The sequence below is a fragment of the Paenibacillus sinensis genome (assembly GCF_019904155.1).
GTDB lineage: Bacteria > Bacillota > Bacilli > Paenibacillales > Paenibacillaceae > Paenibacillus_AQ > Paenibacillus_AQ sinensis.
Window position 1 is genome coordinate 1 of record NZ_JAHCMB010000020.1, and the last position, 53,236, is coordinate 53,236.

Genomic DNA, 53,236 nt, shown 5'->3' on the forward strand with positions numbered 1-53,236 from the left:
AAATTATTAAAATCATCTGGACCCATTTGATAATCCCCATAATAAACAGTATCTTGGTTCTCATCAGATTCAACTTCTGGACTCTCAGCTGATTTAATTCGATCATTGGGGTTATTGCTGCAAGATGTAAGAGTGAATAATACTAAAGCAATTAAAATGATTTTCTTCATCAAGCTCTCCGCCTTAGGATAATTAGTGGGTCGACACAAAAAAAGCGATACGAAAGTACAAGCGTTCCAGTATATGGTATAGTGTAAGCGATTATTGAGTTTTAGACGTATCAAGAAAGTAATAATATCGTGAGGTCTACAGATGAAATCAAGAGATATCATTTATATGATTTATAACGAAAATGAACAGTGGGTAACATCATCGGGGATTGAATTCAGTGAATTCATCAATTGTCTTCCGGTTGAACCTAACCATATCCTGCTCCTTGCATCTGGATACTTGGGTGGGGATTTTCATCCTGAACTACGATTGGATTTTGTGAGAAATGAACATCTGAATGACCTTTACAAAGAAAATGTGTATTCATATGGCGACTTTTGTTGGGTGGATTTTGATGAAATAAGCANCCTCATGAAAAAGCAGAACTGTTGTATTTAGGTCATTACAAGCACCCGCTAGGAAATCCTTTTTTCGAAAAACTGAATAATAGGTTCGTCTATTTGGCACATGATGACGGTTGGTTCAATAGAATTTTCTACAAGGACATCAATCAATCCACTTATATGCTGAGACATCTGATCCCACACAAATTGAAAGCTTATCGCAGGCATGTACCGCCATTAAGTATGGACACCGGAGAACAATTAATGCTATTCGCTAGAGATGGAATATTAATCGAGTTATCCCGGATAATCAAATCTCGAAACAGCGTGGAAATCCCTTTTACTATAATCGGCAAAAATATGGACTTCGATGATGTGTATAACAACATGGAGAGACATAAGGCCAAGGCTAAGTCGGAATATTGGCTTGTGTATGGTAAAAATGAATGGATGATACGAGTGATTTAGTCGATCCAACTGAGATATGCTTTGTACATCTCTTCCCCGAAAAAGAACATATGCAATTCATCACGGTTGAGCTGAATCTCCGAAACGCAATGAAGCTGTCGACGAGTTCGACAGCTTCATTGCGTTACTTAACATTTGCTTGGGAATCAGATACAAATCACATCCAGGTAAAACCTCAAATAATGTTGTCCCGTAACATTACAGATCAAACTTACGGTTGGCCAGCCATTTCACATTTTCCGGATTCCCAAAAGAGGAAGGGTACAAGCTCAGTTTCGTATCCATCGCAGCAATCATATCCATGTCCTCTTGGTTTAATTCAAAATCAAAGATATTGAAGTTTTCAACGATTCTTTCCTTATGAACGGACTTAGGAATCACCACGACTCCTCGCTGTGTCAATCAACGCAGAACGACCTGTCCGACGGTTTTATGATGCTGTTCAGCGATGGAGACCAATACTCCATTTTGAAAAATATTATTTTTCCCTTGGGCCAAAGGCCCCCGAGATTCGATCTGAACGTTGTGTTCCTTCATGTATTTCGCGCTCTCGATTTGTTGGAAGAACGGATGAACTTCTACCTGGTTGACGGCAGGAGCAACTTCGTTATGAATAATCAAATCGATCAGTCGATCCATCTGGAAGTTGCTGACAATGCCTTTCCGAAACAGGGTGAGCGCTCTATTTCAATCGGGAGCGGTCATCAGCGCTAAAGTTACTTGCATGAATTTCTTTGAAGCGTTATAATACGAACGTATATTCGCGTCATGATATTAAGACATCATTGAACGGAGGTCCCCTTGCAATGGCAACACCACTACCCATCACAGACGCCGACCGGGCGCTGATTAAACCATACATCATACTGCCAATGGTCCTGCGCGCATTCGAACGCGATACCCATATTTTTCTTAACTTCCGTACGCCCGATCCGTATGTCGATTGGATCCACTCTGCCCGTGAGCGATTGTCTATTGAGGTACGGCTGACACGCTTCGAAGCCGTTAGACGCGGCATCCGCGTCTACGAAGAGGAACGAACGGCAAGCGGAATGTCGGTTCGCTACTTATGCCGAGGCCATCATGGCAACCTGTTCCTGACCAATGCCGAAATTGCAGAGATCGCGGTAGGGCTCATGCGCAAATACTTGTCTCTCCAAAAGCCAACAACCACAGCCTGAAGGGATGCCCGCCGACCACTGCGTTATTAGTGTGTAATTTCCGGTAATAAGCCGGGGCGGGTTTGAGAAAGCCTGAACGGGATTTAAAATATCGCTTGTTAATAGTCATAACAAACGGCCCTATGACGTTTAATCCGAACTAAACACGTCATAGGGCCGTAATTATAATTTGACCACTGATATCAAGTGATATAAGGTTTCAAGCGCCGGTTAGCACCGGGCTGCCGAATCGGCCGCCGCATTAAGAGAACTCCCGCCGATCGGCGGTTTTAGCAAGGCTCTTCACTCGGCTTGCCTGCATCCGTCGCCGTGCGGAAGCTGTGTCCGCAGCCGCAGGTGGCGGTGGCGTTCGGATTGTTGATGGTGAAGCCGCCGGTCATGCCGGATTCCTCGAAGTCGATCTCCAGCCCGTCGAGAAGACGCAGGCTGTCTTTTTCCACGACGACCTTGAGGCCCTTCACATCCATGTAAACGTCCTTGTCGGATTCAACATCGTCGAAACCCATCGCATAAGAGTAACCGCTGCATCCCCCCGCGTTCACACCCAGGCGAAGGAACATGTCCGGAACCTCCTGCGAATCCCGCATGGTCTTCAATTGCTCGGCAGCCGAATCGCTGATTGTAATCATGGCTTGTAGCCTCCTTTAAGGTTCTATGAGTAACCGGTGATAACCGGTCCAAAGTTAAAGTGCTGCAACAAGGTTAAACACCTGGCATTATTAAGACGCTTTGGCGTTAACCAAAATATAAAGCCGATACTAAGCGCTAAGCTTAGAATTTCTTATATTTAAATCAAGTATACTTCACTCGCCGCATGCCGACAAGCCGCCAACACAGGGCTTCACTTTTTTATCAAAGCCACCCAATTTCCTCTTCATAGAAAAAACCTCATTTGACGGGCTTGTTTCAGGGTCATCGGCCTGTGAACAGGAGGAGAAGTGGGCTGTTGCTCACCCACGGAGAGAGGTTTATAATAAGTACAGCAATCATTTAAAATTCAAAATGTCGAAGTCGACAGCTTCAAACTAAAGGCCGCTTGCGGCTTGCTCTTTATGAAAACATCTGCGTCGTTTTTCGCTTGCGGGAAACAGCGGGATGTTTTCTTGCTGAAATAAGAAGTACGTAGGAGGAATATGATGTCCACAATTACTGTGCCGGGCACCGACGCCCGTATGAACGAAATTGCCCTGAAGGTACAAGCGGGCGAACGATTGACCCTGGAGGATGGCGTTTATTTATATGATAGCAGCGATCTGCTGACGATCGGCCAACTGGCGGATCTCGCCAACCGGCGCAAGAACGGGAACAAGGTGTATTTTATCGAGAATATGAGCCTGTACTTCACCAATGTCTGTGAATCCCGCTGCGCGTTCTGCAATTTCCGCAAGGATGAGGGCGAAGAGGGCGCCTATACGCTGTCCGGTGAAGAAATGGTGGCGTATGTGGAGCAGCATATTCATCCCGGTGTGCGCGAGTTCCATATTGTCGGCGGACATAATCAGCATATGCCTTTCCAGTATTATGTCGATTCGCTTCAAGCGCTGAATGACCGGTTCCCAGGCGTAACGCTCAAAGCTTACACGGCGGCGGAAATCGATTTCTTCACCCGGATCAGCGGGCTTAGCATCCGTGAGGTGCTGGAGCGTCTGCGGGCAGCGGGTCTTCAGACCCTTACCGGAGGCGGAGCGGAAATTCTATCCGACCAGTACCGCAAGAAAATGAAGGTCGACAAAGCGAACGTCGAGGAGTATCTGGAGGTTCACCGTCAGGCGCACAAGCTCGGCATGCGGACGCATACGACGATGCTGTACGGCTCGATCGAATCCCACGAGGACCGCGTCCGGCATATGATTCAGATCCGCGAGCTTCAGGACGAGACGAACGGATTCATGGTCTTTATTCCACTGTCCATGCAGCCCAAGAGCAAGAATGCCGGGATAATGCGCCGGAATTCCGCTTATGAGGATCTCAAGACCATTGCGATCAGCCGGCTGATGCTGGACAACATCGATCATGTGAAAGCTTACTTCATTAATATAGGTCCGCAGCTCACCCAGGTAGCGCTCAACTTCGGCGCTTCGGACGTGCATGGCACGATCCTGAAGGAGCGCATCAGCCATTCGGCCGGCGCACTGACACCTGAAGGCATGACGCGTGAAGAGCTCATCTGGCTCGTTAAAGGTGCTGGACGCATTCCCGTCGAACGCGATACGTTCTACAACGAAATCAAGGTATACGAATAGGCTCATCCGCAATTTAAGACCGAAATCACCTGAACATTCGCGTTTCCATTCCAACATCGAAAGGAAGACCGGACTCCATGAAGAAACTGCTTGTTCTCGGGGGCGGCTACGGCGGCCTCGCTTTGATCCAGACCCTGCTTGAGCCACATCTCCCCGGCGACGTTGAAATTGTTCTCGTCGACAGAATGCCCTATCAAGGCATCAAGACCGAGTATTATTCGCTGGCGGCAGGGACGGTCTCGGATCATGATATCCGAATCGCTTTTCCGGATGATCCCAGGGTGAAGAAGCGTTACGGCGAAGTTTCCTCTGTCGAGCTTGACCGGAAACTGGTTCATATGGCGGATGGTGAGGAGATCCCTTACGATCTGCTCGCCATCGCGCTCGGCTGTACGGATAACTACCACAGCATCCCCGGCGCTCCCGAGCATACATGCAGCATTCAGAGCCTTTCCTCCACGCGGGAAACGTACCGCCGTCTGAACGATGTGAAGCCGTATGGCACGGTGAATATCGTCGGCGGGGGCTTAAGCGGTGTCGAGATAGCGGCAGAGCTCCGCGAGAGTCGTCCCGACCTGAACATCACGATTCTCGACCGCGGAGAGCGGGTACTGTCTTCCTTCCCGGCGAGGCTGTCCAAGTATGTGGAGGAATGGTTCAGCGAGCATCAGGTGAATACCCGGGGTAAAATTTCGGTATCCCATATCGAGCCGGGCGCCGTCTATAACGGTACGGAAGCTATTTGCTCCGACGTTACCGTCTGGACTGGCGGGATTCAACCCGTCAAGGTCGTGCAGGACCTGAACCTCCCGAAGGACCGGGGCGGAAGAGTGATGCTCGGGGAGTATTATCAGGTTCCGGACTATCCGGAGGTGTATGTGATCGGCGACTGTGCAAGCCTGCCATTCGCGCCGAGCGCCCAGGCAGCGGGCGCACAGGGCGAGCAGATTGCGCATATTATGCGCGCGCTGTGGAAGAATGAAACGCCGAAGCTGCACAATATCAAGCTGAAGGGGACGCTCGGTTCCCTTGGCAAGAGCGAAGGCTTCGGCCTTCTGGGCAGCCGCTCCGTTATGGGCCGGGTGCCCCGCATCCTGAAGAGCGGTGTGCTCTGGATGTCCAAACGCCATTTCGGCTAAGCGGACAAGTCGTTGTTTCTACCCGACTACTTGAATGCCTGAATGACTATTGTCTAACTGCCGCTTACACATATCTGCTTATCAAGAACCAGAGGCCCTTTTAGTCGATCTCAAGGTTGTTCCATGCTTCGAACTCCTTGATTTTGGCCAAAATGGCCTCTTCCAGCTCTTCCGCCGAACCGGCGGCGATGATCTCTCCATTCACCAGGGCGAACGGCTCGAAGAAGCACTGCTCGCAGTTATCCAGGCAGCCGTATTCGACGACATCGTAGTCGTGGTTCTGTTCCAGCTTCTTTTTCAATTCTTCGGTTCCATGCCCCAGGTTGCTGACACAAAATTCAATAATTGGTCTCATTGTTTGTCTCCCGGCCTTTACTAACCGTTTTATTTTTTAAATAATTGTACTATAATATACGTACGAAAGGAGTGATTGAGAAATGAGTGAGAATGCACAAAGCACCATGTATGATGAAGTTGCAGATGTACTGGATAAACTTCGTCCGTTTCTGCAGCGTGACGGCGGCGACGTTGAGCTGATCGACGTTGAAGACGGCATCGTCAAGCTGAAACTGATGGGTGCCTGCGGCAGCTGCCCAAGCTCCACGATCACGCTGAAAGCCGGGATTGAACGCGCCCTCATCGAAGAGGTTGAAGGCGTCGAGGAAGTTGTCCAGGTATTCTAATCCCGTAGCAATACACCGTCCCGGCCGTTTGCCTTCTGGCAAGCGGCCGGGATTTTTCTGTTCCTCATCATTTTATTTTAGCATATTTACCATATCGAAAATCCGGGGCGGACTTTGGGGTTCCATGGGTTTCCATGGGGTTCCTCGAATTTCCACGGGTTCCCACGAGGTTCTACGGTCCACATAAAGAAGCAAAGCCGACTGAGTGCCGGCTTTGCTCCGTTGAACCTCTGATTGATTATGAGCTTCTGATATATTATCAGCTTCTGATTGAATACGATCTTCTGTTTATGACCTGTGGCTGATCCTCTGGTTTAATTCGAATTCATTGTTACCGTTTCTGCGGCGCGGTCCGGGCGTGTACGATCTAGACGTGAAGACTATGAACACGCGGAACCAGAACGCCGCTGTCCAGAACCAGCACGCGGTCACAGCGCTCCAGCATCCGCTCGTCATGGGTAACCATGACCGCAGCCTTGTCTTCTTCCTTCACCTCATCCGCGATCATGTTCACAACCTCAAGCCCTCGCTTGAAGTCAAGGCTTGCCGTCGGCTCATCGGCCAGCAGAATGGCAGGGTCGTTCATCCATGCCCGGGCGATGGCCGTCCGCTGCTTCTCCCCGCCCGAGAGATGCTCGGGATAATGCTTCCTGCGGCCCCAGAGATCGAGCCGCTTCAGCAGCTTCTCAGCCCGGGCCTTTGCCGTCCTGGACGGCATGGACCCTAGCTTGGCTGCGAACAGCAGCTGCTCCTCGACGCTGAGATAAGGCAGAAGATGCGCGCTCTGGAACATGAAGCCGATCTTGTGCAGGCGCAGTTCCGCAAGCTCGCGCTTATTTTTGCCGGACAGCGGCTCTCCGCCAATCCACACCTCGCCGCTTGTCGGCGTCAGCAGCGCGCCCGCTGTCGACAGAAATGTGCTTTTGCCGGAACCGGAGGGGCCGAGAACCGCCACGAATTCACCGGGATTCACTTCAAGATCCAGATGATCCAGCACGGTCAATTTGGCGTCTCCGTCTCCATACGTCTTCGTCACTTTGTCCATTACAAGCTTGCCGCTCATGCTCCAGTCCTCCCTATCGCTTCAAGCGCATCGATCTTGGTCACCCGAAATACGGAGATAAGCGAGCCCACCAGCGACACTCCGATGAACAATCCGCCCGTCATCAGCATCGTCCGGACATCCATGTGAAAAGGCATCCCGCTCGGCATCATGCGTGAAGCCGTTCCGGTCAGCAGCAGGCTTACCGCCAGGCTGACCAGGGAGAGGGCAAGCACCTGGGCCACCACGCTCCAGGCCAAATATCCCGACCTTGCGCCTGTCGCCTTCAGGATGCCGAACTGGCCCGTCTTCTGAATCGTGATCACATAGAAGAAGACCGACAGCACGAACGCGGAAATGATATAGAGAAAAACAATCATCATAAGAAGCGAGCCCTGCTCCGCAGAGTAACCCGGCACAGCCGAGATCGCCTGCTTCTTGGTGATCAGCTCGGCTCCATCAACCGCACCTGCGAGCTTATCCGACTGTTCTCCGGATGCATTCACCGCAATCGCATTGAAGGTAAGGCCGGAAGATGCTCTGCCGGAAGCTCCTTTCAGCTTCAGCCAATCGCCTTGATTCATATAGACGACCGGAGCGTGGCTGTAAGAGCGGTCCTTGGTGAATCCGGCTACGGTCCAGCTTAGACCGGACTCGGGGTCCGTTAGCGTACCACCGAGCGTCACGCCAGATTCCTTCAGCTTGCTGTCGGCAACCACCGAACCGGCGGTGTCATTCGTCAGAGCCTGCCCCTCGGTAATCGGCGGCGCCAGCAAACCCTGCATATCCACCGCGAAAAAGGTGATGTCGAGCTTGGAATCAGCGCCGGGAATCGTCACGGCTGCGGATTGAACGCCAAGATAATCCGCGTTCTTCGCGCCAACCGCCGCGCGGGCCGCACCCAGCTGAGCTTCGCTTAGCTGTGAGCTCCTGAAACGGTGGTCCGCATCCTTTTGAACAATGAATCCTGTGGCTTTCATATTATCGAGCGCTGAAATATTGGCATAGGACAGTCCTTGCGCTAGTCCTGTTACGAACAGAACCAGGAACGAAATCAGCAGCATAATAACAGCAATCAAGGTGTATCTTGCCTTAGCGTGTCTGATCTCCCGTAAGGCTAAAAACATATCATTCTCCTCCTTAACCGGTATGGGACCAGTGTAAAGCCGGAAAATGAACGGAGTATGAACAACAGATTACAAATCCGCCAGGGGAAGCTCCACTGTAAAGGTAGTTCCTTTCCCGATCTCGCTCGCCGCTTCGACAGTGCCTTGATGCGCCTGAACGATTTTGCGGACGATGGCAAGGCCAAGGCCGCTGCCTGAATCTTCGCGGCTGCGGTTCTTGTCAACTTTATAGAACCGGTCAAAAATTCGCTCCAGCTCCTCAGGCGGAAGACCTTCGCCGGAATTAAAAACGGTGACGCGGCACCGGCCATCATGCACGGCTGCGTTTACCGCGATTTCGCCGCCCTCCGGAGTATGCTTGACCGCATTGGAGAGCAGATTCATCCACACCTGGTAGAGCAGATTGGCATCGCCCCGGATGTCGATATCCTGAACGGATAATCTCAGGGCGAGCTGTTTTTCACTAAGTCTCCATTCCAGCATCTGTGCGATCTGGCGAATTTGCTGCTTCAGGCTGAATCTGGTAAGTTCCAGCGCGCCGGGATCGTAGTCCAGCGAAGACAGCGTAAGCAACTGCTTGCTAAGCCTGGACATCCTCCGGCTCTCCTCCTCAATAATGGTCAAATACTCGCTGCGCTGATCGGCTGGAACTTCCTCCGTCCTGAGCGTATGCGCAAACCCTTGAATGGAGGTCAAAGGCGACTCGATTTCATGGGACACATTGGCGACGAACTCCTGTCTGGCCCGGTTGGTTCGTTCCAGCTCACGGCTCATAACCATGAAATGCTCCGCTAATACGCCGATCTCATCCGTTCTACGGGTATTCAGCACAATATCGTATCTGCCCCGGGAAATTTTGCGCGTCGCTTCCGTCAGCCTCATGATCGGCCATACGATGTGGAGAGCGGTAATCAGCATAAAGGCGAGACTGAACAGCAGCGTAAGTCCGATAATCATCGCGAAAAAAATGCGCAGCTCACCGAACTGAACCTCAGCGTCGGCTCTCATGAACAGCGCATAGGTTGTATCCCCAAGCTTCAGCGGAACCCCAATGGAATTGCGCAGCTCATTATCGAAGAAGCCGGTGACGAAGAGCTGTCCCGGGAACTCCGCGATTCCGTGATAAATCTCTCCCTTCAGGACGGCTTCGATGCTGCTCTGCGGAAGATCGTTAACCCGGAAGGGTTTGCCGAAGAAACGGTCGCCGCCCTTACCGTCGGTCAGCAGCATTTTGTAACCGAGAGCAGCGGTACTGGCCAAATAACCATCAATTTCGTCCGCATGGGCTTGTCCGAATTGCTGAATCTGAAGGGCCATTCCTGTCAGCTTGTCATCATTCTCGGGTTTGACCTCAATCTGGTAATACAGGTTGGACAGCAGAAAAGCGAGCAGACTGCTCACAACTATAGCCGAACAAAAAATCAGCGACGTCCGCGTATAGAGCGACTTCATGGCGTCACCAGCTCCAGTTTGTACCCGATTCCCCGGATCGTGCGAATGGCGAACTTGTCCCCGTAATCGGCGAACCGCTGACGCAGCCGCTTGATATGTACATCCACCGTCCGTTCGTCTCCTTCGTAATCAATTCCCCAAATCCGCTCGATCAGTTCTCCCCTGCTGAACAGGCGGCCGGGAAACGACGCCAGCTGCGCAAGCAGCTCAAATTCCTTGACCGGCAGCAGCAGCGTCTCATCGCCGTCCGTTATCTCATAGTTTTTGCGGTCGATCACCAGCGTGTTCAGGCGGATTTTGTCATCCGGGGCGAAGGAGTACCGGCGGAACAGCGCCGAAATGCGGAACAGCAGCTCGGCAGGCTCGAACGGCTTTGTCAGATAGTCATCCGTTCCCCGCAGATAGCCCTGCTCTTTGTCGCTCAGCTGCTGTCTGGCAGTGAGGAGGATGATCGGAATATCATACGTTTCCCGGATATGCTGGCATAAATCCAGCCCGTCCATTCGGGGCATCATGACATCGACAACCGCCAGATCGATTGGGGTATTCGCCAGTATTTCCTGCGCCTTCACCCCGTCTTCCGCTTCCATTACGGCATAGCCTTCCCGTGTAAGAACCTGGCGCAGCAGCGTTCGAATATGGGGATCGTCGTCGGCCACCAATAACTGCTTCATGTGTTCACTCTCCAGACAGACTTAAGATATATTTATCATATGCGGTTTAAGTGATGTTTTCCATCTTTGGGTTTCTAGCAAAAAAAACCCCGCACAGCCAAAAATCAGCTGAGCGAGGGTTCACTTGTGCAAATAAGATAAGATTAGAATGCCGGAATGATGGAGCCTTGGTACTTGTCTTCGATGAATTTCTTCGCTTCCGCAGAGGTCAGAGCGGCGGCCAGCTTCTTGATGGCATCTTTGTCCTTGTCCTCCGGACGGGTTACCAGCAGGTTCGCATATGGGGAATCTCCGCTCTCGATGAACAGTGCGTCCTTCGTCGGCGTAAGGCCGGCTTCAATCGCGTAGTTGGCATTGATCAGCGCCAGATCGACCTCATCCAGCTGGCGCGGCAGATTGGCGGCTTCCAGCTCGATAATCTTCAGGTTCTTCTTGTTCTCCACAATATCGGACTTGGTCGAAGCGATGTCGGTCGGGTCCTTCAATGTGATCAAGCCGTTCTTGGCCAGCAGAATCAGCGCGCGTCCGCCGTTCGTGGCGTCGTTCGGAATGGCAACCTTGGCGCCGTCCTTCAGCTCGTCGATCGATTTGATCTTCTTGGAGTATGCGCCGAACGGTTCAACATGAACCGCTGCGACAGATGTCAGGTTCCAGCCGTTCTTCTGATTCTGGTCATCCAGATAAGGCTTGTGCTGGAAGAAGTTCGCGTCCAGTTCGCCTTCGGCCAGCTGTACGTTCGGCTGGACATAATCGGAGAATTCCTTGATTTCCAGCTTGATGCCCTCAGCTTCAAGCTGCGGCGCGATTGCCTTCAGAATCTCGGCATGCGGAACTGGAGAAGCGCCGATAACGAGTGTGACCGGCTCGGCTGTGCTGGGAGCGGACGAAGCTCCGGCGGAAGGCTCCGAAGAAGCGGCGGAACCGGAAGAGGCATTGTTGCCCTTGTTGTCGCTGCCGCAGGCGGCGAGCATAACAACGAGCGTCAGGCTGAACAGGGTAAGCAGTACTTTTTTCATGATAAATCCCCCTCTAAATTTGTGTGTACGGCGGCATCCTGCGGTTTCCCCAAACCGCGGCGCGCCTCTCAGGCGGGAGTCCTTCCCTTGCGGGCAGGACATCCCCGCCTCAATAAGGTATATGGTATAAATCCTTATTTACGTATGAAATGCCGGACAAGCCGGTCGCCCGCCATCTGCAGCAGCTGCACCAGAACGATTAGCAGAATGATCGAGACGATCATGACTTCCTTCTCATACCGCTGATAGCCGTAGCGGATTGCCAAATCCCCCAGCCCGCCGCCGCCGAACATCCCCGACATGGCGGTATAGGAGACCAGCGTGACGACGGTAATCGTCGCTCCGGCCAAGAGGCCTGGACGGGATTCAGGCAGCAGGACACGCATGACGATCTGTCCGGTCGAGGCCCCCATCCCCTGAGCCGCCTCAATGACGCCGCGATCGACTTCCCGCAGCGATGTCTCGACAAGACGCGCGAAGAACGGCGCGGCTCCGATGACAAGCGCCGGAATCATGCCGAGTACGCCAATGGAAGTCCCGACCACCGCCCGGCTGAACGGAATCAGCGCAATGCCGAGAATGATGAACGGCACGGACCGGAGAATGTTGACGAGAAAGGAAATCACCGAATAAATAACTCGGGTCAGCTTGTTCTCGGATTTGCCCCACAAATACAGCATGATTCCGAGCGGCAAACCGAGAATTATGGTGAAAATGGTGGAGCTTCCAAGCATTTTCAAGGTATCAGCCGTTCCTGTAAGCATTTCGCTCCAGTCCACGGACGAAAAATCGAGTCCGAATATCATGCCAGCACCTCCACATCAAGCCCCTGCGCCGTCAGCTCGGCGATTGCTCTGCCGGTCGCCCCGGCATCTCCTTCAAAGCGCACGATAAGCTGGCCGTAAGGCACATCCTTGATCGTCGAGATCGTCCCCTGGAGAATCGCGAAGTTGACGCCGACCTGCCCGGCCACCCGGGACAGAGTCGATTCGTAGGTCTTCTCTCCGAGGAAGGTGATCTTCACCGGAACCGAGGAATTTCCCGCCTGCGCCAACAGCGCCGCCTGCAGCGCGCCGCCCTCCTGCGATTCGCTGCGGATGAATTCCTTCGTCACCTCATGCTTCGGCTTCAGGAACACATCGGTGACGAGTCCCTGCTCGACGATTCCGCCGCCGTGAATGACGGCTACCCGGTCGCAGATGCTCTGAATCACATGCATTTCATGCGTGATGAGGACGATCGTCAGATTGAAGTGCTTGTTGATGTCCAGCAGCAGCCGGAGAATCGAGTCCGTCGTCTGCGGGTCCAGCGCCGAGGTCGCCTCGTCGCACAGCAACACATCCGGATCACTGGCCAGCGCCCGCGCGATTCCGACCCGCTGCTTCTGCCCGCCGGACAGCTGGGCGGGATACTTGTTCCGGTGCTCGGTCAGGCCAACGAGCTGCAGCAGCTCCGCTACCTTCCGGCCGATGGCCTCCTTCGGCGTATGAACAAGGCGGAGCGGGAACGCTATGTTATCGTACACGGTGGCAGAAGACAGCAGATTGAAATGCTGATAGATCATGCCGATCTTGCGCCGCGACTCCTGCAGCTGGCTTTTGCCCAGCCGGGTCAGCTCCGTGCCGTCGACCCACACTTCCCCCTCAGTCGGACGCTCCAGCAGATTGATGCAGCGGATCAGCGTGCTTTTACCGGCGCCGGAATGACCGATCACTCCGAATATCTCGCCTCTCCCGATCTGCAGATCCACCTTCGACAGCGCGACTGCGGCTCCCGGGCCCTTTCCGTATACTTTGGTCAAACCCTTCAACTCTATCAAACGTAAAGCCTCCCCTAGCCCTTCATTCTCTCATTTCCCCTGCATGCTTCCCCTGCACCTATCAAAAAAGGCCCCCGCATTCTTCGCAGAACACGGGAGGCCTTCATCATCTATGCATAACGCCCTCTCATCTGCGCAAAGCCGTGAAACCTATCACGACCATGTAGGAATTAGCACCATGACATTGCCGATCTCAAAATGAAATTTGAAATACGCCAACCGGTTGCCGGGCTTCATCGGGCCTGTCCCTCCGCCACTCTCGATAAGATAATTTATGAAATTTTCATGCCTTAGTATAAAATCTTTTACATGCTTTGTCAAAGATTTTTTAAAGTAAATGGTTTGTTTTATCTGGATTTTCCCAATCTCCGCCCCAGCAGTCTCCCGCTGTATCCATAAGCCTGCGCCAGCGACCGGCATACCATCTCCATGCCAAGCCGCAAATCCTCCAGATGCTGGTCCAGATCCTCAAGCCGGATGCGGTCATGCGCCCCTTGATGCAGCTGCCATAGATCATCCTGAAGCTCCGAGTTCATATAGTGGATTTCGGCGTTCCTCCGCTTGCGCAGCCGCTGCATCGGCTCCCGGTACTTGTCTTTGATTTCCTCAAGCCTTGCGCACAGATCGCGATGGTCATTATTATTCCGGAACTGCCGAAGAACGGTGAAATAGGAGAAGTGGGCTTTGAGTCTGGAGGTTTTGAGGTCATACAGCGTATTAAGCACCGTGCCCAGCTTGTCCAGCAAGGAGAAGACGCGGATAAAGCCATTCTTGTAAAAATAGACGTATCTCGCATACTCCCCCTGTTCGCTGACGCTCATCTCATCCATATATCCCGCCCGGACCGACCTGCGGAAAAAAGCGGCGGCAAAATGGCTCTGCTCCAGCTCGTCGAGGGAGGTTATCAGCCCGCGGGTCCAAAGCTCCAGCTCCCGGAATTCATGATCCGGGTCCTTATGGTCATTCATTTCCTTGCGCAGCAGAGCGGCCAGCCTGGCCATGCTCTCCATCGCTTCCTTCAATGCGCCCGAATTCTCGCGCGGCGGTTCGCCCAGCAGGTTTCGCAGCAATTCCCGGTCCCTCCTCTCACTTTAATTGATACAGACGGATCAGCCTCTCAGCCCTCCGGGAAAATAAGACTTCCAATTCCGGTCCACGGTTTCCACAATATCTTCTCTCGGAAACAGCTCATTCGGATAACCCGGCTTCATCCGGGCGTCGATGACGAGCGGCAGGCTGTACCCGATATGGTGCTGTTGCAGCTTCGCCTCAGCGTAAATATCGGTCGCCGGATTGAAGCGAGTGAAGACGGTCCACAGGAACGACACCTGTGTCCGCACCGTTTCGGTCGCGTTGTCAACGAGAATGACGAGCGGCCATTTCGTATTCTTCTCCCGCAGAATGCCGGGAAGACGCTTCGCAAGCTCGGGATCTTCGGTGAACGAAGGCCCCGATACGACCAGACAGCCGCCGCAGTAAGGCGCCGCGTCTCCGATGCCTGGAATCAGGCCCTCGTCATAGCTGCGCGGAAGCTCGCGCTTCTTGTCTCCGACGCCCATGAGCACGCCCTTGCTGCCGTGATTCATCCGTTTCCCGGTATAATCGAGCGTATCATGCGATGTATTATTGAAGATGAACAGATCGACCGCCGGATTGAACCGCTCCAGCACAGTCTCCAACAGCAGCGGGAAGTTCGCCAGATCAACCGGCTCGTTCGTCAGAACCAGGAACTTGGTCAAAGACAGCTGGCCTTCGCCCAGAATGCGGAAGGCGGAGACGAGCGCTTCCCGGGAGTAGCTCTCGCGCACAACGGCGGAAGCCAGCGTGTGAGAGCCGGACTCCGAGTACGCCCACAGGGATTTGACAGACGGCATCACGAGCGGATAGGCTGGCGACAACAGACGCTGCAGGAAATCGCCGAGGTAGTAGTCCTCCTGGCGCGGCTTGCCGACAATGGTCGCCGGATAGATAGCGTCCTTCCGCCGCCACATGCGCTGCACCTGCAGGATCGGGAAATCATGCTGCAGGGAGTAATAGCCGTAGTGGTCCCCGAACGGACCCTCCGGCCGCCGGACATGAGGCGGGACAAGCCCGCGGATTACGAACTCGGCTTCGGCCGGCATGCGATGGCCGCCCATCGGGTCCTGCACCATCGGCAGGCGGCCGCCCATGACCAGGGAAGCCAGCAGCAGCTCCGGCATGCGCTCCGGAACGGGTGCGATGGCCGTCGCGATGAGCGCGGGCGGCCCGCCGATGAACACAGAGACCGGGAGCGCTTCATTGCGCTGCTCGGCCTCGTAATGGTGGAAGCCGCCGCCCTTGTGAATCTGCCAGTGAACACCGGTCGTCTGATCATCATAAATCTGAATCCGGTACATGCCGAGGTTATGATCCTTCGGGTTCGAAGGGCTCTCGGTATAGACCAGCGGCAGCGTCACGAATGGGCCGCCATCCTCCTGCCAGCTCGTTACCCGGGGCAGTCCCTTGAGCGGGTCCGTGCTCTGGCAGACGTTCAGGATCGGAGCCTCCCCCTGGGAGACATTCTTAACCCCAACCTTCAGGAGATCAAACAGCATGCCCTTCTCCTTCCACACGCCGCTTACCGTCGGCGGAAGCAGCGTCTCCACCGCTCCCATCATCGCTTTCATCAGCGCCTCGGGACGCGGGCCGAAGGCCTGATCCGTACGCCGCTCCGTGCCGAACAGATTCGTCACAACCGGGAACGGTGTGCCTTTTACATTGGTAAACAGCAGGGCCGGCCCTTCTTCCTGAATGACCCGGCGATGAATCTCCGCCAATTCCAGATAAGGATCGACCGGCGCCTCGATGATGGCAAGATCCTTGTCCTTCCGCAGCTGCTCGATCCATTCACGCAAATTACGATATCCCAAAATAGTGTTCCTCCTTGAACCGACTCTATTCGAACCGTATACGAAAAGGCGGCCCGCTTCCGCGCTCTGATGCATCCGGCCGCCTTCCGATTCCTATGTGTTATGCTCTATTTCTCTTGTTCAGGCGGAATGACCGCCCGTGCTTGTCCGGTGCTCTGTTCAAGCCGTGAGTTCCGCTGACTGCTCTCCGCTAAGCCGGCGATGCGGGCCCTTGACGCGGCTCCCGGACTACCAAGCTGCCGGACACGGACGCTCATATAACACAGAACGCCGACGAGGCCTGAACTGAGCGCAGCATGCGCCGGAGCCGAGAATATGTACCCCTGTTCGCCGCCGATTGTTAACACAGCGCCGCTCAGCACCTGCAGCCCGGCCAGAAGCACGGCCGCGATTCCAAGCTTCTTGAGTTCCGGGTAGTCTGCGCCATGCTTCCAGAAGGCCAGATGCCCAAGCAGCGCGACGAGGCCGAACAGCGCCAGCACCGCGAGCCGGTGCAGCAGGACAACGCCCGTTCCGCCCGTCAGCCTGGTAATGATAGCGCTGATATGTAACGGCCAGATGCCCGAGCCGGCTGCGCGCACATCCATGCGGCTGACGTAGACGCCCAGCCACATCACCAGACAGGCGAGGACGGCGGTCATCAACACCAGATTCCGGAAGGCGCGCGGCAGCCTCCGCTTGTCCTTAAGTTGATCATGAGCCGAATCATGAGCCGAGTTCCGGCCCGTTCCCTGCGCCAGCATGACCGAACACGCGAACGACATCATCGTGAAACCCAGGTGCAGCATCGCGACAGCGGCGGACTGGGACCAGATGACCGCGGACGCCTCCATTGCCGCCTGAATCAAGGCGAACAGAAGCGTTATGCAGGCATAAAGGATAAGATCCAGCCGGCCCTTGGCATACCGCCCGAAGCTTAGCGCCGAAGCCAGCGCGGCCAGCACCGCCAGTCCGCTGAACAGGCGATAGCTCCATAGGATTATCTGCTCCAGCGTGTACGCCGAAATCATCCCCCCGTTGTAGTCCGGCCATTCGCTGCCGCGTTCAATCCCGGAGCCCGTCCTCATCGCAAGGACGACGCCTGCGAGAGTCAGGAACATGACAATACAAGTTATGTAGCCAAGCCACCTAAGCTGTCTGCCGGACATCACTTTCACCCGCCATTATAGGGATTTTTATGGAATGGAGCCATGCGTTTCGGCTTGCTTGTATACAAAGTTATGCGTTTCCATTATACCCTATCGGCACAAGTCCGGCATCTGACAGTTGCATAAATTTTGAAGCAATAGTTCCAGTTTGTACAAAATCGCCGCTTTCCTCGGGAACCCGGCGAAAGCGGCGAATGGCGGTTATTTCTGAATAGTGCGGTGCACCTGATCAGCCCGGTCGAGGAAATCCTCGATTTCCTGTCTCGACTTGCGAAGCTTGTTGACGAACCGGACCAATTCTTGTCCGTCCGCATAAGCGACAAAGCTCGGAATGCCGAGGATATTCTGCTGCTGGCTTACTTCTCCTACCGCATCTACGTCCACTTCGACAAGCTTCAGCTTGTCCTTGTACTTCTCTTCAACGTCCGGCATGAACGGATCGATGAATTTGCAATCCCCGCACCAGTCCGCCTTGAAGACCGCCACTGTCAATCCCGGCGACTCGATCGCCGTCTGAAACTCAGCGGGAGAGCTGATTTTATCCATCCCTTGCACCGTCCCTTCTTAAGTTCAGCATATTGCTATTGTTGGCTTGAAATCACCATGGATTATGCAAAATGCTCATTTCACAGTAATTCTGCTTCCTCTCTAAGTGAAGCAAAATGCGCACGCGAAGTCAAATCCTGGAGCAAAGGTCCTATTCCTTCTCCCGCATGCGTGCGGGCTGCAGCTTCATCAGCGGGTTCAGCAGCTTGCGGACAGGCCGCGGATAGCTGGACAGCTCGGCCGCGCTCAGGACACCGGAGATGATCAGCACAACCAGATACAGAACGACGACGCTGGCGCCGGCTAGCAGGCATGCGATCAAATACGCCACACGGTCGGGCAGAAGACCTGCCAGATGGATTCCCGCCTGATTCAGGCCGTAGCCTACAGCGGCGGACACCAACACGGCGACCAGATAGCCGCCCCAGCGTTTGCCCATAATCTGAAACGGCACGATCGTCCGCAGCAGCCGCAGATTGAGCGCGGTAATGACGATGAAACACAGTGCAGTAGCGATAATGATGCCGTAAATGCCCATGAACCGGCTAAGCAGCAAGCTCGCCGCCAGCTTCACCACAATCCCGGCCAGCACATAGAACATGGAAATCCGGGATTTGCCCATGCCGAGAAGAATCGAGTTCGAGGTCGTCATCGTAATTTGAAAAATCGTACCGAGCGTCAGCAGCGCGATCATCCCGCTGCCGGACGGAGAGCTGAACAGCAGGCCGTTGACCGAGTAGGCCGCAACCACCAGCGACAGCACGATCGGCGTGCCGGTCAGGATGGCGATCCGCATCGCCAGCGTAATCTGGCGCTTCAGATGCGCCTCGTCCCGGCGCGCATAGGCGGCCGAGATGACCGGGATCAGCGAGGTGCTGAGCGCGATCGCCAGCACGGGCGGAATGCCCGCGATGCTCTGCGCCTTCTGCCCGAGTATCCCCAGCAGACGGGTCGCCTCGACATTCCCTACCTGTCCGCTAAGCAGGGGAACAATCAGCGAGGAGTCGATGAAATAGACGGCCTGAATCGTCATCGAGGACAGAATAATCGGAATCGACAGACTAAAGATATCCTTATAAATGCGCAGCAGCGGCAGCCGCTCGCCCTGGGCGGCGTACAATCCCGACGCCTTGTCTTCCCGATGCAGCCGGATGGCGGCATACAGCATAATGGCGAACGCGCCGACAGAGCCGAATACGCTGCCGAACGATGCGCCCGCCGCCATAACCGAGTTGCTGTAACCCTGATGGAACAGTACGAAGGCCAGCAGAATGGCGGTCAGCACCCGGGCGATCTGCTCCACGATCTGCGACATCCCGTTCGCCATCATATTATTGCGCCCCTGCGAATAACCGCGCATCATCGCAATGGACGGGAACAGCAGCAGCGCCGGGGCGATTGCCCGGATTGCCAGCGTGCTCTCCGGTACGCCCGCATGCTTCGCAAAGAGCGGTGCGGTTATGTACAGTACCACGCTGATGATGACCCCGACGACGGCGCCGAAAATAAGCGCGGCCCGGTAAATCTGCCGCGCTTCATCGGGACGGTTCAGAGCGTACCGCTCGGAGACCATTTTGCTGAGCGTGCTGGGAATGCCCGCCGTAGCGAGCGTCAGCAGCATCAGGTAGACGTTATTGGCCTGGGAGAACGCCGCATCCCCCACATCGTTGAACAGATGCTCCAGCGGCACCCGCTGAAAAATACCGAGCACACGAGCCACCAAAGCGGCGGCCGCGAGAATAATCGTGCCTTTGACAAAAGAGTCCTTCTTCGACAACCTTGTTCCCCTACTTTACGTTGAAATTAATATCGGCCAATCCAGATGAAGAAGAGGACGACCATAGTGACCTGAAGAATCACCTTGACCACGGTGCTGGTGAACAGGCCGAGCAGCGAGCCCAGGCTCACCTTGAACGATTTGCCGGGATCTGCGCCTGCGATCATTTCGCCGATAAATGCGCCGAGCAGCGGGCCGATAATGAGGCCGAATGCCGGAATCACGAACGGTCCGGCAATCAGGCCGATCGTGCTGCCGATCACCGAAGCGCGCGAGCCGCCGAATTTCTTGACGCCCCACGCTCCTACGACATAATCGGCGACAAAGAGCACCACCACGATCAGGGTCTGGATAATCCAGAACCAGGGACCGAACGGCGCGAAGCCGAAGAACCAGCCATAGACGAAGAAGCCCAGATAAATCGCCAGAGCTCCCGGCAGAATCGGGTAGACGGCTCCGGCCAGGCCGACCGCGAACAGGGCAATGATCAAAATCCATCCGAGGATTGTCAAGGATATCCCTCCAGTAATGATTGCTTGGCGGACCGCTTAAATACGTTATGCCTAGTGCTAGCCTGTAATCTCCGCTTCGTCCTGCAGAATGAAGCGGCGGATCACCTTGGCAATGCCGTCTTCGTTATTGCTTGTAGTAACCGCATCGGCCTCCTGCTTGACCGTCTCCTGGGCATTGCCCATAGCGACGCCGAAGCCGACCTGCTGAATGACAGCCAGGTCATTGAGGCTGTCCCCCACCGCGACGACATCCTCCATCGTGATGCCGAGTAGACCGCAGACTTCACGGATTCCGGACGCCTTGTTGACGCCCAGCGGATTGATCTCCAGATTAAAAGGCGAGGAATTGGTGATTTCCAGTCCCCCCATATTCTGAAGTTTCAGCAGCACCTGATGCCGGATCTCATCGTCCTCCGTATGATAACCGAACTTCAGCCACTCCCGGCCGTCGATATTGCCGTCCCAGCTGTTCTTGTTATACACGGCATCCACCGAGTAAGCCCAGTACCAGATGCCGTATTCCATCGCGATGGCATGCATTTGCTTGATCAGCTCCGGGTCCATCAGAGAGCGGCGGTACAGCTCATGCGGCGCACGCCACACCTCGCTGCCATTGACGGTCACGAGCGGCGTTTTCAATCCAAGCTGCTCGGCGTACGGATACGCGGAGCGGAAAGCACGCCCGGTCGACAGGCAGACATACACGCCCGCGTCCACCGCCCGATGAATCCATTTTATCGTCTCCGGGGTAATCTTCTCCTCATCATTCAGCAAGGTTCCATCCATATCCAGGGCAAGCAGGCGGTATTTGGCGGTCATTGCCATCCCTCCATTTTTTGTATTGTTCCTATCCTCTATTCTCTATCTTGTCCTTTACCAACATCTTCGGCTACTGATTTGTTGCGGATTTTTCGGCTGGATCGGCAGTCTGGCCACCGTCCGCGGCGTTCGGATTCTGCTGGAGACTTTTCTTCGGCACACCGCCCAGTCCATACTCCCAATCATACGCGTCAAAAATCTTCCGCGCCACCGGGGCGGCACTGTTCGAGCCGAATCCCCCTTCGGGGATAATAACGGCCACCGCCAGCTTCGGATTGTTGCGCGGCGCATAGGCGATGAACACGCCGTTGTCCACGGTATGCTTGCCGTCCTTGTCGTTATAGTCCTGCTGCGAGGTCCCCGTCTTACGCGCGAAATCGTAAGGAAAATCGGAGAAAGCATCGACTTTACTGTTCATTCCCCGCTTGATTTCGTTCCAATAGGAATCGTCCATCTTGACGGTATTCAGTACCTCACGGCTGAACGTCTTCACTGTCTTACCTGTCGGATCGGTAATTTTGCTGACCAGATGCGGCTTGATGCGTTCGCCTTTATTGGCTAGTGTCGAAGTATACTGTGCCAGCTGCAACGCTGTATAAGCGCCCTGTTGTCCGAAGGATGCATATACGAGAGCAGATTGAGGGCTGGTAGCCGCTGCTTCCTTTTTATAGTTGATCACCCCTCGGTGCTCTCCCGGCAGATCAACACCGGTGAACACGCCGAGTCCGAATTCCTTCATATATTTATCCCATATATTCACACCTTCGGAACCGTACTTCTTGTACAGCTTGTTCCCTACCATATCGACCATAAAGACATTTGAGGAATGCTCGATGGCCTGGTAAGGATACATGCCGCCGTAGACATGGCCCGACGAGTTGCGGACTGAGGTCTCATGACCAGCTTTACCGAAATAGGCGATTCCTTTGTCCTGGTAATAATATCCGGTTGTGAACAATCCTTCGTTAAGTCCGATCAGCACACTGAGCGGCTTGACCGTCGAACCCATCCATACGGCTGAGCTGAAGCCGTGGCCGGATTGTCCGGATATGAGCGGGTTGATCGCACCATTCTGATTGTTCAATTGAATATCGTCCCAGATATTCATGATCGTGCCGTTAAGCCAGGCGTTCGTGTCATAATCCGGCATGCTGGCCATCGCCACAATATTCCCGGTGTCCACCTCCATCGCCACGGCATAGCCGGTTTGGGCGTAAGGATGTGTCTTGCCCTGAACGGGATGGGTATGCAGCCATTTCAGCTGATCCGTAATCGCCTGCTCCGTCTTGAGCTGGACATCCTTGTTGATCGTCATCCAGATATCATTGCCTTTGACTGGCGGAACGACCTTCTCCACCTTCTCCGCCATGTTCTGCGGATCGACCGATACGACCTGATAGCCGTTCTGGCCGCGAAGCTCGCGCTGATATTGGCGCTCCAGGCCGTCGAAGCCGACATACTCGTCATCCTTGTACATCAGGCCCGGCTCCGGATTTTTCTTCTTCATCGCGTTCAAAATGTTCTCGTAAATGTCCAAGCTCCCGGAATTCTTGAAGAGCTTCATGTAGCCGACCGTCTGTACCGCAACTGTCTCCTTATCATAGTGGCGGTCATTTTCTTCCACCACCTCCAGACCCGGATACTCGCTCCGATGCTCCATGAAGTAGGCGACTTCCTTCGTTGACAGGTTCAGCTTGATGCGTCGCGGTGTATACCCATTGTACTTCCGGAATCCCAAATCGAAGGCATCCTTAACCTGCTGAACGGTCAGCTTCTCTTCGCCGGGGTCTCCGAATTTATTGAATTTTTCGACGAGATCCACGGCCAGCGCATTGATTTTCGCCTTCGCTTCCGGCGTGAAATCCGTCTTGCCCGTCGTCTTGTCCGTCACTTTCGTCGTGTATTCCTTCGTCAGCGTGATGTACAGCGACTGGACTGGCGTGGAGTATGCGATCTTCTCGCCTCCGGCTGCCAGGATTGAGCCGCGTGTCGCGGCAAGCGGCACCTGCTTGCTGTCCCGGCTCGTCTCCACCTCGGTCAGCGTCGGCCCCTCCACAAATTGCAATACGGCCAGACGGATAATAATGATGCAGAAAATAGCAAAAGTGCTGAAGAAGAACATATTGATGCGAAGGGGCATGGTGTTCTTACCGACGTTCTCCTCCGAATTCGCGCCTTGCTTGCCCAACAGGCTCACTTGGCTCCCTCCTTCGAAGTTAACCCAAACCGCCCTACTTGTTAATCGTACCCTTTACTGCGCAGGTGTGGCTGATGCGTTCGGATTCTGCTGTAGACTCTTCTTCGGCACACCGTCCAGTCCATACTCCCAATCATAAGCGTCAAAAATCTTGCGCGCCACCGGCGCGGCACTGTTCGAACCAAATCCCCCTTCAGGGATAATAACGGCCACCGCCAGCTTCGGGTTATTCCGCGGCGCATAGGCGATGAATACGCCGTTATCCAGATTGGTGGAACTCTTCGTATCCTTATTGTAATACGTCTGCTGCGAAGTACCTGTCTTCCGCGCAAAATCATAAGGGAAATCGGAGAAGGCGTCAACGTCACTGTTCATGCCCTTTTTAACCTCATTCCAGTATGAATCATCCATCTTGACAGTATTCAGCACCTCGCGGCCGAACGTCTGGACGACTTTTCCTTCCGAATCCGTTATTTTGCTGACCAGATTCGGCTTAACGCGTTCGCCTTTATTTGCCAGCATGGACACATACTGTGCCAGTTGAAGGGTCGTATACGCACCCTGCTGGCCGAAAGAAGCATACACCAGCGAGGCCTGCGCACTGCCTGTCGCCTTGATGTTCGTGTAGTTGATCTGGCCTTTGAACTCGTTGGGCAGATCCACTCCGGTCGAAACCCCGAGGCCGAATTCCTTCATATACTTATCCCAGACGTCGATGCCTTTAGACTGGTATTTGTTGTACAGCCTTTTGCCGACCATATCCACCATGAAGACGTTGGAGGAATGCTGAATAGCCAGTGCAGGGTCCATCCCCCCGTATACATGGCCTGATGCATTACGGACCGATGTCTCGTGTCCGGCCTTGCCGAAGTAGGTAATCCCTTTGTCCTGATACCAGTCATTAGTGGAGAACAGTCCTTCATTCAGCCCAAGCAGTACACTGAGCGGTTTGATCGTGGACCCCATCAGCACAGTCGAACTGAAATCATGTCCGGAACGGCCGGATGAATACGGAGTGATGGTACCATTTTGATAGTTGGTCGAAATTTTGTCCCATATATCCATAATGCTGCCGTCAATCCATTTGTTCGTATCATAGTCCGGCATACTGGCCATGGCCACGATATTCCCCGTATCCACTTCCATCGCCACGGCATAGCCAGTCTGGGCATAAGGATGCGTCTTGCCCTGAACAGGATGGGTGTGCAGCCATTTCAGCTGATCCGTAATCGCCTGCTCCGTCTTGAGCTGGACGCTCTTGTCGATCGTCATCCAGATGTCATTCCCTTTGACAGGCGGAACGACCTTCTCCACCTTCTCCGCCATGTTCTGCGGATCGACCGATACGACCTGATAGCCATTCTGGCCGCGAAGCTCGCGCTGATACTGGCGTTCCAGACCGTCAAAGCCGACATATTCGTCATCCTTGTACATCAGGCCCGGCTCCGGATTCGTCTTCTTCATCGCATTCAAAATGTTCTTGTAGATGTCCAGACTGTTGGAGTTCTTGAAGAGCTTCATATAGCCGACAGTCTGGGCGGCAACCGTATCCTTGTCATAATGCCGCTCGTTCTCTTCCACCACTTCCAGACCCGGATATTCGCTCCGGTGCTCCATGAAATAGGCGACTTCCTTCGTTGACAGACCCACCTTGATGCGGCGCGGTGTATACCCGTTGTACTTCCGGAATCCCAGATCGAAGGCATCCTTAACCTGCTGAACGGTCAGCTTCTCTTCGCCGGGGTCCCCCAATTCATTGAATTTTTTAACCAGATTGACGGCCAACTCATCGACCCTTGCCTTCGCTTCCGGCGTGAAATCCGTCTTGCCCGTCGTCTTGTCCGTGACCTTTGCCGTGTATTCCTTCGTCAGCGTGATGTACAGCGACTGAACAGGCGTAGAGTACGCGATCTTCTCGCCCCCGGCCGCCAGAATGGAGCCGCGCATCGCGGCAAGCGGCACCTCTTTGGTATCCCGACTCGTCTCCACCTCGGTCAGCGTCGGCCCCTCCACGAACTGCAGCACCGCCAGGCGGATAATGATGACGCAGAAGATGATAAAGGTGCTGAAGAAGAACACGTTGATCCGCAGGGTCAATGTATTTTTGCCGCCGCTCTCCTCTGAATCCGCGCCCTTCTTGCGAAACATGCTCACTTCTCTCTCTCCTTTAATTCAAATGTACGAATAAGTCCGGCATTGTCACTTGATCCAAGCATTTTGCAACTATATATATGGAGTGATTTCAAACCCAAATAAATGAATCGGAATGATGCAGTCTGTCTATTTCTTGCACCATCAGCGTTTATATTCGAATCAGGCAATGCCGAATCTCAAAAAGACCTATCCATTGTACCACATGCCAAGGAAGCCTCACTAATGCGGCGGACTGCCATGAATAAAAAGCTCAGGTAATGCCCCTTCCGATCTCCGCCCGATCACTGTGAATGATACAACGGCGTCAAACACAGCGAATCAACCTCAACCTGACGAAAGGGACTAGAGTACGCTTTCCTTGACATGGGTGGAAGCAAAATCAGGCGGATTGAACCAGTCTCCGCTCTTCGCCCAGGTGGAATCCAGAGGAATCCAGGTTCCGCTCTCAGGCAGATAGACCTCATTCCAGGCATGAGGCCCATAGCCACCCCGCCCGTCATAGCCTCTGCCGGTCACAACTCTGACCTGAAGTCCCTGCGACCGGGCCATCACGGCGTACAGCCGCGCATAATCGATACAGACGCCGAGGCGGGTATCGAACGTCTCCTGCGGCGTCTGCTCCTTCCATATCCGGTTCCGTTCATAATTCTCCGCCTTGGCGTAATCGTACGAAACCCGGGTTCCGACCCAGTCGTATAGAAGCCGCGCCTTCTCTTCAGCGTTCTTGCCGCTGCCGGCAACGTTCGCCGCGGCCTCGCTGATATTGCCCGAAATATCGCGGTCGATGATCTCGTACTTGCGCCTTAGGATGTCGTTCATCTCGGCAGTGACCGCCTCAGTGAATACCGGCAGCTTGTCCTGAACCGCCGAACCGGCCACCGGCTCGATCAGCTTCTCCACGCCCTGCCGGTACACCGGCGAAGCCTCGATATAGCGGGAGACCCCGCTCCCGGGGCTCAGTCCTGTTCCCACATACAGCGCTATGATCAGCAGCAGACACCGTACAGCTCCGATGAACAGTCCGACGCCCGCTCCGCCCAGCCTGCTCCCTGCCGATACCTTCCGTCTGTCAGACCTCCGTCCAAAGACAGAGGGCAGCGGCAGGAACAGAAGAAGCAGACCCGCCAGAAGCCGGATCACGCTGTACCCGATCAGCAGCAGAAGCAGGAACCGCAGCAGCGGCAGTCCCGCCAGCGCGGAAACAGCCGTATAGTACATCTGCTGCCACTGCTTCAGCTCACCCGCCGGGGCGGATACGCCCTCGGCCCATGCCTGAACGCGCGGCGACGCGTAAACCGCGGCCGCGGCGGCCAGTATGAGCGACACCAGCGTAAGCAGGCTTGAGCCGAGCAGTCCGAACAGCCTTCCGGCTGACAGGGAGAAACCTCTGGCCCATCCTTGCACTATTGAAATCAGCAGAACGAGCAGCAATGCCAACGTGATGAGATTGGCATCCCGCAGGCTCTGCAGCCATTCATTCCACATAATTCCCTCCTGCGCTCTCTATCGCCATCGCCTATTTTCCGGCTTTGCGCGCTTCTTCAATGAAGCTCTTGAGCGTACCGTTCACGCTCCACTGTCCCAGGCTGACGCCCCGGAACGTAACGCTGGCCTTGTCCTCGCCGGCCTTCCCCTTGACCTCCAGGTTCGGCGTCTTGATTGTGTATCCGCCGCTGCCGTCGGAGGTATAAACAGCCTCCTGCGCTTCCTTGAGCATGACGTCCTTGGCTTCGGTCTGCAGCGTCCCGACCGCTTCATTCTTCACTTTATCAACAGCATTGCCGATTTGATCTATCGTAACTCCGCTGTAGATGAACAACCCGGCGATAATGATGATGGCAATCGCCCATTTCAATACCGTTTTGACCAAATTGACAACAGCGAACAGCAGAACAAGCGCGATGATGATGATAAGCCAATTTTCCCGAAAAAACTGTGACCACACTTCCGTATTCATCAATCCAGCAACACGCTCCTGTACCTGAATGCCAGGAGACTTCCGCATGAGAAGCGGGAATCCCAAGGTTATCATTATTATACATGATGAGCGGGCATAATTCATGAATCCAGCGGATGACAACATTGTAAGGTTTAACGGGGGTTCTACACCCCGCTCCCTTTACGTAAAGTACAAGTATCGGTTGTCCGCCGGGGAAGCGGCTGAAATGCCCGAAATGTAATCATCCGGCGGCAAGCCATCGATGTTCCGCCCCCTCGGAGGGCGGCCTTATACGGAGGTGAACGGCCTGTGAAGACCGCGCTTTGGCTGTATTTGTTTCTGTTTCTCGCGTACTTCGATTTGCATGCGCAGTACCCCATCCTGACACCCTTTGCGGTGTCGCTCGGCGCAGGCCCGGCCTTCATCGGCTGGATGATGGGCATGTATTCCCTGACCCATCTCCCCGGCAACCTGCTGGCCGGCGTCCTCATCGACCGCAAGGGAAGCCGCCGGTTCATCATCGGCAGTCTTGTGGCGGCGGGGGCCGTCCTTCTTCTGCAAGCCTATGCCCAGTTGCCCTGGCATTTGCTGCTCTTCAGAGCGGCCAGCGGCTTCGCGCTCGCGTTCCTGTCCCCGGCCTGCCTGTCCCTGCTCGCCTCCCTGTCGCGCGATAGCGTGAAGCAGGGCAAATACATGTCCGGCCAGGGCATCGTGCATACCCTGGCCTCCGTCCTGTCGCCGGCCGCGGGCGCATTCATCGTGGCGAAGGCCGGCTTCTCGGGTACTTTCATGTCACTGGGCTGGCTGCTGATCGCCACAGGAGTTATGGCCTACTTCAGCCTGCCCCGGGTCCCGAAGCCGAAGCCAGCCGGCGTCTTGAGTGCTGGAGAAGGCGGCTCTCTTGCGGAGCAGAATGGCTTCACGGACGAAGGCATCCCGCATTCGAAGGCCGGATCAGCCGAAGCCGGAAGCGCCTATCCGGCAAATGCAGATCCCGCCGAGTCTCATGGCGCCCGGCGGCCGATCTCATTGCGTTATTTTCTGCTCCCCTTCTTCGTCGCCTGTGCCCAGGGCGTGCTCTTCTTCGAGCTGCCGCTCTCCCAGACAGCCAAAGGCAACGGCGGCATCATGTCGACCGGCATCTTGCTGTCGCTGCTCAGCCTGGGCGCGCTCGTTACCTTGAGCATGCTGTTTCTGAACCAGCTGCCGCCGATCCCGCGAATCGGCGCTGCGCTGCTCGGCATGGCGCTCTGCTTCTTCGCGCTCGCCGCCGTACCCGCCGTTCCTCCGGCGGCGGTGCTCTTCCTGCTGGGCACGGCCAAAGGCGTGCTCTTCCCGGCGATCGCCTCGCTGTTCATCGGCATCAGCGGGCCCGGGCGGCTCGGACGCACCTTCTCGCTGCAGTCCATCGCCACCTCGCTCGGCGCCTTTGCCGGCCCCGTCGCCGCCGGTCAGCTCCGCTACGCGGTGTCGCCGTACTTCATCGGCTTTCTGCTGCTGATGACAGCCCTGCTGCTGCTGCCCCGTCCGAATGCCGGACAGCTCTCCACGGCCAGTCCCGATCTGAACGGCCGGACGGCGTAGCCGCAAGCCCCCGGGCATCGGCGAAAAAACCAGACCCGTCCCCGCTCTCAAGTTTAGGCAAGGGCACAAACCCGCTGGGTGGATTGACATATACTACACTGTAATCCTTCAATCCACCTAGAAAGGGAGTTGAATTGCAATGACGAATCCCTGCTGTCCTCAGGTTGCTCCGGTAGCTGCCGCTCCGGTATGCGGATTGGGTACTTCCACCGCTACCATCCTCGTTCTGTACATCCTGCTGGTCATCATCCTCAGAACGTTCTGGGTGTAGTTCCACAGTCTAACCCAAACCGAAGCATCCGGCTCGCACTGGCGACCGGATGTTTTTTTACGCCAATTGCCTGTCCTTATGCCATGTATATGAAGAACTTTCCCGTGAACAGCCCCACTTTCCGAGCTTGTTTTACAAACGGCTTGTCCGGCATTTCCCGGGGAATGATTACATAAACCTTCGCAATTCTGTTAAAAACGCCAGGCGTCAGGTAATATTAAAACAAGAAAACGGAGGTGAGGCTTCCATGTCAATCGCCATTATTGTCGAAGGCAAGAACGACCGTAGCCGCCTGAGACGCCTGCTGAGGCCCGAAGTCGACATCTTCTGCACCTTTGGGACCCTTAACACCGAGAAGCTGGAGACGCTTCGCAAGCAAGTCAGCGGATGTGAGTTGTATCTCTACATGGACAATGACAGCTCGGGCAAAAAAATCCGCGGCGTGCTTCGCGACGCCTTCCCCGATGCTGAGCATATTTATACCCGCCGGGGATATGCCGGGGTCGAAGGCACGCCGGACGAATATAATATCAGCCAGCTCGAAAAGGCAGGGCTTGAGGAATATATCATTTATCCGGAGCCGCTCCCTTACTAACCGGGCAGAACATGAAAATGACAAAAAGCCCGCCATTCGCGGGCAGGCTGTTTCATTTTTGCAAGCTGCGCCTCCTGATAACCGGCAGCTGTCCGGACCTGGAAGCCGTTGCCTCACCGCCATGTAACCCGTCAAGACGGGTCAGGCGCAAGAAGCTGCCAAGTCCGTGCCGATGGATGCGCACAAGCTCCTTCTTTTTTATATGTGAATCGTGTTCAGTACAAGGGCGATCAGACTGAGGGTCAAATAATTGATCGAGAAGAAGAAATTCTGCTTCGCCCAGGCGTCGTCATCTTTTGCCCATAGTCCTTTCAGCGTCAAGAACAGCCAGGCAGCGGACAGCCCCGCCGATACAATCAAAAAATAAATGCCGGCATAGTTGTACGTGTAGAGCAGAACCGACACGGGAACCAGCAGCGCGACGTAAGGGATCATCTGCAGCTTGGTGCGATGCGTTCCCTTCACGACCGGAAGAAGCGGGAAGCCCGCATTCCGGTACTCTTCCTTGCGGCGAATGCCGAGAGCCCAGAAATGAGGCGGCTGCCACAGGAACAGCATGGCGAACAGCAGCCAGGCGCCAAGATCGACAGTGCCCGTAACGGCAACATAGCCGATAACCGGCGGCATTGCTCCGGAGATGGCACCGACCGAGGTGCTCCAGGTGGATGTGCGCTTCAGCCACAGCGTGTAGACGACCACGTAGACGAACATCCCCACGATGCCGAAGACCCCTGCCAGCACTCCCGAGAAAAGAAACAGAGCAGCCAGCCCGAACACTCCGAGGGCGACACCGTACACAAGCACTGTATTCGGCTTAAGGCGGCCCGTCGGCAGACCGCGCTTCTTCGTCCGTTCCATTTTCATGTCGAGATCGCGGTCAAAATAGTTGTTGAATACGCAGGCCGAAGCCATGACCAGCATGGTGCCGAGCAGCATCAACACGAGTCTGCCGTACTCAACGCTCCAGCCCGATGCCACCCAGTAGCCCGCGAACGCCGCAATCAGATTGGATCGAATGATCCCCGGTTTCGTTACGGTAACAAAATCCCGCCAGGTAGCGCGCCCTGATTCAGGCGGGAGCTTGGCGGATACTGTCGCGGTATCGGATGTGGCTTGGTATCTCCAATTATTATCCATATAAGTCCAGGTCCTCCTTCATGTTCATTCATTAACGAAATGGAGCTGCAAGCTCGTTCCTCAAATTTAAAATTACAGTTTCATCATCCCGCTGTTAACTTTATCATATCAAACCGAAAAATTTTTGGACAGAGAACGATCAACTTGTTCATCAATTTGACAATTACGTGACATTAAATGTTTTTTTAAGGTGTAAATATTAAGCTAAAGAAATGGGTAGTTATTAATAGAGTACTTCTGTGCAAAGGAGACCAGGTCTATGGATACCGCAACACACTTTGTAATGGGTTTCGGGCTTGCCGGCCTTTCTTTCGTCGATCCCGCCGTCGCCTCCCAGCCAATGCTGGCGGGCGCCGTCATGTTGGCCACCGTCATCGGCTCACAGGCGCCTGATGCCGATACCGTCCTCCGGCTCAAGGGCAATGCGCTCTACATCCGAAATCATCGCGGAGTTACCCACTCCCTTCCTTTTCTTGCGCTGTGGCCCGCTTTGATTACCCTTGTACTCAGCCCCCTGTTTGGCTTGCATGATACAGGGACGATCGGCCATCTGGCGCTCTGGAGCTTCATCGCGGTAGCCGTTCATGTCTTTAGCGATCTGTTCAACACGTATGGAACCCAGGCGGCGCGGCCGCTGACCGAACGCTGGATAGCATGGAACATTATCCACATCTTTGATCCCTTTATTTTTGGAACCCATCTTGCCGCGATTGCGCTCTGGATTACAGGGATGATCCCTCCCGCACCGCTCTTCGTCACCTTGTACAGCATGATCGCCGTGTATTATATCTGGCGCACCGTCGTCCATGCCCGTATTACACGAAGCCTCAAGCACAAGGACATCCGGCATGATCCCGGCGAACAATATATGGCGATACCAACCATAACCCCCCGTCGCTGGAACGTCGTCAAGAAGAAAATGGACGGCACCTACTGCATCGGCCAGCTGACAGGCGGGCGCCTCGAATGGTTCAAGAATGCGGCCAGTTCGACACATCCCGCCGTGGAGCATTCCAAGGAGCATCCGGATATACAGGCGTTCTTGTATTTCACATCATACGCCGTCGCCGAGGTCGAGGAGCTGCCTTCAGGGTATATTGTACGCTGGGGAGACGTCCGTTATTTGCACCGGAAGCAGTTTCCGTTCGTCGCTGTCATCGTCATGGACCACGAATACCGGGCCCTGCAGACCTATGTCGGCTGGCTGAGCAGCGAGAAGCTTGACGAACGCTTTGCAATCGAGCCTGGATCGATTAAAGTATAAATAAGCTGTGATTGCAAAAAAGCCCCGCAGCCGTTGGGGAGGGGACTGGGTCAGTCCCCCGTCAAGCTGCGGGGCTTCATTATATCCGGGCGAAGGCCGAATGCCTTTGGCATCAGTCTTCGCCCGGGACAAGGAGCGGTTGTATGAGCAAGGGACTTTCATTATGGTTTGCTCTGTCTTCTATATTATTGCTGGCGGCGGCGTCCATTGCCCTTACCTACCGGGTTTGGATCGCCCTGCTCCTTGGATTGCTCTGCATTCTCAATATCGGCCTTGGCTTCATTGTCAAGGCGCGCACCCGGCAAGAGTAACGTCTGTTCGGGCGGTACGGGAAAGCCTCTGCCGGAAGAGAGCGGCAGCACATGCCGGACGAGATGGTTGCCACATGCCCTGGCGGATTCTCGGCACTTATGCCGGAAAGTCTCGGCCTGGCCGATTCAGGACGTTCCTCGCCAGGCATGCGCCGGATCGCTCCACCAGACCAATAGCGGCGTTCCCCGCCAGGCATACGCTGGACCCCCTTCCCCGACCAATGCGGTGCGGATGACCCGCACCGTTTCACCGGACATCCGATGCTTCTGGCAAGCCTGTGCGGCGATCAGCTATCAGCGGGTAGGGAGGAATCCCATCCGTTCCTTGACGCCCGCCAGAGTGACAGCTGCCACCTCGCGGGCGCGCTCTGCACCCGAAGCAAGGATGTCGATAATCGCGCCGGAGCTGCGAATGTCCTGATACCGCTTCTGCAGCGGCTCCAGGGAGCTTACCACCACTTCAGCCAGATCCTTCTTGAAGCCCCCGTACATTTGTCCCTCGTAGCGGTTCGCAATTTCCTCCAGCGACAGACCGGAGCATTCAGAGTAAATACTCATCAGATTGCTGACTTCCGGCTTGTTCGCAGGATCATACACAACCTCGCGGCCCGAGTCGGTTGTCGCCCGGCTGATCTTCTTGCGAATGACATCCGGCGGGTCCAGCAGCGCAATATAGCTGCCGGCGTTCGGGTTGCTCTTGCTCATCTTCTTGCTGGCATCGTCAAGCGACATGATACGCGCACCCACTTTGGGGATATAAGGCTCGGGGATCGTGAAGAATTCGCCGAAGCGGCTGTTGAAACGCCCCGCCAGATCGCGGGTCAGCTCGAGATGCTGCTTCTGGTCTTCACCGACAGGCACCAGGTCCGCGTTGTATACGAGAATATCGGCCGCCATCAGGGCCGGATAGACGAACAGGCCGGCTCCGACCGTATCTTTCCCGGTCGATTTGTCCTTGAACTGCGTCATTCGCTCAAGCTCGCCCATAGAGGTGAGCGTGGTCATCAACCAGCCCAGCTCGGCATGCTGGGGTACATGCGACTGCAGATACACATTGGAGCGGGCGGGATCGATGCCCGCCGCGATGAACAGCGCAGCGACTGCCTCGGACCGCTCGCGCAGACTGGCCGGCTCCTGGGGAACGGTGACCGCGTGCAGATCGACGACCACAAAGAAGAATTCGTGGTCATGCTGAAGCTCATCTTGAAGCTTGACGTAATTTTTGATCGCGCCGATATAGTTGCCGAGCGTCAGCGTACCGCTGGGTTGAATGCCGGACATTATCTTTTTCATAACAAGACCCTCCGTTTTCTTAATATCTGACCTGTTAACAGGAACGCAAAAAGGCCTCACTCCGCAAGGGACGTGAGACCGTGGTGCCACCCTTATTCGAAGGCGCAGTCTTCCCGCTTCCATCCGGAAACGGATTATTACAGCTGCAGCCATCCTTAAAGACTTTCTGTAACGGGAAAGGCCCGGCCGGTCTACTGGGGAGGATTCTCCCGTTCGAGCTCGGCGCTCAGGGGTCCATTCGGTCGGAAGCCATCGTCCGGTTCGCATCATCCACCGGCTTTCTGCAGCCCCGCATCTTCCGCTTACTTGTCCCCATCATCGCATTGACAACATCTTGAACTGAGTTCATCATAGAGCCGGAAGGTAAGTTTGTCAAATCGTTAACCCCATCTTTCGTAAATCTGTTATGATAGGGATATGTGTTTGCGGTTGCAATTAAGTGTACGACAAAGGAGCATGGATCATGAAACAGGTGACCAAAGGGCAATGGTGCGGTTATGACACCTACATTTTGCACAGCCGCGATTTGGAAGTCACGCTGCTGCCCAAGCTGGGGAACAACATTATCTCCCTCCGGGATATTAGGGAAGGACGGGATATTCTGCGCAGCCCGGAAGAGGCAGATCTGGATTTCTACTTGCAGAAGCCTTATCACTTCGGCATTCCGCTCCTCATTCCGCCGGGACGTATCGCCAAAGGACGCTTTGAGTTCCAGGGAGCGAATTACCAGTTCGACCAGAATACTGCCAATGACAATCACATTCACGGTCTTCACCGTACGCAGTCATGGATCGTCAGCGATATTCAGGAAGAAGAGGACGGATGTGCCGTAACGACAGAGTTCTGCAGCCAGAACGATCCGCACTGGATGGAGCAGCTTCCGGTAGAACTCAAGTTCGAGATGACGTTCCACCTGCAGGATTCCTCGCTTCGCCAGACGTTGAAGGTGACCCATCTCGGCCATGAGCGGAGCATCCCCTTTGGAATCGGCTATCATACCTGGTTCATGATTGACGGAGAACCGCAGCGTTGGAGCGTCAAGGTTCCGGTAGAGGGAGTCTACGAGCAGAATGATCAGCTGCTTCCAAGCGGCAAGGTTCTGCCTCTCGGCCCGCTTGCGGCGCTGAACGAGGGAATGAATCTGGAAGGAACCAACTTTGACACTCCCCTCCGGATCGGAGAGAAGCGGCCGGTAGAAGCGCTTGTGCTGAGGGATGACGGATATGGATTGAAATACGGAGCGGACGAAAATTACTTCCGTCATTGGGTGCTCTACACGAAAGGTACTGCCGATCAGTTTCTGTGCGTAGAGCCCTACACTTGGCTTCCGGACGCGCCGAACGTACCGGGAGGACCGGAGTTTACCGGTCTTCTCACCCTGAATCCGGGTGAGACGCTCGAGCTTGCGACCTGGATCGAGATGATCTATCCCGAGTCCGAGGCTCCCGAAACCCAAGAAGCCTGATAGAGCTTAAGCTTAACTTGACGAGCGGTCCGGAATTCCGGCCGCTTGTTTGTATTAACAGGTGTGTAACCGCTGCCGCACGCTCCCTCCTTGACATGAATTCCCATCCTCGTCCTCTGTGAATCTGTGCATGATATCTCCTCTTCGGGTCATACTATCTCTACCAAGGACGAAGGAGGTGACAAACATGGGTCAAGCAGGTCAAAGCCAAAGTCGCAACCGTTCCAACAACCTGGTCGTTCCTCAAGCCAATGCAGCTCTGCAGCAGCTGAAATATGAAGCCGCTCAGGAGCTTGGCGTAACCATCCCTCAGGACGGTTACTATGGTAACTATACTTCCCGCGAAACCGGTTCTCTGGGAGGTTATATCACCAAGCGTCTTGTACAACTGGCTGAGCAGCAGCTCTCCGGTCGTTCGACACTGTAATCCATCGTATATCGCTTAACCTAAGCCCTCCCGCTTCCCAAGGAAGCGCGGGGGCTTTTTGGAGCTTGGTCATCTGTTGAATACGAAGGAGCGTTGCAGGTTCAGCCGGTTTCTCCCGGTCACTTCAAGCATGAGTTCTTTAGCCGCAGTTATGGTCGGCATCGGCACCCGCGCTTCTCGGATACCGGATCATTAGATTGGCCATATTATAATTGGATTCCAGCACTGCATCGACCATTATAATTCCCTGTTTGACAGCGAATTCATAACTGATTTCGCCGTGTGTCCAGCGCCGCTTGAATTTCAGGCTCTCCAGAGCCATTAGGCGAAAGGAGGCCTGCTGTTCAGCCGTCAATCCTTCCTCCTTCTCCATAAATGTCCCGCTCCGTCCTGTCAGCGGATTATGCCGAATACCGAATTTGCCCACCAAATCATTTCGTATTTGCACAAACAGAATGCCTGAGGTCACCCCCGAAAGCTCCTCCCGAAGCTCTCTAAACACCAAATCCAATTGCCTCGCGAGAGACAATTGCTCCATCTTCAGCATACTCATCCTCCTTGAACTAGTTATACAGCTTCACCATATAAGGCTTAAGGCTCATTATAGGGGATTAACTTATGCACCACAACAATTTCCAACATAATTGGGTTATTATTCCTATAAATGCGCATTTTTCTTTATTTTCTAACAAGTTTCTCACTACTGAAGCGTGTTTTTCGACATAGATCCATAAAAAAAGACCCGCGCCGACCTAAGATCGGCGTGAGCCCATTCGTACTTACACCTCGAGGTTTAGCTTTCTTGCGTGCATTTGCCGACTGGAATGTCTGTTCGGTTCACATCTGTGTATAGATTGCGAAAGATTCCCTAGTCCAAATGTTCCGTCATCTTGAGGAAGGTGTCGATATCCTCGAGAATGAGATCGGCGGCACCTTGCCAGAAATCCGGCTGGGTCAAATCCACTCCCAAATGCTTGCGAACAAGCTCTTCCAGTGTCATAACTCCGGTATCACGCAGCAGCGCGTCGTATTTGTCCGCAAAGGAAGGTCCTTCCTGGAGGGCCAGGCGGTACAAACCGGTGCTGAACATATAGCCCACCGTGTACGGGAAGTTGTAGAATGGCACGTCCGTGATATAAAAATGCAGCTTCGCCGCCCAGAAATGCGGATGGTAGCCGGACAGAATGCCGCCGAACGCTTCTTTCTGCGCATCGACCATCAGAGCGTTCAGCTCCTCCGCGCTGACAAGTCCGGCTTTACGCTTCTCGTAGTAGGCCGTCTCGAAGAGGAACCGGGCATGAATGTTCATGAAGAAGGCCACGCTGTTCTGGATTTTCTCCTCCAGCAGCGCCAGCTTCTCCTCGTCACTGCCTGCGGCTTTGACCTGGGCATCGGCCACGATGACCTCAGCGAAGGTAGAAGCCGTCTCCGCCACATTCATGGCGTAGTTCTGGTTCAGCAGCGGCTGGTCGTCAAGCAGGTACGAATGATACGCATGCCCCAGCTCATGCGCCAGTGTCGCCACATTGGACGGCGTGCCGCTGTATGTCATGAAGATCCGCGATTCCTTGCTCATCGGGAACGAGACGCAGAACCCTCCCGGACGCTTGCCCGGACGGTCTTCCGCTTCGATCCAATCATTGTTGAAGGCGCGCTCGGCGAAGGCCGCCATCTTGGGACTGAATTTGCCGAATTGGGCGACAATTTCCTTCGCCGCGGTGTCGTAAGGGATTTTCTCCGACGAACGGGCGATCGGCGCTTCAACATCCTCCCAGCTAAGGCTTTCGACGCCGAGCAGCTTCGCCTTGCGCTTCAGATAGGCCTGAAGCGCCGGCTTATTCTTGCCGATCGTCTCCCACATCATATCGAGGGATTCCGCCGTCATGCGGTTGATCATCAGCGGTTCCTTTAATATGCTGTCCCATCCCCGGGCGCCGTACAGCTTCAGACGGAAGCCGGCCAGATGATTGAGCGTGTCGGCGCAATAGTCGGCCACTTCCCCCCACGCTTTTTCCCATTTGGCGAACATATCCTTCCGCGCCTTGTTGTCATTGTCATGCAGCTTGTTGAACGCCTGGCCGGCCGACAGCATCTTCTCTTCACCGTCTTCATCTGTGTATGGAATGGCAATAGAGCTGACAATTGTCTCGTAATGCTCGCTCCAGCCATGGTAGCCGTCAACGGCAAGGTCCAGCGCCAGGCTCTCCAGCTCCGGACTCAGCTTCTCGCGTGCCTGGTCCCGGCTCTCACTGAGAACAAAGGACAGCGGCGCAATCTCTGCACGGGCCATCCACTGCGCCCACACCTCATCTTCTGTCTGGCGCAGCACGTTCTCGAACGCGGAAGATACTCCCTGGAACCGGGCGCTCAATCCGGCAACCGTCCCGGACAGACGGACAGCACCCTTGTCCTGCTGGTTCTGGGCGCCCAGGCAGCCTGCAAATTCCGAGGCTTGAATCAGACGGCCGGTACAGCTCTGAAGCAGCTCTATGATCCCGTCAAGCGCTTTGCTGGCTTCCGCATCCTGCGGAGCATGGGCCGCCTTTACCTGCTCGGCCAGCTTGCCGATATCTCCATCCAGTTCGGAGAGAAAAGCTGCAAATTCGGAAGAGGCGGAGCCTCCTGCAAAGAGAGAATCCAGTTCCCAGGTCAGGGAAAGCGGTTGTTTCATCGGTCAACACCCATCCTTTATAGTTGTTGTATGCTTTAATCATAGCATTCCACGTTTGCTTTGTAATGCTTCGCGCTACATGGTAAAGTGGATTACACGCTTATCATTTAAAACGATTGGGAGGACAATTACAATGCGGCCACTTCAAATTTCGCCGGAAACGGCATTGGCGCTATCGAAGCAGCTGGGTGTCCCTCTGGAGCATTTAATGCATATGCCGCAGCATATCCTGATGCAGAAGATCGCCGAGCTCGCCAAGAAGAATGCCGGTGAAGGCGATTCACCGGACGGGGAAGGCAAGAACGAAGCATGATTCCGTTCAACCGCGCCTGGCCTTACGATATTATTCTTGGAGATATGTATGTGCAGACCTGCCCATTCTGCGGCGCCGAGAACGTGCTGCTTCCCATGAAGCTCAAGGAGCTGAAGAGTGTCAGGGAAGGCAAGAAGAAGCTGCTGGTCTTTCCGTGCTGCAGCGAAAGACCCGTCGTAATCGACAGCGATGACGATTATCTGTTGTTTGACCGCACGGTTCGTTAACGCTGTACCGCCAACAGAAACAGACACCGTCCCGAAGAACGGCGTCTGTTTCTTTTTCTGTTTCTTTTTTTGTGATATATAAAATCAGGACAGACCTGAACATCTTAATATGTCAGGCAACAGGACCCGGTTCCTGGCCTTGCATCTGCTCCCGGATAACTCCCCACTGCTCACGGGCAGCGCGGATCATTGCGGCATCCACGATCTGGCGATCGTTGACGATCCGCGAGAACCACTTGACGGCTTCGTTAAACTGGCCGGTGCGGCGGTTCAGCTCGCCGATCAGGAACATCAGCCGGGCGTCGCTTCCCGATATGCCTTCGTGCTGAAAGACGTTGATGTAGCTGTCGAGACTATGCTTCAGAAAGCGGAGCTCTTGCGCCTTATCGCCGTTATAACGGTACATCCAGGCGATATGATGCAGCAGGCTTGCGATCAGCCGCTCCTTGTCCTGGATGGCCTGGGCGCAGAGCAGAGCCAGCTTGTAGGTCTCCAGCGCTTCGCTCCAGCTTCTCTTGCCTTCAAAGCTTCGGGTCTCCCAGCGGCTGCCGATCTGCATCATGAATGTCTTGCGCTGCCAGTCGGTGAGTCTCTCCACCGAATTCTCCGTGGAAGCGAAGCCGCAGTGCGGACAGACACGGACCACATAGTAATCGGGATTCTCATTCTGGTAATAGGAGCAGAAATCGGCGTCGCGCCGGACTGCTCTCTTAAGACTCGGCCGTACCCGGGAGGTCATGAATTCCTCCTCGCAGTTGCAGCACTTCACTTTAATCGAATACAGGGGTTCCAGGGCGACAGTCTGATTCATTGTCGTGGCGTCCATCACACTTCACTGCCTTTCCGGGGGTGTGTTGACAAAATGACGGGCCGGGCCCGCTAGCCGCCCGATCACGAAGGTCCGGAGCTCTTCCTCCGTCCCGACTTCTCTTAAAGCCTCATCCATGCATCCGAGCCAATCCTCCGCCTTCTCCGGCGAGATCGGCACATGCATATGGCGGGCTCTCATCATCGGGTGGCCATGCTGATCGGAGTAGAGGGAAGGCCCTCCGAAGAATTGCGTCAGGAAAAGATATTGCTTGTCCATAACCGGGGCGATATCGGCCGGGAACAACGGGCCAAGCTGAGGATGTGCCTGAACTTTGCTGTAGAATACCTCAACAAGCCTGCGCAGTCCTTCCGCTCCGCCTAAATTCTCATATAATGTCTGATGCGGGTTCATGGAAAATGCCAACCTTTCACCGAATATAATAGTATCGGCCTATTGATTATACCAAATTTAGGACCGAAAGACATCAATAAAACATGAAATGTCGGAAAAAGTACCCAACTTTCGGTCCGTGGGGCTAAAGTAACATTCCGAAGAATGGACACCTGGCCGGAAACGGACATTTTTCTTATTTTGCCCACAAAAAGGCTTCTAACATACTGAACACAAAAAAGACGCTAAACGATTGTTTAGCGTCTGCAGCATATTAATAGGTCCGCCAATCCTCATCACCAGGAGAGACGAGGGAGGCTCGGATGACATAAACAAAAGCGCACACAAGAAGACCGGCAACTACGCTCATCATCATCACTCCCCAATATACATTTGGTTTGGTTCATTTGTTAATTTTCATATTATCACAAACCAAAGCAAATTGCACTATATTTTGCAAACGCTTTCTTTAAGTTTTTGTGCTGATTGTCCCATTTACGGCATACAACATAACTAAACAAACGGAGGCCAAGTACCCATGATCAAAAAAATCGGCGCCCCCCTGCTGATTGCCGGGCTGGCGGGCTGCATGCTTCTCATCCTGCTGTACCCGGAAGCTTCGCTGGACGCGGCCCTGCGGGGACTCGCCGTCTGGTGGGACGTGCTGTTCCCTTCGCTCTTTCCGTTCTTCGTGCTGTCCGAGCTCATGCTGGGCTTCGGCATTGTGCATCTGTTCGGTGCGCTGCTTGATCCGCTTATGCGTCCGTTGTTCCGCATTCCCGGCTGCGGAGGCTTCGTCATGGCGATGGGCTATGTATCCGGCTATCCGGTCGGAGCGCGCCTCACCGCCAAGCTTCGCGAACAGGGACAGCTTACCCGGATCGAGGGGGAACGCCTGGTGGCCTTCACGACCTCGTCGGACCCCATCTTTCTGCTCGGCGCCGTATCGGTCGGCTTCTTCCACAACGCCGCTCTGGGACCATATCTGGCACTGTCCCACTATGGAAGCGGGCTGATTCTGGGACTCCTCTTGTCCTTTTATGGCAGGAAGGAGGAGCGCCGGTGGGCCGGTGCTGACAGGATGCGTCCGGTTGAGCCTGCGCGCCCTGGACCTATAGACACGGATCATCCGGGTCCACAAACGGACCTGGCCGGAGAGCAGTCGGGAGCGCCGGATAAGCTGTCGCTTGAAGCGGACGTACGTATGTCAGCCAGGACGCGGCTACAGACGGCCCTCTCATCCATGTACGAAGCCCGCCGGCGAGACGGGCGAACGCTGGGCGAGCTGCTGAAGGGCGCGGTCGAATCTTCCCTGCGCCTTATTATGGTCGTAGGAGGCCTGGTTGTATTCTTCACCATGCTGATGGAGCTGCTGGAACGGGCGGGTATTCTAAGCCTTCTTCTCTCGGCAGCCGGACATGTGCTCACCGTCGCCGGATTTCCGGCCGGCCTGACCGAAGCGCTGACGAGCGGCTTCTTCGAGGTCACCGTCGGCGTCAAGGCGGCCGGAAGCGCAGCCGCGGCACTCCCTTATAAGGCTGCTGCAGCCGCCTTTATCCTCTCCTGGGGCGGGCTGTCGGTCCACGCCCAGGTCGCCAGCATCTGGAACGGCACCGGCCTCCGGTATGCGCCGTTTATGGTCGCCAGGCTGATTCATGCCGTGCTGTCGGCACTGCTTGCACTTGTGCTATGGCGACCGATGATGGGATCGGCTCCCGTTCTGGCTCCGCTTGCGGAAGGCCGTCCGGTCTCGTCTATTCCTTCCGGATTGGCCCTACTCGGATCGATGCTGGGGGTAATGCTGCTGCTCTCGCTGGCAGCTGCCGCCATCAGCCGGATCGGCCGTTTGCACAAAGAGAAATAATTCCCATGCGATTTCATGCTATATGTCCCGAAAGACCGCGATTCCTTTAGCCTTTCACTTCGTTAAACATTGTGTTCCGGCCCGAGATTGATTATGATCGGTGTATGACAGAACCCTAACAAAGGAGTCCATTCACCTTGAGATATTATGTCTTGGACAGGGGCGATCAGTTGTCCATCGATCTCAGCCAGCAATTTCACAAGCTGGCGGAGGAGCGGGGTATGCAGCTTGACGCCGAAACGCCGGAAATCGTCGTCTCCATCGGAGGGGACGGCACTATGCTTCATGCCTTCCATACCTTTATCGACCGGATCTCCCAGCTCGCCTTTGTAGGCGTTCATACCGGTCATCTGGGCTTTTACGCCGATTGGCAGGCCGATGAGCTGCCCGCGCTTGCGGATTATATGTGCGGACGCTCCGATGCCGCCGGCTCGCGGCGGGCCAAAATCGTCAAATACCCGCTGCTCGAGCTTGAAATCCATAAGAAATCAGGCACCACTTCACATATCGCGCTCAACGAATTCACGCTTAAGGGCTTAGACGGAACGATCGTTATCCAGATCGACATCAATGACGAGATGTTCGAGATGTTCCGGGGGGACGGAATTTGCATCTCCACCCCTTCCGGAAGCACGGCCTACAACAAAAGTCTCGGCGGAGCGATGGTTCACCCCACCATCGAGGCGCTCCAGATTGCAGAAATTGCGTCAATCAACAACCGGGTCTTCCGGACGATGGGCTCCCCTCTGCTGCTGCCGAAGCATCATCACTGTGACATCTTCTCCTGCAAGGAGCAGCGGCTGATGCTGACCGTGGATCATATCAACTACCCGATTGACGATCTGCTTTCCGTCCGGTGCCAGGTATCCGATAAGAAGGTCAGCTTTGCACGCTACCGTCCGTTCCCGTTCTGGAAACGCGTGCGCTCATCCTTCCTGGTCTGATGGACAAGGAAGAACGGACGAGCGTTAGGTCCGGGCAGGACCTGAGTCCTACAGCGCCCCGCCGCTGCCTGCCGCTCGCCCGCGTCTTGCTGCGCCCGGAAATCTAGTAAAAACAGCTGTCGAATAATAATAGACACTCGAAGAAATCGGATGGTATAATGATCCTATTTTACAAAGACTTACATAATTAAAGGAGAGAACAAATTGAAAAAGTGGTGTGCTTCACTGGGGGCAATCCTGTTGTCCCTGGTACTCGCCGTGCCCGTATTTGCGGCGCAGACGCCGATTAAGGTGTATGTAGACGGCGCTCAGGTTTCATTTCCCGCCGGCTCTCCATACATCCTGAACAGCTCCGTTATGGTTCCGTTCAGAGCCGTATTCGAAAGCCTTGGCCTCACAGTAGGATGGGACCCCGCTGCCAAGTCGGTAACCGGCACCAGCGATGGACTTGCGATCAAGCTGACAGTGGGCAGCAACCGTGCCTCAGTCAATAACGTGATCAGCAAGCTTCTCGCAGCGCCTGTGCAGAACGGAGGAACCGTATACGTCCCGCTTCGTTTTATCGGTGAAGCGACCGGCGGAGATGTGAAATGGGACCCCGCGGCTAGAAGCGTTCAAATTTCCAAACCCTCGGCCAGCAACGGTATTTCGGAAGCCGACTTGACCGCTGTCATCAATAAGCTGAACGGTTATTACAACACTGAGGATGTGGCGGGGATCAAATCGCTTGCCGCGGACGGATCTTCTTTTGCCAGCAGTCTCACAGCTTTGGACTCCACGTTCAAGTACTATGATCTGAAGTACGAGCTCAAGAGCCTCTCGGTCATCAGCGCTACAGCATCGGATGCGACCGTCTCCACCGTTGAGATCAACACGCGGACGGGCGGCTATTACTTGCCGGATTCACAGGATGAGATCATCTATTATCTCGTGAATACCGATGGCAGCTGGAAGGTCTCGAAGATCACGACCGAGAAATCGACCGTTCTTCTGACCCGGGAACAGGGCATCGCCAAAGCCAACGTTCCGGTAAGCGATCAAGCGGCCATTCACACCCTGCTGACCAATCATTATCAGAATATGAACACTGAAAATGTTGCCGGTGTGATGAGCACCCTTACTTCTTATGATGATGAAGACTACACCGCCGGGTTAAAGAGCTCTCTGGAAAAATTCTTCCAACAGTCTGACCTGAGCTATTTCGTGAATTCATCCAATATTTTCTATTATGGTGACGACGAAGCCGCTGTGTATGTAGAGCTTCAAGCAACGGATAAGAGCGATTCGTCCACGGCCGATCAGACACTCATTCTCGTGGTGGACAAATACAACGGGAAATGGACCATCAGCGATAGCTATACTGTCTCCCCTTAAGGGCCGGGACAGCAAATAATCCGCAAAGGATGTATGAATCATGACTTTCAAAAAGTTCACGGCCGCGGCGGCCGGCAGCTTCCTGGCCTTATCCCTTGTATTCTCTCCCGCCGCTCTTGCCGCAGACAGCACCCAGACTGCAGCCCAGTCCGCTTCCAGCACGGATCTGATCAATGAAGTGATGCAGTATGTCGAGAGCTACAACCTGACGGGCGCCGACAAGGATGCGCTGATCCGCGCGGCCGTCGACGGCATGGTGGAATCGCTGAACGATCCTTACAGCGAGTACTTCAGCACCGAGGAAGCGCAGGAGCTGCAAAATCAGCTGGCGCTCGATTATGTCGGCATCGGCGTGCAGCTCGTCTACTCGGGCAGCGAGCTGTACATCGAATCGGTGATGGCGGGCTCTCCGGCGGATAAATCCGGACTGAAGCGCGGCGACACCCTCCTGAAGATCGACGGCGTCAAGATTGAAGACCTGCAGAGCGACACGCTGAGCGGTAAAGCGGGCACCAATGTTACGCTGACCATCCAGCGGGGCAGCACGGTCAAGAACGTGGTCGTGACCCGAAGCGAGCTCGATTATCCGTCCGTAACCGGCCAGATACTCGGTTCGGGCGTTGCGTACATTTCCCTGAACGGTTTCACAGAGGACGCTGACGAGCAGTTCGCGAGCGTGCTGTCCAAAATGCGTGCCGGCGGGATGAAGTCCATGATTCTCGACCTCCGCAACAACGGAGGGGGCTACATGGATTCCGCCTACAACATCGCGTCCCAGTTCATCGACAAGGGAATCATGATGTACACAGCCGATAATACCGGCACCCTGACGCCCGTAACGATCACGAACGGAACCAAGATGAACGTACCGGTCGTTATCCTGACGAATGAATACACCGCCAGCGCCTCCGAGGCTTTGACCGGCGCGTTGCACGACAACCATCTGGCAACGGTCGTTGGTGTCAAGACGTATGGCAAGGCCCGCATTCAAAGCCTGTTCAACCTGTCGGACGGCGGGCTTCTCAAGCTGACCACGGAGCGCTATCTGACGCCGGACAAGATCGACTTCAACCATATCGGCCTGACGCCGGATATCGAAGTGAAGGGCGACGCGGCCCAGATCATCACCGCGCTTCAGCTCGCTGGCATAAAGTCCATCGAAGCGGCCGGAGACAACCACATCCTTGACGTGAACGGCAAAGCCTTCGACGGCAATGTAGGTCTGGTGAAGCAGGGCAATACGGTCTACGCCTCCGCCCGCGTTCTGGCAGCATTGGTCGAAGCCGACCTTACCTGGGATTCCAAGAACAAGAAGGCGATTGTCACAACCGGAGCAGGCAAGGCATACGGTTTCAGCATTGCTTCCAAAGAGGCGTTGTACCAGAACGGAGAAACCCTCGTCTCCCTGGATGCGTTCAAGAAGAAATTCCCTTCGCTCGTCTATAAATACGACAAGACGCAGAACCGGCTAACATTGTCCGCTAAATAATCACACAGCTTATTTATAATCGAAACAAAAGAGTGCCGCTATCGTTCCCCGGAACAGTAGCGGCACTCTTCGTTATTCAGCATTACTCGGCAGGCGGTTATTAGCTCTGCTGAGGGTTATTATTCTGTGAGTTGTTCTGCGGGCTGTTCTGGGCTTTGGGCGAGCCTTGGTTCTCCCGGTTCTCGCGGCTCTCCCTCTGCTCCCTCGCCTTCGGCTCGCGGTTCTGGAAGTCACGGGAACTGCCGGACTCACGGGAACCGGCGGACCGGCCAGCATTCTCCCGGCCTTGCCCGTCGCGCGCCTGGTTCTCCCGATTCTGACTTTCTCGGTTTTGATTCTCCCGATTCTGATTGTCCCGGTTTTGATTCTCCCGGCGCTGCCCCCCGCGCGGCTGGCCCTCGCGGCCGGCGGCTTCCTTGGATTGGCCATCACGGTTACGCTTGCCCTGGAGCTCCTTGTTCCGGTTGTCGCGTCCCCGTTCCTTGAAGCTCTTGTCACGGGGAGCGTTCTCTCTGGCTCCCTGCTCCTTGACCGGCTGTTCCTTGGACACCGCCGATTCGGCCTGATATTTGCGGGAGGAAATCTGGGGGATCTCCTCGCTGCGGACAGGCGCCTCGGCTCCTGCGACATCACCGGCCTCTGCTGTCAGGGACTCCTTTGGCGCTTCAGCCGGCTCCTTGATCAGAATATCCTTGGCGAGCGGATCTCTCGGAGCATCCTTCATCTTGCGGAGCACAAAATAGGCGCAGCCGAAGTTGCAGTACTCATTAATGTAATCGATGAAGCCGGAGATCGCGGTGTCCCTGTTCGCCTTCGGGTGATTATCCCGGTAAAATCCTTTTAGGCGCAGCTGGCCGTAGCCCCAATCTCCGACGATATAGTCGTAGCGTTCCAGAACCTCGCTGTATCTTCCGCGAAAGCCCTCCGGATTCCAGCCTTCCTTATGATTTGCCATGAGCTCATAGCTTTTTCCGCCAATTAAGATCAAGCAAGACTCGCCTGCCTTTCCACATGTAAATTCGACGGAGCCATATACGAGGCTGTCGTCTATTCTTAATTCGCCGCCGTGCGCTCCTGAAGCGATTTCGTGGCAGACTGTGTCTGCTCATGCGCATGATAGGAGCTGCGCACCAGCGGGCCCGATTCCACATGACTGAAGCCGCGCTTCAATCCTTCCTCCTTCAGCTTCGCGAAGTCCTCCGGCGGGTAGTATTTCACGACATCCAGATGCTGCGGCGAAGGCTGCAGGTACTGGCCGATCGTCAGAATATCGCAGTCGACCGCGCGAAGATCGTCCATCGCCTGAAGGATTTCGTTCCACTCTTCGCCGACGCCCAGCATGATGCTGGATTTGGTCGGAATCTTCGGCTGCATTTCCTTCGCCTGGCGAAGCAGCTCCAGGGAGCGGCGGTATTTCGCCTTGGCCCGCACCCGGTCCGACATCCGCTCGACTGTCTCGATGTTATGGTTGAGAATGTCAGGCTTGCTGTTCATCACAATCTGCAGGCTGTCCCGGTCGCCCATGAAGTCGGGAATCAGCACCTCCACGCTGCACAGCGGCAGCCGTTGCCGGATGGCCTTTACCGTCTCGGCAAAAATCATTGCTCCGCCATCCTTCAAGTCGTCACGCGCAACACTGGTTACGACACAGTGGCGCAGATTCATATTCTCGGCGGCTTCAGCCACCCGTTCCGGCTCCTGAAGGTCCAGTTCGGTCGGCAGACCCGTGTTGACCGCGCAGAAGCGGCAGGCCCGGGTACAAATATCGCCTAATATCATAAACGTAGCTGTCCGATTGGCCCAGCATTCGTAAATATTGGGGCAGCGGGCTTCTTCACATACTGTATGTAAAGTCTTGGAACGCATCATCCCTTTAATATCCTGATAGTTCTCTCCGGTTGTTAGCTTGATCCGAATCCAGTCCGGCTTAAGTGGTTTCGCATTTTTCTGTGACATATATGAACAATCCCCTCTTTCGCCTGAATGTGAAAAGTTGCAAAGCGCTGCCTTACATTATAGCATGCACGCAGGGGAAATGCTTCTTTTTGTGAAAGAGCTGTGTCACTTCCTCACCCTCCGGCGGATAAAACGTCCCGTTTCGCGCAAGCTAACCGGGCGTGGCCCTCATCCACAATTCAGCCAAGGGCTCAAGCCCTATTCTCATTCACAACCTTACATGAACTTCAAAGGAGGCTTTCACCATAATGTCCCTTATCAAGGCGGTCCGGCGGACACTGGTGTCCTTGTCGGCTGCCTCTCTTCTATGCGCCGGCGGCCCGGCAGTCTTCGGGGCTTCCGCGAATGCCGTCCCGAAGAAGCCCGCAGCCGAGATTCCGCGCGTACGAAGCGCCTCAGCGCAGGGAAGCGGCGATGCCTACGCCGCCCGCCAGGCGCTCTATGACCAGATGGAGGCGGCCACGGGCATTCCCTGGTACCGGCTGGCCGCCATCGACCAGTATGAACGGACGATTGCCAAACTCAAAGCGGCAGGCAGCAAGAAATCGGATCAGCCGGCGATGACCACCCGCCTGACCCGGATTCAAATTCCGGCTCCAATCTGGTGCGGGCCGCTGAATCCCGATCAGGCGGATACCTCTCCCGCCTCACTGTCCTTCTTTAGCGGCTTCGGCCTGGACGGCTCCGGAGACGGAAGAGCCGACCCGGAGAACGATATCGACGTGCTGTACAGCATGGCGCAATATATGCGGAAGCATAGCGCTTCCGCCAGTGATTTCAATATCGCCGTGTGGGAATATTACCATAACGGGCGGGCCTCCCAGCGCATCGAGCAGTTCTCGAAGCTGTACCGCCATTTCGGACGGCTTGATCTGTCAGGCAGCGCGTTTCCCCTGCCGCTCGGCAGCACCTATTCCTACCACAGCACCTGGGGCAGCGGGCGCAGCTGGGGAGGGGCCCGCATCCACGAGGGCACCGATCTGTTCACCCCATACGGGGTTACAGTCCGGAGCACCTGCTACGGCATTATCGAGACGAAGGGCTGGAACCGGTACGGGGGATGGCGTATCGGCATCCGTGATATCGAGAACCGCTACCATTATTATGCCCATCTGTCCGGCTATGACAAAACACTCAAGCTCGGCGATATCGTCTCTCCCGGCCAGCAGCTCGGCTGGGCCGGAAGCTCCGGCTACGGCAATCCGGGAACAAGCGGCAAATTCCCGCCCCATCTGCATTACGGCATTTACAAAGACCGGGGACTAATCGAATGGGCCTTCGATCCGTACCCTCTGCTCAGGCAGTGGGAAAATGCGGAGCGGAAGGCTCTCCAGAGCAAAAAAAGCGGCCGCTGAAGTGCGGCCGCTTCTTGCATAAGCGATTATTATGCCCGTTCGCGGACATCGTGGAAGACAAGCGGCTTGCCAGCTTAACATTATTCCACCGCCTCAATAAATCTCAGCACTTCGGACAGAACCTTGTCCTTCTCCTCACTGTAACAGAGCAGATGGCCGCTTCCCTCCACCATCAGCACCTCCGCCCGTGACGATCCCAGATGCTGCTGCAAATAATCGGCACTCTTGGTCTTGACCAGATGGTCCCGGGTTCCCTGCACGATCAAGGCAGGTGCCGAGATGCCAGGGTACACGGCGAAGCTCTCCCGCACCAGAAGGTTAAATTCGCGATTGGCCCGAAGCGGCGTAGACCCGAACTTCCGGACATAGTTCTTCAGCATGGCGGGATTACCCAGCGTCCGGACAATCTCGCCCGGATTCAGCGGAAACACCGGCGCGGCCAGCAGAGTCAGCGATTTGACCTTATCCCGATACCTGTTCGCCAAATGGCAGGCGAGCAGCGCCCCCATGGAGAAGCCAATGACATGAACGCCTGTTTCTACAGCCTTGGCCAACACCGTTAGTTCTTCTTCAGCTTGGCGAAGCCATTCCGCCCGCCCAAAGCGGGCAAGATCGGATCTTCGTCCCGTATGCCCGCCGAGCGTAAAGGTATGGGTCTTCAGCCCCCGCCGCTCCGCATATTCCGCCAAAGGCGATATTTCAAAGATGCCTCCTGTAAAGCCGTGTATGAACAGACAGTGCTCCATAGACTTCCTCTCTTTTCTTTCACAGGATGTGCAGCCCGCCTGGCCCCCTGGCCCGCTATCCCGCATGCTTCCCGGCATAATCAACTACTATTCCCGAATTTGTACAATTAATGATACTGGCCGGTTATGTGCTCATCCGTATCCTTCAGCAATTTGGAGATCAGCACAATCTGCCCTGCATGGTAACCGTAGTGTGTGGCAACCTGGATAAGCAGAAGCCTGACGCTTCTCACATCATAGGTTTCGTCTTCCGACGCATTAACCCGGTGCATCCTGTTCCAATCCTCCAGCGAATACCGGATGGTGACTTCCCTGTCCAAATCCTCCTCGGCTAAGTTTGATAAAATACGGGCCGATTCAGCGCGTGTGCCGAGCAGAAGCTGTTTCAATTCATCCCGCGTTATTCCGCCTTCCGGCTCAAACTCACGCCGGGAGCGCTCCCTGATGAACGGTTTGCCGCCGATTGCACTTACCAGATTCTGATATTCGTTGCCCGCTAAATGCAGGCACAGATTTCCGATACTGTTGGTCGAAGCCTTCAGCCTAGTCCAGATCAAGTCATCGTCGAGACGATCCAGGCTCTTCAAAATACGATTAAGCTGCTTGTCCATGTCTTCGAGTATATTCGTTACAATCTCCAGCATAGCTGTACCTCCGGGCGATTCATTTTTAATATGATTGATAAATAAAAAAAGGCCCTGTTCGCCAAGACAGAGCCTGCTGACACGCAGTGAATAAGACTTGCTACTTAACATTCAAACGACCATCTGTCCATTAACAACAGGCTATTAAAAAACGCTTCAAGAAGCTGCGCTCCCTATCATTATATCTGGAACAAATTCCTCAATCAATGCAACTCGGACCGGCCCGTTTCACCTGCCGGCTCCTCTATTCGCCGCCTGTCCCTGCGGGCGCCCCCGGCTTCGTCGTTCCGCCGCCTGACGCACCGCTCCCCGTGCCGGCGCCTCCGCCCGCAGCGGTTCCGCTGCCGGAGCTGCCGGTGGAGACGCCGCTGCCTGTACCGCCGTCTCCCGCCGCTGCGCCGCTCTGGCCAGTGCCCGCGGCTCCGCTCGACACGCCGCCCGAAGAAGGAGCGGGCAACGCGATATTCGGCGCGCTCGCGCTGCCTTCGCCAACCGCCCTGCCCTGGTTGTCGTAATAATACATCGGCACATCGCCGACAACCATCAGATAGGAGACGGGAATCTCCGTATCGACCACCTGGGGCTCCATGTCGAACGGCACGACGACCGCCAGCTCGGTTACGATATGGATGTACACCTCGACGAGGATCATATTAATTCCGGCGTTCTGCTGCCGGGTGCTGAGCTCGACCTTGACAGCTCCTTGAGGCTCGATCTTGACCGGAATATCCGGCCCGAACGATGCGATGAGGGGACTGTCCAGCGCCTGGCCCAGCGGAATATGCTCTTTCCGGGTCTGCAGCTCGCTCAGCGTAGACTGGATGACATCGGCCGCCTCCGAAGTAATGCGCATATGCTCGTTATAGTTGAGCATGAAGCCGGAGATTTTGCCGGCGCTGTCCGTCTTCCAGTCGATCAGCTTCTCTGCGCTGCTCCCTCCCGCCACCTGGGAGGAGATCGCCTTGTTGATGGCCTCTGTCGCGATCTGCTTCACGCGAATCTGCGCGAGATGCACAATCGGCGGCTTCATCTGCCGCTCGACATAACCCACGCTGGCCAGAACGACGGCGAGGAACAGGAGCGCCGATATCAGCCATGCCCGTCGGCGGCTCCTTGGCCGGCGCCGGCTGCCGTCCGCCGGCGCCAGGCCGGGTCCGCCGCCCGAGCCCTGGCGGCGGCCAAACCCCAGGGCCGGGCGCGCCGACCGGCCCGGCCGTGCCTTGAAGCGGGCCCCCTGCTTCAAGCCGCCCCCACCGGGGAAGCCGGAGCTGCGGCTTCCCCGTGAGCCGGCCGCCGGCCGCCACGGGCCGGCGGAGCGGAACGCCCGCTGTCTGGCGGGCGGCGTCCAGCTGATCCGCGGCAGGCGCAGCCGCGGCAACCGGAACTGCGGCGTGTGAAGCCGCCGGGGTCCCCATCTTCTCATTCTGGCCATTCCGCCATCCCTCCTGCACCTATGGCGGTCAAGCCGCCTTATACTGTATCGTATTCGCGGATGTCCCAAAAAAGAAGAACGCCTCCCCGGCCAAGCCGAAGAGGCGTTCCTGAATTTCCTTATGACGGGTCATGCGTCAGATAAGCATCACTTTTTTTATACCATACGCTCCCGTTTATCTTCCTGCAGATGGCTCCAATGCTTCCAGATGAAGACGGCAATCATGACGGCCATGAACAAGCCGTAGCCGGTCAGATAGAAGCTCCACTGCTCCCGGGGAACGATCAGCGACGAGCCGATTGTGCCGAAGAGCCAAATGAAGGAGAGATTGCCCAATATCGTTCCCCAGATAAAAGCGGACAGCGAGACAGGCGAGACCGCCGCCATTATATTAATGATATTATTGGGAACAATAGGTATCGTACGCAGCAGCACAATCGTCCAGATGCCATAGCGGTTCAAATAGCGCTGCCATTTATCATAACGCTTGAGCCGGCGGCTCCATCTCGTCTCGAACCATTGAAATAAATAGCGCCGGAACATCGCGAACACGATCAGCCCGGCCAGCGTGCCGATCAGCCAGGTGACCAGCATGCCACCGACGATATGAAACACCGACACATGCAGCACAATCAGCACAATAAACGGGATTAATCCGATCAGACTTTGAAAGATCGCCAGCGGAATTGTCACAAATAAAATTTCCGGACCACTGAGACCAAGTGCAGTCAGCAGCCATTCGACCCAGCCGTTGATCGCATCCGTCATGGATTCCTCCCCCTTTCTCCCCTTCGCCTATAGGGCGACCGTTTATTCATTCAAGGATAAACGCCTTACGGCGTCCTTAGACGCCATGCGTTTACCGAGAAATAGAAGGCTGTGATAAGCGCAAGCTTATGCTTTCTTATATTTCAAAGAAAACACCCCATCCGGGGTGTTCTTGCATTGCGCTATTGTCGTCCGCGACCAGGCGTGGCTCCTCCTATAAGTATGACAAAGGATACCTTGAAATAACTGTGCCTCTGAACCGGGTTCAGTTATGCGCCGTGAAGGGCGGCAGGAACGAAAATCATTTTGTTCATCATAGCATATTCGGGATTTCGCTGTAAAATAATCAGGGCGAATCTTACGTGTATGCGCAAGCTGCACGGTTCATCAGCGCGAAACTTATACATTCTTATCGCATATTCGCAGCAAATGACCGCCCGGGGGCGCAATGTCATTAAGTTTAGCTCAAAGACAAGAACGACAATAGAAATTGGAACCAAAACGGCATGGGAATGAGTCCTGTG

Annotated in this window: 53 protein-coding genes, 1 pseudogene and 1 riboswitch; of the genes and pseudogenes, 19 read left to right on the forward strand and 35 right to left on the reverse strand. The window is 55.1% G+C overall.

All coding sequences use genetic code 11. The features are described from left to right. Nucleotides 1–1,220: 1,220 nt before the first annotated feature. Nucleotides 1,221–1,676 (reverse strand): annotated as a pseudogene (locus tag KIH86_RS01140) (aldo/keto reductase); the annotation flags it as partial. Between the two features lie 152 nt (nucleotides 1,677–1,828). Here KIH86_RS01140 and KIH86_RS01145 point away from each other — a divergent pair. Beyond that, nucleotides 1,829–2,203 carry a hypothetical protein gene (locus KIH86_RS01145; protein WP_223083240.1) on the forward strand — a complete coding sequence of 125 codons (375 nt, stop codon included), beginning with the start codon at nucleotides 1,829–1,831 and terminating at the stop codon, nucleotides 2,201–2,203. A gap of 269 nt (nucleotides 2,204–2,472) precedes the next feature. Here the strand turns inward: KIH86_RS01145 and KIH86_RS01150 are convergent, their stop codons facing one another. Then, nucleotides 2,473–2,832, reverse strand: coding sequence for a HesB/IscA family protein (locus tag KIH86_RS01150; RefSeq protein WP_223083241.1), 360 nt, complete (start codon nucleotides 2,830–2,832; stop codon nucleotides 2,473–2,475). A gap of 507 nt (nucleotides 2,833–3,339) precedes the next feature. Between KIH86_RS01150 and mqnE the strand changes: the two genes are divergently transcribed. Both mqnE and KIH86_RS01160 read left to right on the forward strand, forming a co-directional pair. Beyond that, a complete protein-coding gene (gene mqnE / locus KIH86_RS01155; protein WP_223083242.1) occupies nucleotides 3,340–4,446 on the forward strand; it encodes an aminofutalosine synthase MqnE in 1,107 nt (368 codons plus the stop codon). A 77-nt stretch (nucleotides 4,447–4,523) separates the two neighbouring features. After that, the gene (locus tag KIH86_RS01160; RefSeq protein WP_223083243.1) at nucleotides 4,524–5,585 is read left to right on the forward strand and encodes an NAD(P)/FAD-dependent oxidoreductase; all 1,062 of its coding nucleotides are present in this window, start codon (nucleotides 4,524–4,526) and stop codon (nucleotides 5,583–5,585) included. A gap of 100 nt (nucleotides 5,586–5,685) precedes the next feature. Here KIH86_RS01160 and KIH86_RS01165 read toward each other — a convergent pair whose 3' ends face one another. Continuing rightward, nucleotides 5,686–5,940, reverse strand: coding sequence for a YuzB family protein (locus tag KIH86_RS01165; protein ID WP_223083244.1), 255 nt, complete (start codon nucleotides 5,938–5,940; stop codon nucleotides 5,686–5,688). A gap of 82 nt (nucleotides 5,941–6,022) precedes the next feature. Between KIH86_RS01165 and KIH86_RS01170 the strand changes: the two genes are divergently transcribed. Further along, nucleotides 6,023–6,268, forward strand: a complete 246-nt coding sequence (locus tag KIH86_RS01170; RefSeq protein WP_038698504.1) for a NifU family protein — start codon at nucleotides 6,023–6,025, stop codon at nucleotides 6,266–6,268. A 367-nt stretch (nucleotides 6,269–6,635) separates the two neighbouring features. Here KIH86_RS01170 and KIH86_RS01175 read toward each other — a convergent pair whose 3' ends face one another. The 18 genes from KIH86_RS01175 to KIH86_RS01260 all read right to left on the reverse strand — a co-directional run bounded on the left by KIH86_RS01175 (nucleotide 6,636) and on the right by KIH86_RS01260 (nucleotide 27,399). Next, on the reverse strand, nucleotides 6,636–7,331 hold the full coding sequence (locus KIH86_RS01175; RefSeq protein WP_223083245.1) for an ABC transporter ATP-binding protein: 696 nt from the start codon (nucleotides 7,329–7,331) through the stop codon (nucleotides 6,636–6,638). Next, complete coding sequence (locus KIH86_RS01180) at nucleotides 7,328–8,437, reverse strand: ABC transporter permease (protein ID WP_223083246.1); 1,110 nt, start codon at nucleotides 8,435–8,437, stop codon at nucleotides 7,328–7,330. Before KIH86_RS01180 ends, KIH86_RS01175 begins: the two co-directional genes overlap by 4 nt. Nucleotides 8,438–8,506: 69 nt before the next feature. After that, on the reverse strand, nucleotides 8,507–9,889 hold the full coding sequence (locus tag KIH86_RS01185; protein WP_223083247.1) for a sensor histidine kinase: 1,383 nt from the start codon (nucleotides 9,887–9,889) through the stop codon (nucleotides 8,507–8,509). Then, nucleotides 9,886–10,563: a response regulator transcription factor gene (locus KIH86_RS01190; RefSeq protein WP_223083248.1), complete on the reverse strand. Its 678-nt coding sequence runs from the start codon at nucleotides 10,561–10,563 to the stop codon at nucleotides 9,886–9,888. The genes KIH86_RS01185 and KIH86_RS01190 overlap by 4 nt, the downstream gene beginning before the upstream one ends. Before the next feature lie 143 nt (nucleotides 10,564–10,706). Next, nucleotides 10,707–11,579 carry a MetQ/NlpA family ABC transporter substrate-binding protein gene (locus KIH86_RS01195; RefSeq protein ID WP_223083249.1) on the reverse strand — a complete coding sequence of 291 codons (873 nt, stop codon included), beginning with the start codon at nucleotides 11,577–11,579 and terminating at the stop codon, nucleotides 10,707–10,709. A 134-nt stretch (nucleotides 11,580–11,713) separates the two neighbouring features. Continuing rightward, nucleotides 11,714–12,382, reverse strand: a complete 669-nt coding sequence (locus tag KIH86_RS01200; protein ID WP_223083301.1) for a methionine ABC transporter permease — start codon at nucleotides 12,380–12,382, stop codon at nucleotides 11,714–11,716. Then, complete coding sequence (locus KIH86_RS01205) at nucleotides 12,382–13,398, reverse strand: methionine ABC transporter ATP-binding protein (RefSeq protein ID WP_223083250.1); 1,017 nt, start codon at nucleotides 13,396–13,398, stop codon at nucleotides 12,382–12,384. Before KIH86_RS01205 ends, KIH86_RS01200 begins: the two co-directional genes overlap by 1 nt. Before the next feature lie 124 nt (nucleotides 13,399–13,522). Continuing rightward, nucleotides 13,523–13,667, reverse strand: a riboswitch (SAM riboswitch). Nucleotides 13,668–13,745: 78 nt separating this feature from the next. Further along, complete coding sequence (locus tag KIH86_RS01210) at nucleotides 13,746–14,468, reverse strand: Cthe_2314 family HEPN domain-containing protein (protein ID WP_223083251.1); 723 nt, start codon at nucleotides 14,466–14,468, stop codon at nucleotides 13,746–13,748. A gap of 39 nt (nucleotides 14,469–14,507) precedes the next feature. Further along, nucleotides 14,508–16,289: a UbiD family decarboxylase gene (locus KIH86_RS01215; protein ID WP_223083252.1), complete on the reverse strand. Its 1,782-nt coding sequence runs from the start codon at nucleotides 16,287–16,289 to the stop codon at nucleotides 14,508–14,510. Nucleotides 16,290–16,396: 107 nt separating this feature from the next. After that, nucleotides 16,397–17,437, reverse strand: coding sequence for a COX15/CtaA family protein (locus KIH86_RS01220; protein ID WP_223083253.1), 1,041 nt, complete (start codon nucleotides 17,435–17,437; stop codon nucleotides 16,397–16,399). A gap of 201 nt (nucleotides 17,438–17,638) precedes the next feature. Further along, on the reverse strand, nucleotides 17,639–17,983 hold the full coding sequence (locus KIH86_RS01225; RefSeq protein ID WP_223083254.1) for a thioredoxin family protein: 345 nt from the start codon (nucleotides 17,981–17,983) through the stop codon (nucleotides 17,639–17,641). Between the two features lie 151 nt (nucleotides 17,984–18,134). Beyond that, the gene (locus KIH86_RS01230; RefSeq protein ID WP_223083255.1) at nucleotides 18,135–19,760 is read right to left on the reverse strand and encodes a putative polysaccharide biosynthesis protein; all 1,626 of its coding nucleotides are present in this window, start codon (nucleotides 19,758–19,760) and stop codon (nucleotides 18,135–18,137) included. Between the two features lie 26 nt (nucleotides 19,761–19,786). After that, a complete protein-coding gene (locus tag KIH86_RS01235) occupies nucleotides 19,787–20,272 on the reverse strand; it encodes a DUF456 domain-containing protein (protein WP_223083256.1) in 486 nt (161 codons plus the stop codon). Nucleotides 20,273–20,329: 57 nt separating this feature from the next. Beyond that, the gene (locus KIH86_RS01240) at nucleotides 20,330–21,091 is read right to left on the reverse strand and encodes a Cof-type HAD-IIB family hydrolase (protein WP_223083257.1); all 762 of its coding nucleotides are present in this window, start codon (nucleotides 21,089–21,091) and stop codon (nucleotides 20,330–20,332) included. A gap of 70 nt (nucleotides 21,092–21,161) precedes the next feature. Next, a complete protein-coding gene (locus KIH86_RS01245; RefSeq protein WP_407672223.1) occupies nucleotides 21,162–23,288 on the reverse strand; it encodes a peptidoglycan D,D-transpeptidase FtsI family protein in 2,127 nt (708 codons plus the stop codon). A 54-nt stretch (nucleotides 23,289–23,342) separates the two neighbouring features. Next, complete coding sequence (locus KIH86_RS01250; protein WP_223083303.1) at nucleotides 23,343–25,436, reverse strand: peptidoglycan D,D-transpeptidase FtsI family protein; 2,094 nt, start codon at nucleotides 25,434–25,436, stop codon at nucleotides 23,343–23,345. A 348-nt stretch (nucleotides 25,437–25,784) separates the two neighbouring features. Beyond that, nucleotides 25,785–26,927: a transglutaminase domain-containing protein gene (locus tag KIH86_RS01255; RefSeq protein WP_223083258.1), complete on the reverse strand. Its 1,143-nt coding sequence runs from the start codon at nucleotides 26,925–26,927 to the stop codon at nucleotides 25,785–25,787. 31 nt (nucleotides 26,928–26,958) lie between these two features. After that, nucleotides 26,959–27,399 (reverse strand): hypothetical protein, encoded by a 441-nt coding sequence (locus tag KIH86_RS01260; RefSeq protein ID WP_223083259.1) that lies wholly within the window; start codon nucleotides 27,397–27,399, stop codon nucleotides 26,959–26,961. Between the two features lie 291 nt (nucleotides 27,400–27,690). On the opposite strand from KIH86_RS01260, the gene KIH86_RS01265 reads away from it, so the two are divergent. The 3 genes from KIH86_RS01265 (at nucleotide 27,691) to KIH86_RS01275 (ending at nucleotide 29,831) form a co-directional block, all read left to right on the forward strand. Next, nucleotides 27,691–28,965 (forward strand): MFS transporter, encoded by a 1,275-nt coding sequence (locus tag KIH86_RS01265; protein ID WP_223083260.1) that lies wholly within the window; start codon nucleotides 27,691–27,693, stop codon nucleotides 28,963–28,965. Between the two features lie 139 nt (nucleotides 28,966–29,104). After that, a complete protein-coding gene (locus KIH86_RS29380; protein ID WP_235775207.1) occupies nucleotides 29,105–29,236 on the forward strand; it encodes a sporulation protein YjcZ in 132 nt (43 codons plus the stop codon). 247 nt (nucleotides 29,237–29,483) lie between these two features. Further along, nucleotides 29,484–29,831, forward strand: a complete 348-nt coding sequence (locus KIH86_RS01275; RefSeq protein WP_223083261.1) for a DNA primase — start codon at nucleotides 29,484–29,486, stop codon at nucleotides 29,829–29,831. A 198-nt stretch (nucleotides 29,832–30,029) separates the two neighbouring features. Here KIH86_RS01275 and cyoE read toward each other — a convergent pair whose 3' ends face one another. Continuing rightward, complete coding sequence (cyoE, locus tag KIH86_RS01280; RefSeq protein ID WP_223083262.1) at nucleotides 30,030–30,968, reverse strand: heme o synthase; 939 nt, start codon at nucleotides 30,966–30,968, stop codon at nucleotides 30,030–30,032. Between the two features lie 259 nt (nucleotides 30,969–31,227). Between cyoE and KIH86_RS01285 the strand changes: the two genes are divergently transcribed. From KIH86_RS01285 to KIH86_RS29770, 3 genes are all read left to right on the forward strand, one after another. Then, nucleotides 31,228–32,232: a metal-dependent hydrolase gene (locus tag KIH86_RS01285; RefSeq protein ID WP_223083263.1), complete on the forward strand. Its 1,005-nt coding sequence runs from the start codon at nucleotides 31,228–31,230 to the stop codon at nucleotides 32,230–32,232. A gap of 143 nt (nucleotides 32,233–32,375) precedes the next feature. Then, nucleotides 32,376–32,543: a hypothetical protein gene (locus KIH86_RS01290; protein WP_223083264.1), complete on the forward strand. Its 168-nt coding sequence runs from the start codon at nucleotides 32,376–32,378 to the stop codon at nucleotides 32,541–32,543. A gap of 51 nt (nucleotides 32,544–32,594) precedes the next feature. After that, nucleotides 32,595–32,720 carry a hypothetical protein gene (locus KIH86_RS29770; protein ID WP_268964101.1) on the forward strand — a complete coding sequence of 42 codons (126 nt, stop codon included), beginning with the start codon at nucleotides 32,595–32,597 and terminating at the stop codon, nucleotides 32,718–32,720. A 117-nt stretch (nucleotides 32,721–32,837) separates the two neighbouring features. On the opposite strand, the gene trpS is transcribed toward KIH86_RS29770, so the two are convergent. Beyond that, nucleotides 32,838–33,836 carry a tryptophan--tRNA ligase gene (trpS, locus tag KIH86_RS01295; protein ID WP_223083265.1) on the reverse strand — a complete coding sequence of 333 codons (999 nt, stop codon included), beginning with the start codon at nucleotides 33,834–33,836 and terminating at the stop codon, nucleotides 32,838–32,840. Between the two features lie 226 nt (nucleotides 33,837–34,062). Then, nucleotides 34,063–34,185 (reverse strand): hypothetical protein, encoded by a 123-nt coding sequence (locus tag KIH86_RS29775; protein ID WP_268964102.1) that lies wholly within the window; start codon nucleotides 34,183–34,185, stop codon nucleotides 34,063–34,065. A 114-nt stretch (nucleotides 34,186–34,299) separates the two neighbouring features. Between KIH86_RS29775 and KIH86_RS01300 the strand changes: the two genes are divergently transcribed. Together KIH86_RS01300 and KIH86_RS01305 are read left to right on the forward strand one after the other, a co-directional pair. Continuing rightward, nucleotides 34,300–35,301, forward strand: coding sequence for an aldose 1-epimerase (locus KIH86_RS01300; protein ID WP_223083266.1), 1,002 nt, complete (start codon nucleotides 34,300–34,302; stop codon nucleotides 35,299–35,301). Between the two features lie 187 nt (nucleotides 35,302–35,488). Further along, nucleotides 35,489–35,728 carry an alpha/beta-type small acid-soluble spore protein gene (locus KIH86_RS01305; RefSeq protein ID WP_223083267.1) on the forward strand — a complete coding sequence of 80 codons (240 nt, stop codon included), beginning with the start codon at nucleotides 35,489–35,491 and terminating at the stop codon, nucleotides 35,726–35,728. A gap of 139 nt (nucleotides 35,729–35,867) precedes the next feature. Here KIH86_RS01305 and KIH86_RS01310 read toward each other — a convergent pair whose 3' ends face one another. Together KIH86_RS01310 and KIH86_RS01315 are read right to left on the reverse strand one after the other, a co-directional pair. Next, a complete protein-coding gene (locus tag KIH86_RS01310; RefSeq protein ID WP_223083268.1) occupies nucleotides 35,868–36,275 on the reverse strand; it encodes an O-methyltransferase in 408 nt (135 codons plus the stop codon). A 321-nt stretch (nucleotides 36,276–36,596) separates the two neighbouring features. After that, nucleotides 36,597–38,399: a M3 family oligoendopeptidase gene (locus tag KIH86_RS01315; RefSeq protein ID WP_223083269.1), complete on the reverse strand. Its 1,803-nt coding sequence runs from the start codon at nucleotides 38,397–38,399 to the stop codon at nucleotides 36,597–36,599. Between the two features lie 133 nt (nucleotides 38,400–38,532). Here KIH86_RS01315 and KIH86_RS01320 point away from each other — a divergent pair, with 133 nt between their 5' ends. After that, on the forward strand, nucleotides 38,533–38,712 hold the full coding sequence (locus KIH86_RS01320; protein ID WP_223083270.1) for a YycC family protein: 180 nt from the start codon (nucleotides 38,533–38,535) through the stop codon (nucleotides 38,710–38,712). Continuing rightward, nucleotides 38,709–38,939, forward strand: coding sequence for a hypothetical protein (locus KIH86_RS01325; protein ID WP_223083271.1), 231 nt, complete (start codon nucleotides 38,709–38,711; stop codon nucleotides 38,937–38,939). The genes KIH86_RS01320 and KIH86_RS01325 overlap by 4 nt, the downstream gene beginning before the upstream one ends. A gap of 112 nt (nucleotides 38,940–39,051) precedes the next feature. Here the strand turns inward: KIH86_RS01325 and KIH86_RS01330 are convergent, their stop codons facing one another. Together KIH86_RS01330 and KIH86_RS01335 are read right to left on the reverse strand one after the other, a co-directional pair. Beyond that, the gene (locus KIH86_RS01330) at nucleotides 39,052–39,765 is read right to left on the reverse strand and encodes a DUF2225 domain-containing protein (protein WP_235775208.1); all 714 of its coding nucleotides are present in this window, start codon (nucleotides 39,763–39,765) and stop codon (nucleotides 39,052–39,054) included. A gap of 6 nt (nucleotides 39,766–39,771) precedes the next feature. Next, on the reverse strand, nucleotides 39,772–40,161 hold the full coding sequence (locus KIH86_RS01335; protein WP_223083272.1) for a globin domain-containing protein: 390 nt from the start codon (nucleotides 40,159–40,161) through the stop codon (nucleotides 39,772–39,774). A gap of 517 nt (nucleotides 40,162–40,678) precedes the next feature. On the opposite strand from KIH86_RS01335, the gene KIH86_RS01340 reads away from it, so the two are divergent. From KIH86_RS01340 to KIH86_RS01355, 4 genes are all read left to right on the forward strand, one after another. Then, complete coding sequence (locus KIH86_RS01340) at nucleotides 40,679–42,004, forward strand: nucleoside recognition domain-containing protein (RefSeq protein ID WP_223083273.1); 1,326 nt, start codon at nucleotides 40,679–40,681, stop codon at nucleotides 42,002–42,004. A gap of 137 nt (nucleotides 42,005–42,141) precedes the next feature. Then, complete coding sequence (locus KIH86_RS01345; protein ID WP_223083274.1) at nucleotides 42,142–42,948, forward strand: NAD kinase; 807 nt, start codon at nucleotides 42,142–42,144, stop codon at nucleotides 42,946–42,948. Nucleotides 42,949–43,152: 204 nt separating this feature from the next. After that, nucleotides 43,153–44,322, forward strand: coding sequence for a copper amine oxidase N-terminal domain-containing protein (locus tag KIH86_RS01350; protein ID WP_223083275.1), 1,170 nt, complete (start codon nucleotides 43,153–43,155; stop codon nucleotides 44,320–44,322). A 40-nt stretch (nucleotides 44,323–44,362) separates the two neighbouring features. Continuing rightward, nucleotides 44,363–45,811 (forward strand): S41 family peptidase, encoded by a 1,449-nt coding sequence (locus KIH86_RS01355; RefSeq protein ID WP_223083276.1) that lies wholly within the window; start codon nucleotides 44,363–44,365, stop codon nucleotides 45,809–45,811. A 100-nt stretch (nucleotides 45,812–45,911) separates the two neighbouring features. Here KIH86_RS01355 and KIH86_RS01360 read toward each other — a convergent pair whose 3' ends face one another. Further along, nucleotides 45,912–46,766, reverse strand: a complete 855-nt coding sequence (locus KIH86_RS01360) for a YutD-like domain-containing protein (protein ID WP_235775209.1) — start codon at nucleotides 46,764–46,766, stop codon at nucleotides 45,912–45,914. 98 nt (nucleotides 46,767–46,864) lie between these two features. Further along, on the reverse strand, nucleotides 46,865–47,767 hold the full coding sequence (gene lipA, locus KIH86_RS01365) for a lipoyl synthase (protein WP_223083278.1): 903 nt from the start codon (nucleotides 47,765–47,767) through the stop codon (nucleotides 46,865–46,867). 248 nt (nucleotides 47,768–48,015) lie between these two features. Here lipA and KIH86_RS01370 point away from each other — a divergent pair, with 248 nt between their 5' ends. Next, a complete protein-coding gene (locus tag KIH86_RS01370; protein WP_223083279.1) occupies nucleotides 48,016–49,122 on the forward strand; it encodes a M23 family metallopeptidase in 1,107 nt (368 codons plus the stop codon). A gap of 80 nt (nucleotides 49,123–49,202) precedes the next feature. Here KIH86_RS01370 and KIH86_RS01375 read toward each other — a convergent pair whose 3' ends face one another. From KIH86_RS01375 to KIH86_RS01395, 5 genes are all read right to left on the reverse strand, one after another. Further along, nucleotides 49,203–49,868, reverse strand: a complete 666-nt coding sequence (locus KIH86_RS01375; RefSeq protein WP_223083280.1) for an alpha/beta hydrolase — start codon at nucleotides 49,866–49,868, stop codon at nucleotides 49,203–49,205. A gap of 107 nt (nucleotides 49,869–49,975) precedes the next feature. Continuing rightward, entirely contained in the window at nucleotides 49,976–50,512 is a 537-nt protein-coding gene (locus KIH86_RS01380; RefSeq protein ID WP_223083281.1) for a DinB family protein, read from the reverse strand. Between the two features lie 244 nt (nucleotides 50,513–50,756). Next, entirely contained in the window at nucleotides 50,757–51,944 is a 1,188-nt protein-coding gene (gene yunB / locus KIH86_RS01385; protein WP_316503182.1) for a sporulation protein YunB, read from the reverse strand. A 156-nt stretch (nucleotides 51,945–52,100) separates the two neighbouring features. Continuing rightward, nucleotides 52,101–52,712, reverse strand: coding sequence for a TVP38/TMEM64 family protein (locus tag KIH86_RS01390; RefSeq protein ID WP_223083282.1), 612 nt, complete (start codon nucleotides 52,710–52,712; stop codon nucleotides 52,101–52,103). A gap of 269 nt (nucleotides 52,713–52,981) precedes the next feature. Next, nucleotides 52,982–53,236: hypothetical protein (locus KIH86_RS01395; protein WP_223110269.1), on the reverse strand; the 255-nt coding region annotated here is incomplete at its 5' end.

Coding starts and splice junctions, on each gene's coding strand:
- cyoE (WP_223083262.1), bottom strand. CDS start 30,968: ATGGATAATAATTGGAGATACCAAGCCACATCCGATACCGCGACAGTA.
- KIH86_RS01370 (WP_223083279.1), top strand. CDS start 48,016: ATGTCCCTTATCAAGGCGGTCCGGCGGACACTGGTGTCCTTGTCGGCT.
- KIH86_RS01325 (WP_223083271.1), top strand. CDS start 38,709: ATGATTCCGTTCAACCGCGCCTGGCCTTACGATATTATTCTTGGAGAT.
- KIH86_RS01160 (WP_223083243.1), top strand. CDS start 4,524: ATGAAGAAACTGCTTGTTCTCGGGGGCGGCTACGGCGGCCTCGCTTTG.
- KIH86_RS01240 (WP_223083257.1), bottom strand. CDS start 21,091: ATGACCGCCAAATACCGCCTGCTTGCCCTGGATATGGATGGAACCTTG.
- KIH86_RS01185 (WP_223083247.1), bottom strand. CDS start 9,889: ATGAAGTCGCTCTATACGCGGACGTCGCTGATTTTTTGTTCGGCTATA.
- KIH86_RS01165 (WP_223083244.1), bottom strand. CDS start 5,940: ATGAGACCAATTATTGAATTTTGTGTCAGCAACCTGGGGCATGGAACC.
- yunB (WP_316503182.1), bottom strand. CDS start 51,944: ATGGCCAGAATGAGAAGATGGGGACCCCGGCGGCTTCACACGCCGCAG.
- KIH86_RS01145 (WP_223083240.1), top strand. CDS start 1,829: ATGGCAACACCACTACCCATCACAGACGCCGACCGGGCGCTGATTAAA.
- KIH86_RS01150 (WP_223083241.1), bottom strand. CDS start 2,832: ATGATTACAATCAGCGATTCGGCTGCCGAGCAATTGAAGACCATGCGG.
- KIH86_RS01255 (WP_223083258.1), bottom strand. CDS start 26,927: ATGTGGAATGAATGGCTGCAGAGCCTGCGGGATGCCAATCTCATCACG.
- KIH86_RS01290 (WP_223083264.1), top strand. CDS start 32,376: ATGAGCAAGGGACTTTCATTATGGTTTGCTCTGTCTTCTATATTATTG.
- KIH86_RS01315 (WP_223083269.1), bottom strand. CDS start 38,399: ATGAAACAACCGCTTTCCCTGACCTGGGAACTGGATTCTCTCTTTGCA.
- KIH86_RS29770 (WP_268964101.1), top strand. CDS start 32,595: ATGCCGGACGAGATGGTTGCCACATGCCCTGGCGGATTCTCGGCACTT.
- KIH86_RS01310 (WP_223083268.1), bottom strand. CDS start 36,275: ATGCTGAAGATGGAGCAATTGTCTCTCGCGAGGCAATTGGATTTGGTG.
- KIH86_RS01340 (WP_223083273.1), top strand. CDS start 40,679: ATGATCAAAAAAATCGGCGCCCCCCTGCTGATTGCCGGGCTGGCGGGC.
- KIH86_RS01225 (WP_223083254.1), bottom strand. CDS start 17,983: ATGGATAAAATCAGCTCTCCCGCTGAGTTTCAGACGGCGATCGAGTCG.
- KIH86_RS01390 (WP_223083282.1), bottom strand. CDS start 52,712: ATGACGGATGCGATCAACGGCTGGGTCGAATGGCTGCTGACTGCACTT.
- KIH86_RS01260 (WP_223083259.1), bottom strand. CDS start 27,399: ATGAATACGGAAGTGTGGTCACAGTTTTTTCGGGAAAATTGGCTTATC.
- KIH86_RS01375 (WP_223083280.1), bottom strand. CDS start 49,868: ATGGAGCACTGTCTGTTCATACACGGCTTTACAGGAGGCATCTTTGAA.
- KIH86_RS01355 (WP_223083276.1), top strand. CDS start 44,363: ATGACTTTCAAAAAGTTCACGGCCGCGGCGGCCGGCAGCTTCCTGGCC.
- trpS (WP_223083265.1), bottom strand. CDS start 33,836: ATGAAAAAGATAATGTCCGGCATTCAACCCAGCGGTACGCTGACGCTC.
- KIH86_RS01380 (WP_223083281.1), bottom strand. CDS start 50,512: ATGCTGGAGATTGTAACGAATATACTCGAAGACATGGACAAGCAGCTT.
- KIH86_RS29380 (WP_235775207.1), top strand. CDS start 29,105: ATGACGAATCCCTGCTGTCCTCAGGTTGCTCCGGTAGCTGCCGCTCCG.
- KIH86_RS01360 (WP_235775209.1), bottom strand. CDS start 46,766: ATGGCAAATCATAAGGAAGGCTGGAATCCGGAGGGCTTTCGCGGAAGA.
- KIH86_RS01250 (WP_223083303.1), bottom strand. CDS start 25,436: ATGTTTCGCAAGAAGGGCGCGGATTCAGAGGAGAGCGGCGGCAAAAAT.
- KIH86_RS01190 (WP_223083248.1), bottom strand. CDS start 10,563: ATGAAGCAGTTATTGGTGGCCGACGACGATCCCCATATTCGAACGCTG.
- KIH86_RS01195 (WP_223083249.1), bottom strand. CDS start 11,579: ATGAAAAAAGTACTGCTTACCCTGTTCAGCCTGACGCTCGTTGTTATG.
- KIH86_RS01170 (WP_038698504.1), top strand. CDS start 6,023: ATGAGTGAGAATGCACAAAGCACCATGTATGATGAAGTTGCAGATGTA.
- KIH86_RS01305 (WP_223083267.1), top strand. CDS start 35,489: ATGGGTCAAGCAGGTCAAAGCCAAAGTCGCAACCGTTCCAACAACCTG.
- KIH86_RS01285 (WP_223083263.1), top strand. CDS start 31,228: ATGGATACCGCAACACACTTTGTAATGGGTTTCGGGCTTGCCGGCCTT.
- KIH86_RS01300 (WP_223083266.1), top strand. CDS start 34,300: ATGAAACAGGTGACCAAAGGGCAATGGTGCGGTTATGACACCTACATT.
- KIH86_RS01320 (WP_223083270.1), top strand. CDS start 38,533: ATGCGGCCACTTCAAATTTCGCCGGAAACGGCATTGGCGCTATCGAAG.
- KIH86_RS01220 (WP_223083253.1), bottom strand. CDS start 17,437: ATGTCCGGCAGACAGCTTAGGTGGCTTGGCTACATAACTTGTATTGTC.
- mqnE (WP_223083242.1), top strand. CDS start 3,340: ATGTCCACAATTACTGTGCCGGGCACCGACGCCCGTATGAACGAAATT.
- KIH86_RS01180 (WP_223083246.1), bottom strand. CDS start 8,437: ATGTTTTTAGCCTTACGGGAGATCAGACACGCTAAGGCAAGATACACC.
- KIH86_RS29775 (WP_268964102.1), bottom strand. CDS start 34,185: ATGAACTCAGTTCAAGATGTTGTCAATGCGATGATGGGGACAAGTAAG.
- lipA (WP_223083278.1), bottom strand. CDS start 47,767: ATGTCACAGAAAAATGCGAAACCACTTAAGCCGGACTGGATTCGGATC.
- KIH86_RS01335 (WP_223083272.1), bottom strand. CDS start 40,161: ATGAACCCGCATCAGACATTATATGAGAATTTAGGCGGAGCGGAAGGA.
- KIH86_RS01175 (WP_223083245.1), bottom strand. CDS start 7,331: ATGAGCGGCAAGCTTGTAATGGACAAAGTGACGAAGACGTATGGAGAC.
- KIH86_RS01275 (WP_223083261.1), top strand. CDS start 29,484: ATGTCAATCGCCATTATTGTCGAAGGCAAGAACGACCGTAGCCGCCTG.
- KIH86_RS01330 (WP_235775208.1), bottom strand. CDS start 39,765: ATGGACGCCACGACAATGAATCAGACTGTCGCCCTGGAACCCCTGTAT.